This window comes from Bradyrhizobium sp. 155 (assembly GCF_023101105.1).
GTDB lineage: Bacteria > Pseudomonadota > Alphaproteobacteria > Rhizobiales > Xanthobacteraceae > Bradyrhizobium > Bradyrhizobium canariense_D.
On record NZ_CP064704.1, the window covers coordinates 7,405,521 to 7,462,284 of the forward strand.

Below are 56,764 nucleotides of genomic sequence, written 5' to 3' on the forward strand. Positions count from 1 at the left end.
GATTGAGCCTCCCGAGCAGGCCCATGATGCCGCCGCGGCCGAACAGCACGATCAGCAGCAGCAGCGGACCCATGATCAGCGCCCAGTATTCGGTGAGCTGCGACAAGAACTCTTCCAGCAACAAATACACCACCGCGCCGATGACCGGACCGAACAGCGTGCCCATGCCCCCGAGGATCACCATCACCATGAGGTCGCCGGAACGGGTCCAGTACATCGCGGCCGGGCTGACGAAATCGGTGTTGTTGGCGAGCAGCGCGCCGGCGAGGCCGCACATCATGCCCGAGATGACGAAGCAGACCAGCTGGTAGCGTTTCGAGGGAAAGCCGATCGCCTGCATGCGCTGCTCGTTGGAGCGCAGGCCCTGCAGGACGAGGCCAAAGCGCGAATTGACGATGCGCCAGATCAGGAAGACCACGCCGAACAGGCAGGCGAGGCAGAGATAATAGAATTGCGTGCGGTTCGACAGATTAATCAGCCCGGAGAAGTCGCTGCGCTTGTAGACGGTGAGGCCGTCATCGCCGCCATAACGCGCCAGCCCCGAGGCGACGTAATAGGCCATCTGCGCGAACGCCAGCGTGATCATGATGAAATAGACGCCGCGGGTGCGCAAAGACAGCGCGCCGATCACCAACGCATAAAGCGCGGAGGCCGCAAGCGCGACCGGAAACTGGATGAAGCCCGAGCCCACGCCTTCCTGCGCCAGCATGCCGACCGCATAGCCGCCGATGCCGAGATAGGCGGCGTGGCCAAAACTCATCATGCCGCCAAAACCCATGATGAGGTTGAGGCTCGCGGCCGCCAGGGCCAGGATGACGATGCGGGTGAGCAGCGTCAGGATGAAGATGTTGCCGGATGCTTGCGAATAGAGCGGCAGCAGCACGAGACCCGTCAGCAGCAGGACCGTGACGACCTTGCTCACAGTGAAAGCCTTCATCGGCGGTTGGCCGGAAACAGCCCCTCCGGACGCACCACCAGCACGATAGCCATCAGCAGATAGATCAGCATGGAGGACAGCGCGGGCGCGGCGGTGGAGGCCGCGGCGCCGCTCAGCACCTGCCGCAGCAGATTGGGCAGGAAGGCGCGGCCGAGGGTGTCGATCATGCCGACGAAGATCGCGGCCAGGAACGCGCCGCGGATCGAACCGATACCGCCGATCACGATGATGACGAAGGCGAGGATCAGAATGTTCTCGCCCATGCCGATCTGCACGGTGAGGATCGGCGCCTGCATCAAGCCGGCAAGGCCCGCGAGCGCGGCACCGAGACCGAACACCAGGGTGTAGAGCAGCTTGATGTTGATGCCGAGCGCACCGATCATCTCGCGATTGGAGGCGCCGGCCCGGATCAGCATGCCGATGCGGGTGCGCATCACGCCGAGATAGAGCAGCAGCGCAACCAGCAGCGCCACGACGATGATGGCGAGGCGATAAGCGGGATAGTGAATGCCCGGCAGGATCGGCACCGGCACGGTGAGCCAGGCCGGCAGCGGCAGCGCAAGGCCGGCCGGCCCCCAGATCAGCCGCACGGCCTCGTTGAAGAACAGGATCAGGCCGAAGGTCGCGAGCACGTGGTCAAGATGGTCTCGTCCGTAGAGATGCCGCAGCGCGGTCATCTCGAGCACGATGCCGAGCACGAGCGTCGCGCCGAGCGCCAATAGCGCACCGAGCAGGAAGCTGCCGGTCCAGGCTGCGAAGGTCGCGGCGAAATAGGCGCCCATCATGTACAGCGAGCCGTGCGCGAGGTTGACGAGATCCATGATCCCGAACACCAGCGTCAGGCCGGCGGCGAGCAGGAACAGCAGCAGGCCAAACTGCAATCCGTTCAAGAACTGTTCGACGACGAGCAGCATCAAAACTCTTTCAGGCGCACGCAGGTTCGCGCCGATGTTCGAACACGGTCGCCATCAGTGAAAGAGCTCCCCCTGCCTGGACAAGGCGGAAAAATGGGTAATGGCAGTATCGTTCCGAGGCAAGAGCGATTCGACACCCAACATGCACTTTGTTGCATGCCGATGCATCCGATCGGTCCTGGCCCTGCAATCGGTCTTGCAAGAAGACTGCCGCGCAGGATGGGTCAACCTGCCGCACCCAAACGGATCACCCTCCCTCCGTTGCGGGAGAGAGGGTGTGAATTCGTCGCAACGTGTGGATGGAGACGCCTAGTGCGACGTCATCTGCCGGCGAAGGTCATCCGGCTCGGCAAGCACGCTGTTGGCCGTCGAGGCCTCCAGCGCCGCCATCCGGAACAGATAGGCGAGCGTCGCCAATCCGGTGTCTTCCGCCATCTGCGCGAGTTCGAGCGCCATGTCGGACATGTAGCCCAGATTTTCGTCCTTGATCTGCGCCATGATCTGGCTGTCCCGCATCATGTTCGACATCTCAGGCGCTCTTTCGTTGCGCGGCAGCGAGGCCGCAGAGGTTGGCAAGGGCGATGCAATTGATACGCGGACCGTCCTGTTGGACGATGGAAGGCACGCCGATGCGATCATGCAGGGCATCGAGCGTCTCGCGGAGAATGTCGATCGTCGCCGCCATGGTCCATGCGTTCTCCACCAGTGCCGGCAGACCGAGCGGGGTCACGACGAAGCCGGCCTCATGAAAGCGCGGCAACCACCAGGTTTCCATGATCGCGCTGACCTGCGCGATCCCCTGACCGAGGCAGAACTCCTGCACGGCCGCCATCAGTTGCAGGTTGAGCGCGCCGTCGCGGCGATCGCGCACGACGAAGTAGCGCGACCATTCCCAGACCAGAGGATCCACCGGGTAGCCGCGCACCGCTGCCAGATGGGGAAAGACCTCGCTCATCATCGAAGGCTTGGTGGTCGGGTAGAGCCGGTGACCGCCGATGACGCGGCGTCCCTCCAGCGCAAGCAGATAAACGGTGTCCTCGTCGTCATAGGAATCGATTTCGCGGCAATCCGGCCTGCGCAGCGTCTCCCAGCGCCGCTCTTCGACGAAGATGTCGTGCCGCAGCCGAAAATGCTGATCGAGTACATCTTCGTAAAGGTGGCGATTTACTGCAGAAATGGCGTGAATCATGAAAACCCCCATTCATCCTCAATGGAGGGCACCCTCTGCGAAAAGAGGATGGTTCGGTATTGGGAAATTTCCCAGTACGTCGCTTAGGGATTGATGATCTTGTTGCGAATCGCCAGTGCTACCGCATGCGTACGGTTGACGGCTCCGAGCTTGCGCCCGGCGGTTGCAAGATGCTCTTCGGCGGTGCGCTGCGTGATGTGCAGGATCTCGCCGATTTCCCAGGCCGATTTGCCCTGCGAGGCCCAGGCGATCACCTCGCGCTCGCGCGGGGTGAGGCGTGCCGAGGGATACGGCGCTGGATCGAGCAGACGGCGAATGTGGTCGAAGCCATACATCGCCATCAGGTGCAGTGCCGGCTTGCTGCGGGGATTGAGGTCGAGATGGACGCCCCCGAGCGACACCGCGGCCTCGTAGCCGGTGAGTCCGTGGATCGGCACAATGAAGCCGCGCGTCATGCGAAAATCGGTGGCGCGGTTCATCACCTCGGCCGCGTTCGGCTCGAGCTCCGCATCATAGGGTGCTTCCGACCATTCGAACGGGTTGACTGACTGGCGGCACAACCGCACCACCGGGTCGAAACGGTCGTAGTTATTTTCGGTGTAGAGACCAAACCAGCCCGCGGGCCAGCGCTTGGCGAGCACCATCTGTGCAAACTGTTGGTCGGGATTGGGCAACCCCGTCACGATGATAGTTTCAAAACCGAAGCGACCAAAGGCCGATTCGAGCGCATTCATGGCGTCGGGCACCTTGCGATAGGCCCCAAGCCCCTCGATGAAGTCGAGCGCTTCCCGGCCATAATCCACGGCGGACATCGGTGCGTTTCCTGACCCTCGCTGTGCGATATAGCACGTCTTGGGGCACTGCCTCAATTCACGGATTCCGTAGTTTCCCGGTATCCCATTGACCCCGAAGGCTTAATCTACTTGTGGAAGAAGGGACGTCAAGATACACCTACAATGTCTGAAGCGGGGAAACCACGATGGAAGACGAGGACATCGCCCTCAACAGCGTGCTCGGCCTGGAACTCAACCGCGTATTTTTCGCCGTCCGCGAAACGGCAAACAAGCAGAAGATCATCGAGTTCGCACGCGGGGTGCTGCAAAGCGAGCGCAGCAAGCCGGCAGAGAGCGCCACGCCGGACGGACCGGCGAGCTAGCACGCAATTGCTGTGAGCGCACGAACGGTCCGTTCGGCGCCATGCCTTCCTCTGATCTGAACCGAACAACCGAACGCGAATGTTTCCTTCCTTCTCCCCTTGTGGGAGAAGTGGCATAGGCGGCCTTCGGCCGCCGTTCTTAAAACAAAACGCCGACGCTTCGCATCGGCTATGGCGCCGGATGAGGGGTTGTTTCCACGCGTTCAAATGCGCGAGGCTCGTGCGGGGAGAGAACCCCTCACCCGCCTCGCGCTATCGCGGCGATCCGCCCTCTCCCACAAGGGAAGAGGGAAAGGCAGCGCCGACCACGATTACCTTCGGATGCCCAGGACATGATGACGCTGCGCCAGGTTGAAGTGATCCGTGCCGTGATGGTGACGGGCACGATCGGCGGCGCGGCGAAGCTGCTGAACGTTTCGGCGCCGGGCATCAGCCGCCTGGTGAAATATACCGAGCGCTCGCTCGGCATCCGCTTCTTCCAGCGCCAGAACGGCCGCTATTTCCCGACGCCGGAAGCCGAGAACATCTTCGAGCAGATCAACGGCGTCTACAAGAAGGTCGACGACCTCTCCGAGATCATCTCCAAGATTGGGCGCGGCGGATTGTCGGAATTGCGCATCGGCTCGGTGCCGAGCATTTCGCAAGTCATGGTGCCGCGCGCGATCGAGCGGGTCCGGCGGCGCTATCCGGATTTGGGCATCGACATCAACATCCTCAAGCTCGAGGAAGCCATCGACTATCTCATGCTCGGCCGCGGCGAGTGCGTGGCGATGAGCTATCGCCTGGAGCATTCCGGGCTCGACTTCATGCCGCTCGCCTCGGGCGAGCTCTATTGCATCGTGCCGCCGGGCCACGAGCTCGCCGGCCGCAAGCAGGTCTCCGCCGCCGAGATCACGCGCTATCCGCTGATCGGCATCGATCCCAATGATCCCTACGGGCGGATCATGGCCGAGATCTTCGCGCGCCACCGCCTCGAGTACAACATCACCATCCGCGCCCGCTTCGGCACCACGGTCTGCGCGCTGGTGAAGGCGGGGCTCGGCATCGCCATCATCGACCAGTTCACGGTGGCCCATGGGGGCTATCCCGGCATCGAGCTGATCAAGATCACCGAGCCGACGCGATTCGACACCTATATCGCGGTGAAGCGCGGCGCGCCGCTGTCGCTTCATGTCGAGTATTTCATCGAGTCCCTGCGCGCGGAGATGCGCGCGGTCGAGCCGTCGCGGGGCAAAGGCAGGGCCGCGCCGCCACGGGCGCGGAAGAGATAACATTATGTTAGGTTTGCAGCACAAAAGGGTAATTGTGTTAGGCCGAGGAAAGGCTATCGTTCCTGGGGGAAGCCCCTTGGAATTGGGCGGATCTCCCCGCTAAAGGCCGGGATCAAACGCTCCCAACGAGACGATAGCGAACCATGTCAAAGCGCGGACCCGCCGCACCCAAAAAGCTCCTGACCGGCCTGATCGGCGCACCCATCGCGCATTCTGCCTCCCCTGCCATGCATGAGCGCGCCGCGGAGGGGCTTGGGCTGCGCGGCCATTACCAGCTCATCGAGGTCGCCGGCGCCGACGCGGGCGGGCTCCGCATGATGCTCGAGGGCGTGCGGCGGCTCGGCTTTGCCGGCGTCAACGTCACTTTTCCCTACAAGGAGGCGGTGGTCCCGCTGCTCGATGAACTGGCACCGGGTGCCGCCGCCATGGGGGCGGTCAACACCGTCGTCGTCAGGAACGGCCGGCTGATCGGCCACAACACCGACACGACGGGCTTTGCGCGCGCCGTCGCGCCGCTGCTGGCGGCCTCTGGAAACGCAGTCGCCGTGATCGGCACCGGCGGCGTCGGCAAGGCGATCGCGTTTGCCCTGGCGAGCCTTGACGTGACCGACATCCGTATCTTCGACAGCGAGCCGGCACGCGCCGAAAAACTCGCCGCGCTGCTCGACAAACAGGGTGGCGCCAGGGTCGCCGCAAGCGTCGAGGCCGCGCTCGACGGCGCAACGGGCCTCGTCAACGGCACGCCGGTCGGCATGCTGCCGAACCGGGAAACGCCGGTCGCGCCGACGCTGCTACGTCAAAACCTGTGGGTCGCCGACGCCGTCTATTCGCCGCTGATCACGCCGCTGCTGGCGGCTGCCCAAGCCAAGGGCGCGCGGATCATGACCGGACGGGAGCTTGCGATCTACCAGGCCGCCGACGCTTTCGAACTGTTCACTGGCCTTGCCCCATCCACCGAGATCATGGGAGAGGCATTCGACGAGGTGATGGCGGCACGAAGCTCGGCCTATCACGCAGCGTAACCGAAACGGCCGGACACAAGGCCGCGGACACCATCACGAAACAGGAGGAGAAACCATGAAATCGACTTTGCTGGCGGGCGCCCTGCTTGCCTTCGCGACTGCAACCAGCGTGCACGCCCAGGCGATCAAGCTCGCCGACGTCGCCGAGCTTTCCGGGGGCGGCGCCACCGTCGGCACCAACTGGAAGAACGGCATCGACCTCGCGATCGAGGAGATCAACGCCAAGGGCGGCGTGCTCGGCCGCAAGCTCGAAGTCACTCATGCGGATTCGCAATCCAACCCGGGCGTCGCGCGCGCGCAGGTGCAGAAGGCGCTCGACGCCGAGCCCTATGTGCTGCTCGGACCCGGCTATTCCGGCTCGGTGAAGGTGACCGCGCCGCTGGCGGCCGAAGCCGGCATCGCGCAGATCATGGGTGGCGAAGCCGCCGAGCTGACGCAAGGCGGAAACAAATTCCTGTTCCGCACCTCGTTCGGCCAGCAATCCTCGATGCCGAAGGTCGCCAAATACATTCACGACGACATGAAGGCGAAGTCGGTCGCCGTGGTCTGGGTCAACAATGACTTTGGCCGCGGCGGCCGCGATGTCGTCGTCAAGGAGCTCGACCGTCTCGGCTCCAAGGTCGTCGCCGATCTCTCCACCGAGGCGGGCCAGGCCGATTTCGCCGCCGACGTCGGCAAGATCAAGGCCGCCAATCCCGACGCCGTATTCGTCTATTTGAACGAGGAAGAGAGCGCACGCATCCTCAAGGAGCTGAAGCGCCAGGGCGTCACCGCACCGCTGATGGGCGAGACCACGCTGATCGGCCAGAAGGTGATCGAGCTTGCGGGCGATGCCGCCAACGGCGCGCGCGGCCATGTCGGTCTCACCACCGACGCGCCGGTCGACCTGATCAAGGCGTTTCGCGACAAGTTCGCGAAGAAGTACAATTACGTGCCCGACCATAACGGGCTGAAAGGCTATCTCGCGGTCTACATGGTGAAGGCCACCACCGACAAGATGGGCAAGGTCGATTCCAAGGCGTTCGCCGACACCCTGCATGGCCTGACCATCAAGGCCGCCGACGAGCCGGGCATCTTGATGGACGTCACCTTCAGCGAGACCGGCGACATCGACCGCCAGAGCTTTCTGGTCGAGGTGGTCGAAGGCAAGCAAGTCGTGAAGCAGGTGCTGCCGAAGGTGAAGTGAGGTCTTGCCCTTCTGCCTCGCCCCGCCCTTCGCGGGGAGAGGGAGAAGGACGAGCGAGGAGAGCGGGGAGACAGAGCGCGAGCGCCGAGAGGGGAAAATGTCCAATCTGTTCGATCTTCTGGTCGCTGGACTTGCCACCGGCGCGATCTATGCGCTGGTCGCGGTCGGCTTCACGCTGCTGTGGCAGACCTCGCAGACCATCAATTTCGCACAAGGCGAGTTCGTGATGCTGCCGGCGTTCCTGATGCTGGCGGCGATGCATGCCGGCGCGCCGTTCTGGCTCGCGATCATCCTCGGCATCCTGCTTTCGATGCTCCTGCTCGGCCTCGCCTTCAAGATGCTGCTGGTGGATCCGATGTTGCGCCATGGCGTGCTGCCGCTCGCGATCGCGACCATGGCGCTCGCGATCGGTCTCAAGGAGGCCGTAAAGCAGTTCTTCAGCGCCGAAGCCTCACCCTTCCCCTCGATCGTGCCGACCGGCGACGTCTCCATCCTTGGCCATGCCGTCTCGCTGCAAAGCATCGGCGTCCTCGTCCTCGCCATCCTTGCCGTCTTCGGCTTGACTGCGCTTCTCAACCGCACCTCGCTCGGCCACCAGATGCAGGCGGCGGCGCAGAACCCGACGGTGGCGCGCATCATCGGCGTCCCGGTCGAGCGCATGATTCTCCTGACTTTCCTGATCAACGCGTTCCTGGTCGCTCTCGCCTCGCTGTTGATCACGCCGATCTACCTCGCGAAATTCACGTCGGGCGAGGTACTGGGCCAGGCCGCCTTCATCGCCGCGATCGTCGGCGGGTTCAACCAGGTGCGCGGCGCGATCGCAGGCGGCCTCCTGATCGGCGTGCTCGACAATCTCGCGGCCGCCTATGTTTCAACGCAGTACCGCGCCGCCGTGCCTATGATCTTCCTGATCGCCGTCATCCTGTTCCGACCGCAGGGCTTGCTCGGCCGTGCCGAGGAGCGCACCGTATGAGCGGCTTCGCCAAACCTCTCAAGATCGCGTTCGGCCTCATCGTGGTCGCTGCGCTGATCGTTGTCCCCATGAACTTCAACCGCTATGGCCTGTTCATCCTGAGCCAGTGGGCGGTGATGGCCATCGCCGCAATGGGCCTCAACCTCACACTCGGTTATGCCGGCCAGGTCTCGCTGGCGCAGGGCGCCTTCGTCGGCATCGGCGCTTACGCCGCGGCGATCATGACCACGCATGGCTGGCCGCTGCCGGCGGCGATCGTCGTCGCGATCGGCTTGAGCTTCGCGGTCGGCTGGGTGCTCGGCTATCCCGCGCTGCGGGTGCAGCATCACTACCTCGCCTTCGTCACGCTCGCCTTCTCCACGCTGGCCTTCCTGGTATTTCGCAACGAGAGCTGGCTCACCGGCGGCATCTACGGCATCTCCAATATTCCGCGTCCGCACATTTTCGGCATCGCGACCAACAAGCCGCTGCCGTTCTACTATGTCTGTCTCGGCTCGCTCGCTATCGTGTCGCTCGCGGTGTGGTGGCTGATCCGCTCGCCGTGGGGCCGCGCCTTCATGGCGCTGCGCGAAAACCCGCTGCGGGCGCAGTCGCTGGGCGTCGACACGCGGCGCTATACGCTGATGGCGTTCGCGATCGGCTCGGCGCTCGGCGGCGTCGCGGGGGCGCTCTATGCGCCGCTGACGCAATATATCGATCCCGTGCCGTTCAACCTGTCGCTCTCGCTCGACCTCCTGATGATGGTGATCGTCGGCGGCGCCGGATTCTTCCTGGGTCCGTTCCTCGGCGCGATGATCGCGGTGCTGTTGCCGGAGTGGCTGCGCTTCACCGAGGGCTATTATCTGATGCTCTACGCGATCGCGGTGATGGGGCTGCTGATCTGGTCGCCGACCGGCATTTTGGGAATCCTCGACCGCTATCTCGCCGAACGCCGCACCAAGGCGGCCTCCGCCCAGCGCGCCGTCGCAAAGTCCCGGCTGGAGACAGTGCAATGAGCGCGGTCCTCGAAGTCACCGACATCAAGAAGAATTTTGGCGGCATCAGCGCCGTCGGCGGCGTCTCTTTCGACGTCCGCGAGGGCGAGATCCTCGGCCTGATAGGCCCGAACGGCTGCGGCAAGTCGACCCTGTTCAACTGCATTCTCGGCCAGCTCACGCCGAGCGGCGGCGAGGTCAAGCTCGACGGCAAGGTCGTCACGGGCTTGCGACCCGCCGAGCTCAACAAGCTCGGGGTCAGCCGCACCTTCCAGCTCCTGCAGGTGTTCCCCAAACTCTCGGTGCGCGAGAACCTGATCCTCGCAGGCCAGGAGCACCAAGGCAGCATGGCCTCGCGCCTGGTCGGCCGCTCCGATGCCGGACTGACGGAGGCCGCCAACCAGATGATCGGCTTTTTCAAGCTCGATCATCTCGCCGACGAGCCGGCCGGCGGGCTCTCCTACGGCCAGCAAAAACTGCTCGACGCCGCCATGGCCTTCATGGGCGGACCGCGCCTGGTGCTGCTCGACGAGCCAGCCGGCGGCGTCAACCCGTCGATGTTGACGGATCTGAAGGAGCGGCTGGTGGCGATCAACCGCGAGAAGAACGCCACCTTCGTCGTGATCGAGCACAACATGGAATTCGTGATGTCGCTGTGTTCCCGCGTGATGGTGATGGCGGAGGGCAAGGTGCTGGCGATGGGACGACCGGACGAGGTGCGAAAGAACCCCGCCGTGATCGAAGCCTATCTCGGACATTGAGGAACCAGCCATGAGCGATCCGATCCTCTCGGTTCACAATCTCGTCGGCGGCTACGGCAAGATGACGATCCTGAACGGCACCACTTTCGCCGTGCCGCAGGCCACCATCACCACCATCATCGGCCCGAACGGCGCCGGCAAGTCCACCGTGTTCAAGGCGATCTTCGGCCTGCTCAAGCTGCGTGAGGGCAAGATCAACTTCGCCGGCCGCGACGTCACCCATTTGAGCCAGCGCGCGCTGCTCAATGCCGGCATCTGCTACGTGCCGCAGGGCCGCAACATCTTTCCCGAGCTGTCGGTGCGCCACAATATCGAGCTCGGAGGCGTTTCGGCGGGCAAGGGCATCGACCTGCAGAGCCGGATCGAGGCCGCGCTCGACCTGTTCCCGGCGCTGCGGCGGAAATCGACGCAGCAGGCCTCCACGCTATCCGGCGGCGAGCAGAAACAGCTCGAAATCGCCCGCTCGCTGCTGCTCGAACCGAAGCTCGTTCTGATCGACGAGCCCTCAATCGGCCTGTCGCCACTGATGGTGCAGCAGACTTTCGACATCCTGAAGAGCTTGCGCGACCGCGGTGTCACCATTCTGATGATCGAGCAGAACGCCCGCTCGGCGCTGGAGATTTCCGACATCGGGATCGTGCTCGAGCTCGGCCAGACCCGCATGGTCGACAAGGCGGAGCGCATCTTGAACGACCCGCGGATCGGCCAGCTCTTCCTCGGCGGCGCCATGGAGGAGAGCGCAGCATGAGCGCGCCAAGGCGCATCGCCGTTGCCGGCGCCGGCCTGATCGGCCGCCGCCATATCGAATTGATCAACGCTTCACCAGACTGCGTGCTGGCGGGCATCGCCGACCCTTCGCCTGCCGCAAAAGAGTTCGCGCAGACGCGCACCACACCCTGGCATTCGGATCACCGCACGTTGCTGGCGCAGGAAAAGCCTGATGGCCTGATCATCGCCTCACCGAACGCGCTGCACTTCCAGATGGTGCTCGACTGTGCCCAAGCCGGCGTGCCCGCGCTGATCGAGAAGCCGGTGACCGATACGGTCGCGGCCGCGCAGCGCCTGTGCGCGGCGATCAGGCGGACCGGCGTGCCGATGCTAGTCGGCCATCACCGCCGGCACAATCCGATCATCAAGGCCGCACGCGAGACGGTGGCGACCGGCAAACTCGGCCAACTCACGGCTGTGGTCGGACTGTGGCTCCTGAAGAAGCCCGACGATTACTTTGATGTGGCGTGGCGGCGCGAGCATGGGGGCGGCCCGCTGCTCATCAACCTGATCCACGACATCGACAATCTCCGATTCATCTGCGGCGAGATCACCGAGGTGCAGGCGTTGACGTCGAACAAGGTTCGCGGTTTCGCCGTCGAGGACACCGCCGCGTTGCTGCTGCGCTTCGCCAACGGCGCACTGGGAACGGCGACCGTGTCGGACGCAACGCCGGCGCCATGGAGCTGGGAGCTGACCTCGGGCGAGAACACTGCGTACCCGAAGCGGGATCAGCCCTGTTACATCCTCTCCGGCACCGCGGGCTCGCTGTCCGTGCCGAATATGGAGCTTTGGTCCTACGCGCGAGAGCCCGGCTGGCACGCGCCGCTGTCGCGCGAGACCATCACGCCGCCGGCATTCGATCCATTGGCCGAGCAGCTCCGGCATTTCCTCGCCGTGATCGCGGGCCATGAACAACCACTGATCGCGGTCGAAGACGCAATGGGCACACTTGCGGTCGTCGAAGCCGTCAGCGAAGCGGCACGCACGGGCCAGAAGATATCGCCGGGCCAAATCATGGAGCAGGCAGCATGACCAAACGCTCGATCGCAACGGTCTCACTCTCCGGCGCTCTCGACGAAAAGCTCCGCGCCATCGCATCCGCCGGATTCGACGCGGTCGAGATTTTCGAGAACGATCTGCTGTCGTTCGGCGCAGGTCCGCGCGACATCGCAAAGCTCTGCGGGGACCTCAATCTCGAGATCTGTGCGTTTCAGCCGTTCCGCGATTTCGAAGGCATGCCGGAGCCGCAGCGTTCGCGAAACTTTGCCCGCGCCGAACGCAAGTTCGACCTGATGCAGGAGCTCGGCACCGATCTGCTGCTGATCTGCTCCAACGTGTCGCCGGCCGCGCTCGGCGGCATCGACCGCGCCGCGGATGATTTTCGCGAGCTTGGCGAGCGCGCGGCCAAACGGTCTTTGCGCGTCGGCTACGAGGCATTGGCCTGGGGACGCCACGTCAACGATTACCGCGATGCCTGGGAGATCGTGCGGCGCGCCGATCACCCCGCGATCGGTGTCATCCTCGACAGCTTTCACGCACTGGCCCCCGGCTTTCCGGTCCGCGCGATGCCCTCGATCCCCGGCGACAAGATCTTCCTGGTCCAGCTTGCAGATGCGCCGAAGCTCGAGCTCGACATCTTGTCGTGGAGCCGGCACTTCCGCTCCTTCCCCGGCCAGGGCGACCTGCCGGTCGGCGAGTTCATGGCGGCGATCGCGGCGACCGGCTATGCCGGGCCGCTGTCGCTGGAGATCTTCAACGACCAATTCCGTGCCGGCTCGGCCGTGCAGACCGCGGTCGACGGCCTGCGTTCGCTGATCCTGCTGGAGGACCAGCTTGCACCGGATTGGCCAAAGCTCATCGGCGAACCCTTGGCGCCCAAGCCCAAAAGTCGCGGCACGGGATTCATCGAGTTTGCCGTCAACGAGACCAAGGCCGGCGAACTCGCCCGCCTGCTCGCGCAGCTCGGTTTCCGCAAGACCGGCAAGCATCGCAGCAAGGCGGTGGAGCGCTGGTCGCAAGGCAAGGTCGAGCTCGTCGTCAACTCCGAGACCGACGGCTTTGCGCATTCGCACTACGTGACGCATGGCCCCGGCGTCTGCGCCATCGCGCTCGATATCGACAATGCCGGCCTCGTTATGCAGCGCGCCGAAACACTGAAAGCGCGCACCTTCTATCAGCCGGTCGGGCCGGGCGAGCTCGAGATTCCCGCGATCCACGGCGTCGGCGGCAGCCTGCTTTACTTCCTGGACCAGGCCGGCAAGAACTGGGACACGGATTTCGAACAGGTACCGAGCGACGCTCGCGCGGACGCCCTGCTGGCCGTCGATCACATCGCGCAGTCGATGCCCTATGACGAGATGCTGTCGTGGCTGCTGTTCTACACCGGCATCCTCGACCTCAAGCGGCTGCCGCAGATGGAGATCGCCGATCCCAGGGGCCTCGTGCAAAGCCAGGCCGTCATCAACGGCGACCAGAGCCTGCGCTTCGTGCTCAACGGCTCATCCGCCAACCGCACGCTGCCGGCCCGCTTCATCTCGGAGTTTTTCGGCTCGGGCGTGCAGCACGTCGCATTTACGTGCCGGGATATCTTTGCGGCAGTCGCGGAGATGCGCAAGCGCGGCGCGGATTTCCTGGATATCCCGGATAATTACTACGACGACGTCGAAGCCAAATACGACCTCGCACCCGAGCTGATGAGGCAGCTGCGCGCCAACCACATTCTCTACGACCGCGAGGGCGACGGAGAGTTTTTCCAGGTCTACACCCACATCTTCGACGAGCGGTTTTTCTTCGAGATCGTGGAGCGGCGGGATTATCAGGGCTTCGGCGCGGCCAATGCCGGGATCAGGCTTGCCGCGCAAGCGCGCGAGGTGCGGCCCGCGAGCATGCCGCGCGTGTAGCTTACTTTCCCTCTCTCCTTGTGGGAGAGGGTGGCTTGCCGCAAAGCGGCGAGACGGGTGAGGGGTTCTCTCCGCGAGACCTTACTTTTGAATACGCGGAAACAAACCCCTCATCCGGCGCTTCGCGCCACCTTCTCCCACAAGGGGAGAAGGGGTATCGTGCTTGTGGCTACTTCATCGCGCATTTGTCGTGGAAGCGATCCTGGTCGTTCTCGACGATGGTCGCGACCGTCTTCAGCGAGAGCTGGCCTTCGCCGTCCTTGACCACGTCCTGGAGGTAGAAGTTCTGCACCGGGATGTGGTTCTTGCCGTACTTGAACGGGCCGCGCAGCGACTTGAAGTTGGCCTTCTCCATCTCGGCCTTCATCGCGTCCTTCTTGCTGGTGTCGCCCTTCACCGCGACCACGGCGCTGTTGATGAGCTGGGCCGCGTCGTAGGCTTGCGCGCCGTAATAGGTCGGACGCAGCCCGGGGTACTTCTTGCGATAGTCGGCGACGAAGCGCTTGTTCTGCTCGTTGGGCAGATCATTCACCCATTCCTGCGCACCGGGCACCCCGAGCGCGTTCTCCTTTTGCAGCGGCAGCGACAGCTCGTCGACGGTGAAAGCCGTGTAGAGCGGCATCGTGCTCTTCAGCCCGGCCTGCGCATATTGGTTGAGGAACTGCACGCCGGCTGCACCGGGATAGAACACGAAGATCGACTCGGCACCCGAGGCCCGCGCCTTGGAGAGCTCGGCGGAGAAGTCGAGCTGGCTCGGCCAGACCGTGTATTCCTCGCCCTTGACCTCGCCCTTGAACGTGCTCTTCACGCCCGCCAGCATGTCCTTGCCGGCGGCGTAGTTCGGGCCGATCAGGAACACGCTCTTGACGCCCTTCTGGTTCATGTAGAGGCCCATGGCGGCCGGCGTCTGGTCGTTCTGCCAGGAGGTCGAGAACACGTAAGGCGAGCAGAGCTCGCCCGCGAGCTGCGACGGACCGGCATTGGCCGAGATCAGGAAGGTCTGCGAGTCCACGGCGGTCTTGAGCGAGGCCAGCAGCACGTTCGACCAGATGTAGCCGACGATGAAGTCGACCTTGTCGGACTGCACCAGCTTCTCGGTCTTCTGCTTGCCGACGTCGGGCTTCTGCCCGTCGTCCTCGTAAATCACCTCGACCGGCTTGCCGTCCATCTTGCGGCCGATGTGATCCAGCGCGAGCTCGAACGAATTGCGCATGTCGTTGCCGATCACGGCGGTCGGGCCGCTGAAGGTCGAAACGAAGCCGATCTTGATGGTGTCGCCGGCGGATGCCGGGCCTGCCAGCACCAGCGCCGCTGCGCCCGCCAGCCAGAATGCCGTCCTCATAACCACTCCCCTCCATATTATTATGCCCGGAAGCAGGGTGATTGCCGCCCCGGGGTCATCTCTATTGAACGCAAAATCTGTCGCGCCGCCAATGGTTCAGCGCCCGCCCTGCACCATATTTCGCCCCGAACGGCGATAGCAAGAAATATAATTCTACTTACTTCGGCTAAGGCTGCGGCGCTTTCTCGCGGGCGCGATACATCCGGCCTATGCCTCGATTGACGACGGCTATTGGACCGCGGCGCCTGATCAGCGTTTAGATGAGGATAGAGCCGCGAGATTCGGAGGGGCGCATCATGACCACGACACCGCACCGCGTCGTCATCGTCGGAGCCGGTTTCGGCGGGCTGGAGGCGACCCACCGGCTCGCCGGCAGCCCGGTCGAGATCACGCTGATCGACCGCCGCAACCATCATTTGTTCCAGCCGCTGCTCTATCAGGTCGCCACCGCCTCGCTCGCCACCAGCGAGATCGCCTGGCCGGTCCGGCACCTGATGCGCGACCGGCGCGATGTGACGACGCTGTTTGCGACGGTCAGCGGCGTCGATGCCGACAGGCGCTGCGTGCTGATCGACGACGGCAGCGAGGTGCCTTACGACACGCTGGTGCTCGCCACCGGCGCGCGTCACGCCTATTTCGGCCACGACGAATGGGAGCAATGGGCGCCGGGTCTTAAAACACTGGAGGACGCGACCACGCTGCGCCGTCATATCCTGGTGGCGTTCGAGCGCGCCGAGCGTGAGACCGATCCGGCCAAACGCGCGGCACGATTGACTTTCGTCATCGTCGGCGCCGGCCCCACCGGCGTCGAACTCGCCGGCACCATCGCCGAGATGGCGCACCACACCTTGCCAGCCGACTTCCGCAACATCGACACCAACAAGGCGCGCGTGGTGCTGATCGAGGCGGGTCCGCGGGTGCTGGCAGGCTTTCCAGATGATCTCTCGGCCTATGCCCAGGCCTCGCTGGAGAAGATCGGCGTCGAGGTCGTGCTCGGCCAAGCCGTCACTGAGATCAACCGCGAGGGCGTGGTGTTCGGCGGCAAGCTGCTCGAAGCCAAGACACGAATCTGGGCCGCCGGCGTGCGCGCCTCGCCCGCGGCGGAATGGCTGGGCGCACCGGCCGATCGCGCCGGGCGCGTCCAAGTGGAGGCCGATCTTACGATCCCCGGTCATCCCGAGATCTTTGCAATTGGCGACACCGTTTTGATCAACGCCTGGGACGGCAAGCCTGTGCCCGGCATCGCGCCGGCCGCCAAGCAGCAGGGCCGTCACGTGGCCGAGACCATCAAGGCCCGGCTGCGCCAGGAGCCGACAGGCCCGTTCCGCTACAAGCACTCCGGCAGCCTCGCGCAGATCGGCAAGCGGCTCGCGGTGATCGACTTCGGCCGCATCAAGCTGCGCGGCACCATCGCGTGGTGGATCTGGGGCATCGCCCATATCTACTTCCTGATCGGCTTGCGCCATCGCCTCAGCGTCGCCCTGAGCTGGCTCTGGATCTACGCCCGCGACCAGCGCGCTGCGCGGCTGATCACGCAGGGATCGAGCAAGGTGGTGTAGGGCTTCTTCTTCCTCTCCTCGTTCTTACGGCGAGAGGGTTGGGGTGAGGGGCCTCTCCGCGAACGAGATATTGGTGAGACCTGTACCCCCTCACCCGGATCGCAAGAGCGATCCGACCTCTCCCCGCGAGCGGGGAGAGGTTAAGTGAGGCGCGATCGCCGCCCCTACTTCACCAGCTCGCACCCACCTTCCGCGAGCGGTCGAAACGCCTGCTCCGCAGAGATCGTCGAAACCAGCTTGTAATAGTCATACGGATATTTCGACTCCTCCGGCTTCTTCACCTCGAACAGATACATCGGATGCACGACGCGGCCGTCCTGGCGGATCGTGGTGTCGCCGAACAGCTTGTCCTTGCCCTTGAACTTTTTCATCTCGGGCACGGCATCCTTGGCATTGTCGCTGCCCGTGACGGCGACCGCGTTGAGATAAGCGAGCGTGGAGGCATAGACCCCGGCCTGGTTGCCGCTCGGCATCTTGCCGTTCATGCCGGGCCGCGCCGCGAAGCGCTTGGCGAAGGCGCGGGTGTCGTCGTTCATGTCCCAGTAGAAGGCCTCCATGAGCTGGAGCCCTTGCGCGACCTTGATGCCCATGCCGTGGACGTCGTTGATGAAGAGCAGGAAGGCGACGAGTTTTTGTCCGCCCTGCTGTATCCCGAACTCGGCCGCCTGCTTCACCGCGTTGATGGTGTCGCCGCCGGCATTGGCGAGCCCGATCACTTGGGCCTTCGAGCCCTGCGCCTGCAACAGGAAGGACGCGAAGTCGGACGTGCCGAGCGGATGCTTGGAGGAGCCCAACATCTTGCCGCCATGCGCCTCGATGTATTTCTGGGCTTCCGCCTCGATGCCCTTGCCGAGTGCGTAGTCAACCGTGAGGAAATACCAGTCCTTGCCGCCGCGCGACATCATCGCGGCCGCCGTGGTGTTGCCGGTCGCCCAGGCGTCGTTGACCCATTGGATGGTGTTGGGCGAGCAGGCCTTGCCGGTGAGATCGGAGCTCGCGGTGGACGACGCGAGGAACGTCATGCGGCTATCGCGCAGCAGCGTGTTGATGGAGAGGCCAACGGCCGAGTTCGGCACGTCGACGATGGCGTCGACGCCCTCGACATCGAGCCATTTGCGCGCGATTGCATTGCCGACGTCGGCCTTGTTCTGGTGATCGGCATAGACGATCTCGACCTTGATGCCCTTGCCGCCGCCGTTGAAATCCTCAGCGGCCATGCGCGCGGCCTCGACCGAGCCCATGCCGTTGGTGTCCTGGAAAATGCCGGAGATGTCGTTGAGCACGCCGACGCGCACGACATTGTCCGAGATCTCGGCATTTGCCGCGCCGCCAATCAGGCTCGCGGCCAGCGCAAGCGTCCACTTCAAGTTCTTCATTGTTCCCTCCCCTGTCGTATTTGTTGTTTGCGATGACGACAGCGTCAGGCTGGCGTGATGCGCACAGGCAGGCTGTCGAGCCCGCGCAGCGTGTTGTTGAAGCGGCGCTGCGGCTCGCCCATGATCTCGATCTTTGCGATCCGGCGGGCCAGCGCCGCGAGCATTGTCTCGCCTTCGAGCCGCGCGACCAGCTGGCCGACGCACATGTGAATACCTGAGCCATAGCCAACATGGCCGGACGTGCGGCGGGTTATGTCGTAGCTGTCGGGCTTGTCCCAGCGCCCCGGATCGCGATTGGCAGCCGCCAGGAACATCAACACCTTCTCGCCCTCACCGATGGTCGCGCCTGACAGTTCGACTTCGCGCGTGGTCGTGCGGAAGAAGGTCTGCACCGGGCTTTCAAAACGAACGGCCTCCTCGAAAGCGTTGCGCGCCAGCGTAAAATCGTTGCGCAGGCGCTGCCACTGCTCAGGGAAGCGCGCGAGACAGTAGACCGCTGCACCGATGCCGTTGACGGTGGTGTCGAGGCCCGCTGACAGAAGCGAACGCACCAACAGCGGCGCTTCGGTCGCGGTGATGGCACCCTCGCCGACATGGGCGTGGATGCAGGCGCCGATGCCGCCGGGCGTGAGGCTGTCCCGCTGGCACTGCTCGGTGACGTAGGCCTGGTGAGGCGCCGAGCGCGCGATCGCCTCGTTGCGCAACTGGTTCGGCGGGCCGAAGGCGTTGAACACCAGGCTCGCATAGGGAATGAGATTCTCGCGTCCCTCAGGCTTAAGCCCGAGCGCATCTGGGAAGATCGACAGCGGATAGGCCTCGGCAAGGTCCGTGATGGCATCGAAGTTGCGCTTCTCCAGCAGCGCGTCCACACGCTCTTCCGCTGCCGCGGCAAAGCGGTCGCGCAGCCCCTTCATCACCGTCGGCGACAGCACCTTTGAGAGCACGGCGCGGGTGCGGGTGTGCTCGGGAGGATCGGCCTCGAGGATCAGGCTGGGCGGCCGCCACGGCGTCTCCTTCGCGAAATCGGCGAGGCCGACGCCACGACTGGAGCAGAACGTTGCGGGATCGTTCAGCACGGCATGAACTTCGGCATAGCGCGCCACGCCATAGACGTTCCACTTGTCGAGATAGACGACAGGTCCCGCCTCCCGCAGCAGCTCATGCGTGGGATAGGGATCGGCGAAAAAATCCATCGCGAACGGATCGACGTCGAGATGCGGGACGGCCGACGAACCGCTAATTTCCTGGGAGCTGGAAGTGCTCATGGAAGTCCTCCCTCATTTTGATCTTGTGAAAGGGCCGCGCTTACCTTTAGGTCTCCAGACACGCCGCGAGACAGAATCCCGACATGCCGCCGCCTTCGACCAGAGCCCGCCAGAAACCTGCGCCCGCCGAGACGGGACCGACGCTCGATCTTGACCGCTACGTCCCCGCGTTCATCACCTTCATCGCCAACAAGCTCTCGAACAGCGCCACCGCGTTCTATCAGCGAGAGTTCGGCGTCAACGTCACGGAATGGCGGATCATGTCGCTGCTCGCGATCGAGCCCGGCATTCCCGCCTCGCGCATCTGCCACGTCATCGGTTTCGACAAGGGCCCGGTGAGTCGGACGCTGGCCGGCCTGGAAAAGCGGGGGTTGATCTCGATCCGTACCGATCCCAATGACGGGCGCACCCATTCGATCTCGCTGACGGCGAAGGGCCGCGCCATCCATGACAAGGTGATCGTCGCTGCATTCGAGCGCGAACGGCGCCTGTTGTCCTGCCTGGACAAGGACGAGCGCGAGGTGCTGATCGACCTGTTGCGCCGCCTGCATGAAAATCTCGGCGCGGTGACCGGCAGCACCGAGACCTGACGGGCCACACAGCGGGCGCTGAGCCCTGTCATTTCCAGGCATGCGCCAACATTCGCCGGCGGCACCCTCTCTGCCGAGCATAGCTTCCTCCGATCCGACGCGGCGGTTCCTCCCGCCGTCATCCGTGTCTGGAACGGTTCGCATAAATTAGTTGCTTGGGCAACAAAAGAATCGTGCAGCATAATGCGGCAGGGCGGCTGGCGTAGTTGGGTTTGCCGAGCTCTCTTGTCCCGGACGCGCTGCAGCGTGAAACGCTGCTGCGCAGAGCCGGGATCCAGAGATGCCAATCACGAAGAATGGCCCCGGCTCTGCAGCGCATCACTGCGTGCTGCGCTGCGTCCGGGGCACAGGCCCAAGCGCTACAGACCGATCCACTCGCCCGGCGCATCGTCATCCAACCGCGCCACCGCATCGGCACGGCGCGTCAGCACCGCGCGCTGGTTGATGTAGCCCTTGTCGGTGATCTCGCCGCCGTCGACCGACGGCGGCTCGGCGAGCAGCAACGCGCGCGTGGCGTGGCCGGAGGAGTTGGCGCCGTGTTGCTTCAGTTTCGCCAGCCCCCGCGCGATCGCGGCTCTGATCTTCTCATGCGCGAGCACGTCGTTCACGCCTGCGGTCTCGGGCAGGCCGGCATGCGCGCGGCACGCAGCGATGTTCGGAAACACCAGGAAGCGCACCTCGTCGCCGCCATGGCCGGTGACGACGATGTCCTGCGCGAGCGGCGCCAGCGCGGCGATGCCGGCGAGGCGCAGTGTGCCGACACTGACCCAGGTGCCGGAATTGAGCTTGAAATCCTCCGCGACGCGGCCGTCAAAGAATAGGCCGCGTTCGGGCCGGTTCGCGTCGGCGAACTTCACGGCATCACCGATGAGATAAAAGCCCTCGTCGTCAAAAGCCTGCCTGGTCAGCTCCGGCGCCTTCCAATAGCCCGGCGTGACGTTGGGGCCGCGCACGCGCACCTCCAGCTTGTCGCCGGAGGTAACGAGCTTCAGTTCGGTGCCGGGAATGGGCACGCCGATATTGCCCGAGCGCTCCGCGAGGAAATGGCAGTCGGTGGCCAGCGGCGACGTCTCGGTCGAGCCCCAGGCCGAGACCATCGGCATCGCGCGGCCAATAGTCTTGACGGAGAGTTCTTCCAGCGCATCCCAGAGATTCTGCGGCAGCGCCGCACCGGCGTAGAACGCGAATTTCACCTCGCTGAAGAAGCGGCGACACAGCTCCTCGTCGCCGCGCAGCGCCGCGATCAACATGTCGAAGCCGCGCGGCACGTTGAAATAGACCGTCGGCATCACGCTTCTGAGGTTGGCGAGCGACATCGCAAACAGACCGGGCGCCGGCTTGCCGCCGTCGATATAGAGCGAGCCGCCATTGCGCAGCACGAGATTGAAATTGTGGTTCGCGCCAAACGTGTGGCTCCAGGGCAGCCAGTCGAGAATGACCAGATCGTCGCGCGCCCGTTCGAGAAAAGTCCAGGTCTGCGCCTTGGCCTGCTGGCTGGACGTCAGCATGCGCTGGGTGTTGATCACGGCTTTCGGCGTGCCGGTCGAGCCCGAAGTGAACAGGAGTTTTGCGATCGTATCGGGCGTCACCGCGGCGAAGGCCTTTGCGACGTCGGGGCTCTCGGGCGTTGCCGCGATAGTGCGAAAGGCCAGCGCATCGGCATCGTCGGCATTGCCGCTGATAATCTGCGCGCTATGCAGCGGCTTGATCGCGGCCAGCGCCGCCGCAAACGGCCTCGTCGCGGAGACATAGATCGCGGCGGGCTCAAGCAACGCGATCATGCTCTTGAGCTTGTCGAAGTCCTTTGACATCAGGGAATAGGCCGGCGAGATCGCCGCCGAGGGCACGCCGACATGCTGCGCCGCCAGTGCCAGCAGCGCATGATCGATGCTGTTGTCGGAGAGGATCGCGAGCGGGCGCTCCGCGCCGAGACCGTGCGCCAGAATCCAGGACGCCGCCGCGCGCACCTGGCGCAGCGCCTGCGCATAGGTAACGGTGCTCCATGGCGCTTCGGCACTGCTGCGCTCGGCGAGGAAAATCGCGTCGGGCCTCTGCCGCGCCCATTGCTCCAGCCAGTCGCCGACGCAGCGCGCGCCATCGCGCAGAGGCTCGGGCGAGCGCAGCACGATGCTGCCGTCGGTGCGATGCTCGGCAACGGTTCTGGGTGTCGCAAACAGGCTCGAAGCATCACCGCGTGGGGCGGCTGTCATGGTTTCCTCCTCGCCCGGAAGCCGGGACCGGTCGCAGCCTCGTCGCGGACCGCGTTGGCCAGCATGTTGGCCACGACAATTGTTGGGGCGCAAGCTGGGGCCAGGTGGGACGGCCCGCCGCCGTTCAAAGGGCTGGTCGCCGCGCATCCGCGGCATGGATTGCTGGCTGCACCTGATCTAGCTGCCTATTATTTGCGCAAATGCTCGTAACAGGGCGCTGACACGAAGGTCCGCCGGAGCTCGAAATATCCCACAAGCCACTGATCTCTCGGTAATATCCGCAGCACTTGTCCTGCCCGGATTCTGTACACAATGGCACATCGCTTGCTTCGATCGGGGTGAAGAGACGTAGCCGGAGATTTGTCGCCATGAAGGCTGAAATGGGGGCTGAGCAGCCTGAAACGGTCGCCGCGATCGTGGCCGCGCATCGCGCGGGCACGCTCACACCGGCGCAGACGGTCGCGCGCACCTATCAGCGCATCCGCGACCACAACGACCCCGCCGTCTTCATCAGCCTGCGCGACGAAAAGGACGCGATCACGGAGGCCGAGAAGCTCGCCACCAAGGACGCCGCCAGCCTGCCGCTCTATGGCGTGCCGGTCGTGGTGAAGGACAATATCGACGCGCTGGGATTTCCGACCACCGCGGCGTGCCCGGCCTTCTCGTATACCCCGACACATGATTCGACCGCGGTGCAGCGGCTGCGCGCCGCCGGCGCGATCATCATCGGCAAGACCAATCTCGACCAGTTCGCGACCGGCCTTGTCGGCGTGCGCTCGCCCCACGGCATCCCCAGAAACGCGATCCGCGAGGACCTCATTCCCGGCGGCTCGAGCTCGGGATCGGCCACCGCCGTCGGCGCCGGGCTGGTGCCACTGTCGCTCGGCACCGACACCGCCGGCTCAGGCCGCGTGCCGGCGATGCTCAACAACATCGTCGGTCTCAAGCCGAGCCTCGGCATGATTTCGACCGCTGGCCTGGTGCCGGCCTGCCGGACGCTCGACTGCATCTCGGTATTCGCTTTGACGGTCGACGACGCCGCGCTGGCGCTCTCCGTGATGGCAGGTCCCGATCAGGCAGATCCGTTCTCGCGCGACCGGCCGCTTGGCGCGATCACCCCGCTCCCGGCAAACCTGCGCCTGGGCGTGCCGCGCAGCGGACAGCTGATCTTCTTCGGCGACAAGAAGGCGGAAGCGGCTTACGCCGAGGCGCTGAAGCGCTGGACCGCGCTTGGGGCAACGCTCGTCGAATTCGACCTCGAGCCGTTCTATGAGACGGCCCGACTGCTCTACGAGGGACCGTGGGTGGCCGAGCGCTATCTCGTGATCCGCGACCTGCTCGCCTCGGCACCGGAGGCGATCCATCCCGTGACGCGCGAGATCACCGCGGCCGGTGCGCGGTTGACGGCGACGGACACCTTCTCCGCGCTCTATCGTCTGCAGGGCCTGCGCAAGATCGCCGAACGCACCTTCACCAATATCGACGCGCTGGTGCTGCCGACGGCGCCGACGGCCTATACGACCGCGCAGGTGCGGGCCAATCCGGTCGAGCTCAACAGCCGGCTCGGCACCTATACCAATTTTGTCAATCTGCTCGATCTCTGTGGTCTCGCGCTGCCGGCGGCGATGCGCGCCGACGGCATCCCGTTCGGCATCACAATTCTTGCACCCACCGGGCACGATGCGCTGCTCGCCAGCATCGGCCGCGTGTTCCATGCCGATACCAAACTGACGCTTGGCGCAAAGGGCGTCGTGCAAGCCGCGCTGGCGCCGCTTGCCGCAAGCGGCGTCGACGAGATTCCCATCGCCGTGGTCGGCGCGCATCTGTCCGGCATGGCGCTGAACGGCGAACTGAAAGCGCTGAACGGCCAGCTGATCGAGGCAACCAGGACCGCGGCGGACTACAAGCTCTACGCATTGAAGACCACGCCGCCAAAGCCGGGCATGCTGCGCGTCGAGGCCGGCAAGGGCGCGTCGATCGAGCTGGAAATCTGGTCGCTGTCGTCGTCCGCCTTCGGCAAGTTCGTCAACGCGATTCCCGCGCCGATGGCGATCGGCACGGTGCGGCTGGCCGATGGCCGCAGCGTGAAGGGATTTCTCGTCGAGCCCGAGGTGCTGGGCGAGGCTCGCGACATCACCGCGTATGGCGGCTGGCGGAAGTATATGGCGGAAGCTACGACAGCGTAGGTCTCGTAGGTGGGCAAAGCGAAACGTGCCCACCATCACCGTCAGCTTGGGGAGATGGTGGGCACGGCGCTTTGCGCCTTTGCCCACCCTACGCAACCGTGCGCGCGCCCCTAAACCGACACCGCGTAGATCTCGTACTCCCCGCGCACCAGCTCGATATGCGCGCGCATCGCGGCGGCGGCGCCCTGCTTGTCGCCGCGCATGATGGCGACGACAACGCGGTCGTGCTCGGCTTGCGACTTGGCGAGACGGCCGAGATTGCGGAACTGGGCGCGGCGAAACGGCTGTACGCGCACGCGCGTCGCCAGCGTGATCTCGGCGATGTAGCCGTTCTGCGATCCCGCATAGATCGCGTTGTGGAAGCGCTCGTTGACCTCGTGGAAGCGCTCGGGATTGCCGGCGTAGCTCAACACCCGCAGTTCTTCGTGGATGGCTTCCAGGCCGTGACGCTCAGTGGCGGACATGCGCTCGGCGGCAAGACCCGCACACAGCGCCTCAAGCTCCGCCATGGCCTCGAACATGCCCGTCAGCCGTTCGAACGAGGGCTGCGCCACCACCGCGCCGCGATGAGCGCGCGCTTCGACGAGGCCGCTTGCCACGAGCTGACGCAGGGCTTCCCGCACCGGCGTGCGCGAAACGCTGAAGCGGCGCGCGATGTCGGTCTCGTCAAGCGGCGCACCGGGTGGCAGAGCTCCGCGCACGATCTCGTCGGCGAGCTGCAGGCGCAGCTCCTCGGCGCGCGTGACCTTGTGCGCTGACGGCGCCCCCCGGTCGACACGCGGCACCGCCGGTTCGGCCGGCAGCGCTCCGGGCGGAAGATCGTCAAGCGTCATACGGTCAGGTCTCTTTCGACTCGTCGATGATGCTGACATGGGCGGCGACGACGCGCCAGCCCTCCGGGAATTTTACCCAGGTCTGCATCTGCCGGCCGACCTTGCCCGGCATCGTGTCGCGATAGAACAGGGTGGAGGCAACCGCGGTGTCGCGGCCATAGCTGGTGATCACGGTTTTCGCGGTGCGGCGATTGAGGCCGACCGCCGAGCGGCCGGCGCGAAAGCCGGAGATTGCTTCATAGCCGTAGAGGTTCTCGCCGATGCCATAGCGCAGCGTGCGGGGATCGTTGCGGAAGAGCTCGCCGAGCACGGCGACGTCGTTGGTGATCAGGGCCTGCTCATAGCGCTCGAACGCAGCTTTGACGTCTGCGATCACCTCGGGGAGATCGATCTCCATCTCAAAATCCTCTTGGGCTGGGCGCGGCGGCAACACCCATCTTCTCCAACGCGAACGCGACGCGCAGCGCGATGTCCTCGCGCCATGGCGCGGCGATGATCTGCACGCCGATCGGCAGCGGATCGAGCGGCACCGGCACGGCGACCACAGGCAGGCCGATGAACGAGATCGGCTGGGTGTGGATGCCGATATTGGCGCGCACCGGCATCTCGACGCCGCCAAGATTGAAATTGACCTGGCCGAGCTTCGGCGCGGTGCATGGCGTCGCCGGTGCGATCAGCACGTCGACGGATTTGAAAATCTCGGCGAGTTGCGCGCGATACCAGCGGCGGAATTTTTGCGCGCGGTCGACCAGCGGCGCCGGCACCATGGCGCCCGCAATCAGCCGGTCGCGCACGGCGGGATCGAAATCGTTCGGCCGCTTGCGCAGCCGATCGAGATGCAGCGAGGCGCCCTCGGTGGTGGTGATGACATAGGCCGCCGCGCGGGCGCGCGCAGCTTCGGGCACGTCCACCACGCGCGTTGCGCCCAGCGCCTTGGCGACGCGGCTGACGGCTTCGACAGCTTCCGGAAACAAATTGGTCTGGAAGTACCCGCCGGCGATCGCGATGCGCAGGTCGGACACCGGATTGGCAAGCAGCGGTGTCGTCGGCTCCAGACCACGTGTGGTGGTGCAGGCGGCATCGTCGGCATCCGGTCCCTGCATGGCGTCATAGGCCAGCGCGAGATCGGTGGCGGAGCGCGCGAACGGGCCGAGATGATCGAGGCTCGCGACGAACGGGAAAGAGCGCGCACGCGAGAGCCGGCCATAGGTCGGCTTCAGGCCGAAGATGCCGCAGAACGAGGACGGCACGCGGATCGAACCGTTGGTGTCGGAACCGAGCGCGATCGGCACCAGCGCGCCACCAACGGCGCTGCCCGAGCCGCCGGAGGAGCCGCCGCTCATCCGCGTCGTATCGTGCGGATTGCGCGAGGGACCGTCATGGACGTTCTCGCCGGTGAAGTCATAGGCGTATTCACCCATTTTGAGCGCACCGACCAGCACGGCGCCGGCCGCTTCCATGCGCTCGATCAGCGTGGCATCGCGCGTGGCGGGTGCGCGATCGCGGTTGATCTTCGAGCCTGCGCGCGTGGCGAGGCCTGCGACGTCGAACAAGTTCTTCACCGCGAACGGCACGCCGGCCAATGGGCCGACGGACTTGCCGGCGGCGATATCGGCATCGATTGCGCGCGCTTTGGCGCGGGCGCGATCGGCGGTGATGTCGGTAAACGCATTGAGGATGGTGTCGTGCTGCTTGATGCGCGCAAGCGCGGCTTCGGTCGCATCGAGCGCGGACATCTTGCGGCCCGCAACCGCGCTCGCGATCTCGGAGGCCGTCATCTCTGGCTTGGTCGTCATGGCGGCGTCAGACCGTGAACACGGGCGCCGGCTCGGTCTCGTCCGGCAGCGCGAATTCGTCGACGAGGCGGCCGAGCCGCAGCGAGACCTCGAGATTGGCGCGGATGGACGCCCTCCATGCTTCCTCGACGGGCAACGCCAACGCTTTGGTGACAGCGTCGATATAATCGTCCAACGGTTCGGCCATCACGCTCCCAAACAAGCTCTCAGTGTGCGCTCTGTCTGCAGCGGCGGATGCGGGATCGCCGTCAGCAGCTCCTTGGTGTAGTCGTCCTGCGGATCGCTCAAGACCCGCTCGGAAGATCCTTCCTCGACGATTCGACCCGACCGCATGACAATGACACGATCGCACAACAAGCGCACTACGTTCAAATCATGCGAGACGAACAGATAACTCATACCTAGTCGGGCCTTGAGGTCCTGGAGCAGATTGAGGACCACGGCCTGGACCGAAACGTCGAGCGCGGCGGTCGGCTCGTCCAGGATCACGAGTTTCGGGTGCAGGGCGATGGCGCGGGCGATGCCGACGCGGGCTTTCTGGCCGCCCGACAATTGGTGCGGGAAGCGATCCAGCAGATTGTGCGGCAGGCCCACCATGGTGGCGAGCTCCTCGCAGCGGGCGCGGAGCGCGTCGCGCCCCCTGACGTCGCCGAGCTGCATGATGGGATCGGCGATGGCACGCACGGCGGTGAAGCGCGGGTTGAGGCTGTCGGTCGGATCCTGGAACACCATCTGGATGCGGCTGCGCTGCGGCAGCCGGGCAAAGCCGGCGGGCGCGATGCCGCCGATGTCCTCGCCGTCGAACTGGATCAGCCCCGAGGTCTGATCCAGCAGCCGCATCACCATCATCGACGTGGTCGATTTGCCGCAGCCGGACTCGCCGACCAGGCCGACGCTCTCGCCGTGACCGATCGAGAAGCTGATGCCGTCGACGGCGCGGAACACGTCCGGCTCGACCGGCGGCTTGCGGCCGAACAATTTGCCGAGCGTGGCGGTGGCGCCCTGGCGGGGATATTCCTTGACCAGCTTGTCGATGAGGAGAAGGGGCTGCCCGCTCTTCCTGGCCTCGTCCTGCGAAGCCTGATGGATGGCCCGGTCAGGCCCGGCCACGACGGCTGAGCCTTCCTCCTCCGGCAACAGATCCCGCAGGCTCACGCCGAGCCGCGGCGTCGCGCGCATCAGCTTCTTGGTGTAGGGGTGCTGCGGGTTGGCGAAGATGTCGGCGGCCTTGGCGGTCTCGACCACCCTGCCCTTTTCCATCACGACGACGCGGTCGCAATAAGCAGCGGCGAGGCCGAGATCGTGCGTGATCAGGATGGTGGACATTGCCTTGCGCTTGGTCAATTCCACGATCAGATCCATCACCGCCTTCTGCGTGGTGACGTCCAATCCGGTCGTCGGCTCGTCCGCGATCAGTAGCTGCGGATTGCAGGCGAGCGCGAGCGCGATGACGACACGCTGGCACATGCCGCCTGACAATTCGAACGGATAGGCGTGATAGCGCTCGCGCGGGCGGGCGATCTTGACCTGCTCCAGCGCCTCGATCGCCTTCTCGCCGCGGTCCGAAACCATGGCCTGCTGGACATGGGTGCGCAGCACGTCCTCGATCTGGTCGCCGACCTTCCGGATCGGGTTGAGCGCGGCGCGCGGATTCTGGAAGATCATCGAGACTTCGCGACCGCGCAGATCGCGCATCTGGTCTTCGGTCGCGGCCTTGACGTCGATGCCCGAGAACATCACCGAGCCTTCGGCGATCCGCCCCGCACGGTCGAGAATGCGCATCACCGCATACGACGTCACCGATTTGCCGGAGCCGGACTCGCCGACGATCGCAAGCGTCTCGCCCTTGGCGACGGAAATGTTGACGTGCTGCACCGCCTTGACGATGCCGCGGCGGGTGGTGAATTCGACGGTAAGGTCCTGGACGTCGAGCAGCGGCGGGGCGGTCATGGGCACCTCCCAACTAAAAATGGCGAAAACAACCCCATGCACAGTAGAATGAGGTTGATTTCATTGGGGAATTTCGAGCGAAAAAGTACGCCTAACCCAGCCATCACGTCCTCCGCTGGGGGTCGACGATGTCGCGCAGGCCGTCGCCGAGGAGGTTGAAGCAGAACACGGCGATCATCAAAGCGAGGCCCGGGAATAGCGCGATCCACCATTCGCCTGACACCATGAAGCCGGCGCCTTCGGCGACCATGATGCCCCATTCGGCCGTCGGCGGACGGACGCCGAGGCCGATGAAGGAGAGACCGGCGGCATTGAGGATGGCGTAGCCCATGGTCAGCGACATCTGCACGATCATGATCGGCATGATGTTCGGCAGGATATGCACGAGCAGAATGCGGAATTCGCCGTTACCGGACAGACGCGCGGCCTGCACGAAGCCGGCGTTACGGCGGACATTGGCTTCGGCGCGCGCAACGCGGGCGTAGAGCGGGAAGTTCACGATGGCGGTGGCCAGGATGATGTTCTGCACGGTGTTCCCCAGCGCGGCGACGATGCCCATGGCCAGCACGAACAGCGGGAACGCCATGATGGTGTCGGCGACGCGGCCGACGATGCGATCGGTCCAGCCGCCGAAATAGCCGGCCGCGATGCCGGCGAGCCCGCCCATCAGGAACACCAGGGCGACGGAGGCGACCGCGATGAACGTATCGAGCCGCGTCGCCACCACGACCCGGCTGAAGATGTCACGGCCCAATTGATCGGTGCCGAACCAGTGCGCGGCCGACGGTGGCTTCAGCGACGCCACGGTGTCGGACGCCAGCGGGTCATACGGCACCACATAGGGGCCGAAGATCGCGGCAAGGAGGATCACGATCAGCAGCGCGAATGCAAAGCCGGTGACCTTGTTCTCGCCGAGCACGTAGCGGGTCTGGTCGAGGAGCGCGACGAGACCCGACGTGCGCGCGGGGCCGACGGGTTCAACAGCAGGCGCAACGGTGCTCATGATTAGCCCTCCAACCGCACGCGCGGGTCGATCACGCCATAGAGAATGTCGATCACGAGATTGAGCAGCACGTACATCACCGCCATGGTCAGCACGAACCCCTGCACCGGCGCGAAGTCCGACGAGATCAGCGCTTCGACGGCGTAAGAGCCGATGCCTGGCCAGGCGAACACTTTCTCCACCAGCACGTTGGCGCCGAGCAGGAACGAGAACACCATGCTCAGCGTGGTGATGACGGGGAGCATCGCGTTGCGGAAGGCGTAGGTGACGATGACGGTCGCCGGCGACAGGCCGCTGGCACGCGCGGTGCGCACGAATTCGGAGGACAGCACCGCCAGCATCGAGGCGCGCGTCATGCGCGCGATCGGCGCCAGCGAGAAGATCGCAAGCGTCGTCGCCGGCAGGATGAGCTGGCTGCATGCCGAACGGAACGCCTCGAAGTCGCGCGCGATCAGGGTGTCGATCAGATAGAAGCCGGTCACTGTCGGCGGCGCGCTGTAGAACACATCGAGCCGGCCGAGCGGCGCGGGCGACCAGCCGAGCCGGAAATAGAACACATAGACCAGCACCAGACCTGTGAAGAACACCGGCAGCGAGACGCCGGCCGTCGTCGTCACACGGCAGAGATGGTCGACCCATGAGCCCGGCCGCGTCGCCGCCAGCACGCCGAGCGGAATCGCGATCACGACCGAGACGATGAGGCCGAGCAGCGTCAGCTCGGCGGAGGCCGGCAGGCGGTTGCGGATCTCGGCTGCGACCGGCTGGCCGGTCGTGAGCGAGTTGCCGAAATCGCCATGGGCGAGATCGTTGGTGTAGCGAAAGAACTGCTCGATCAGCGGCTTGTCGAGGCCGAGTTTTTTCCGGATCTGCTCGACGGCTTCTTTCGTTGCGGCGGGGCCGGCGAAATACGCCGCGGGATCACCGGGCAATGCGCGGGTCAGCAGGAAGGTGACGATGACGACCCCGATCAGCGAAGGAATCGCGAACATCAGGCGCTTGCCGATCATGGTCAGCATGGCGACTTCCTCTTGCGCGTTGAATGAACCCGACACGCGGCCACTCGCTCCGCTGCGTTCCCTCCCCCCTTGTGGGGGAGGGCTAGGGAGGGGGGTGGCTCCGGGAGAGATCGGAGTTTGTGGCTACCCCTCTCCCCACCCCTCCCCCACAAGGGGGGAGGGAGCCTGAAAAGCGTGCTCACCTCACTGCGAAGGACAGCGCCCGCCATCCCCTTACCCCTTCGCCATCGCGCGATAATCCAGCCTCCGGTGGAACCAGTATTGGTAGCCGCTGATGTTCTTCTGCATCGCGACGTTGACGAACGGCTGGTACAGCGGGATGCGCGGGATGTCGCTGTAGGCGAGCTCGACGAAGCCCTTCACGTCGGTGTCGTAGGTCGCGGTGTCGCCGGTCGCGGCGGCCGCGCGTGCGCCGTCGATCAGCTTGTCCATCTCCGCCGACTTGTAGCTCATGGTGTTGAAGACGGAATTATTGCCGTGATAGCACCAGTAGAAGAAGTATTCGGGGTAATCGAGCCAGCCCGAGAATACGTTGGTGAAGAGCGGCATTTCCTTCTTGTTCAATTCGGTGCGCCAGTTGGCGCCGGGCACCTTGTTGATGGTGGTCTTGATGCCGATCTGGGCCAGGCTCTCCTGCACCAGCACGCAGAGCGGCTCGTTGACGCCGGCGAAGTTGAGGTCGAACGAGATCGTGGTCTCGAAGCCGTTCGGGTAGCCGGCCTCGGCCAGCAGCGCCTTCGCCTTGTCCATGTCGGTGTTGTATTTGTGCGGCTGCGGCCAGGCGACTTCGGTTGGCTTGTCCTTGGGCGCGCCGAACATCGGGTTAGCCAGCCCGAACATCACCGCGTCCATGATCTTCTGATAGGGAATCGCGCAGGCGACCGCCTGACGTACCTTGGGATTGTCGAACGGCGGCTTGGTCACGTTCATGCCGATATACTGGATGCCGTTGGAGAACGGCAGCGACACCACGTTGAGCTTGCCGCTCGCCTTCATCTCCTGGAAATCCTTGAACGGCAGCTCATAGGAGATGTCGGCGTCGCCGCGCTCCAGCAGCGCGCGGCGATTGCCGGCCTGCGGCACCATGCGCCAGATCACGCGCTTGATCTTCGGCAGCGGGCCGCCGACCCAATCGTCGTTGCGCTCCATCACCACTTCGGTGCCGGCGGTCCACTTCGTCACCTTGTAGGCGCCGGAGCCCGCGGTCTGCTGCTTGGTGAATTCGAGTCCCCAGGGATCCTTCTCGCTGGCGTTCTTCTTCACCAGCTCGGAATTGATGATGCAGGGCACGATCACCGCGAGATCGGGGATCGTCAGCTTGTCCTTCTTCAGGAAGTCGACACGTACCGTGTAGTCGTCGATCACGACGAACTGCTCGGGTTTCGTGAGCGAGCCCGCGCTCATCTGGAAGGTGGGGAATCCGCCGACGCTGACGGCTCGGTCGAGCGACCACTTCACGTCCTTGGCGGTCACAGGCGCGCCGTCGTGGAATTTGGCGTTCTTCTTCAGCTTGAAGGTGACCGACCTGTCGTCGATCTTGAAGTCCTCGGCGAGTTCGCCCTTGAACTTGTCGCGGTCGTAATAGGGCACGCCGCCGGGGCCGGTCTTCATCTCGTGGCTGAGCAGGCGGTCGTAGCAATTCCAGGACACCTCATAGCCGGGCACGTTGGTGCCGACGCCGTGGATATCGAGATTGTTGGGGCCGCCTTCCGAGACGATCAGCAGCGTCTCCGAGCGCGCATCGGCCTTGGCCGACGAGATCACGGACGGCATGGCCGGAAGCGCCGCGCCTGCGGCCAATCCGGAAACGGACTTGAGGAAATCGCGGCGCTTCATGGAATGGCTCCAACACAAAAGTTTTCTGGTTGGAACTGGATTCGCAAGGTTCGTGCCAAGGCTTAAGCAAGGATTAAACCAGCATAAGCCTATGAAATGTTTATAGGAAAAGGCTGCTATCCGGGCCGTCGATCAGAAGCCAAGCCGTCGGACATTGCATACAAACAGGTATATTTGCCTAAAAAATATGCTTCGAGAATACCAGCCTATTGCGTGAGCGCGTCTCGCCCCTAGGTGGCGCGGCTATCGATCGCGGCCCGTCACCCCGGCCAGATCAGTTCCTGAAGTTCGACCAGATCATCCGCCTGCTCCTGCCAGCCCTCGATGCAGATGTGGCTGTTGAGGTCGCTGGCGCGATGCAGCAGCATCAGGGCCATCAGCCGTCGCTTGAGCGCGAAGTCGAGCTTCGCATAGCCAAAGCCTTCGAGCAGGTTGCGCACCCTGCCCGGCCGGCCCGCTGCCATGAAGGCGCTAGGGCCGAGCAGATCGTAGTCCCGCCATCCCGCCAGCACGTCGCCGAAGTCGAACAGGCCGGCGAGAGACCATTGATCGTCGTGGCGGGCGAGCAGGAAGTTCTCCGGAATGTATTCGCCGATCAGGATCACCGGCGACGCATCCATCGGAATGAGCGCGGCCGCATCACGCAGGAGATCGTCGAGGCCGGCGAGGAATTTCGGCGCCAGGCCGAGACGCGTGTGCCGCGCCTTGCAGCCCTGCATCTGGGCCCGCATGAAGTCGTCCCAGCGCGGCTGGATCTGCGCGAGTGAGCCGAGCGGCGCGCGCTGCACGGCGGCGATGGTCTCGCCGATCTGTCGCAGCACGCGCTCCTTCTGCGCTTCCGGCAACGACGGCCAGACCTCCGAGCCGAGCGTGCCGGCAAGGCGCGTGATGATCAGATAAGGCCAGCCGTCGCGCTCGCCTTCCGCGACGATCTCGGGAATTGGCAAGTCAATGCGACCGGCAAGCTGGGCCAGCGAGCCGTGCTCGGAGACGAACTGCGCGCGGAGCAGCGGCGGGAAGATTTTCAGGATCAGGCGATCGCCGAGCCCGACCACGAGATTGGTGCCGGTGGCAAACACGTGCGGCGCGCTGGCATCGAGATCGTGGCTGCGGGCGATGTCGAGTGCGATCGGCAGCCATCGCGGAGGGTCGGCGCGAAAGGCGCGAAAGCTTGCCGCGTCGGCGAGGTGGGGGAGTGGCATCGACATCGTAACCTAACGGCTGTTGAGCTCGTCATGCCCGGGCTTGTCCCGGGCATCCACGTTCTTCGTGCTGCGGCCAAGGCGTGGATGGCCGGGACAAGCCCGGCCATGACGCTGTGGAACGGCCTTGCGCCTTAACGCCGAGCTACCATCCCTCCCCCTACCTATCCGGGCTGGCGCGCTCGAACTGGCGCAGGATCTTGTTGCCGCGTTCGACCGCAGCATCGAGCGCGGCTTGCGCGCTCTTGCGGCCGGCAAAGGCCTGCTCCAGCTCGTCCTCGATCGCGCCGCGGATCAGCACGAAGGAGCCGAGCCGGATGCCCTTTGAATTCTCCGTCGGCGGATGCAGCGTGATCTCTTCGAACGACATCGCCGAGCCCGGATTGCGCTCGTAAAAACCTTGCGCGCGCGTCAGCTCGAAGGCGGCGCGGGTGACAGGCAGATAGCCGGTGTTCTGGTGCCAGGCGGCCTGCACGCCGGGCTGCGACAGATAGGCGAAGAATCGTGCCACGCCTTTGTATTCCTCGCGCGGACGGTCGCGCAGCACCCACAGCGTGGCGCCACCGATGATCGAATTCTGCGGCGCACCCTTCACGTCGGGCCAATACGGCATCATGCCGTAGCCAATCTCGAACTTCGAATTCGCCTTGATGTCGGCGCGCGTCGCCGAGGAGCCGATGAAGATGCCGCATTCGCCGTTCTGGAAGCGCGGCTCGGCCGACTGGCCGCGGCCGCTATAGTCGAACACTTTCGTTTTCTGCCACTCGCTGAGCTCGGAGACGTGACGCACGAGAGACGGATTGTTGATGGTCAGCTCGGCATCCAACGCGGCAAAGCCGTTCGCCCGCGTTGCCAGCGGCAGATTGTGGAAGGCTGAAAAATTCTCGACATGGATCCAGGACGGCCAGGAGGTGGTGAAGCCGCACACCGCGCCGCGATCGCGCAGGCGTTTTGCAGCAGCGCCAAGCTCCGGCCAGGTCTTCGGCGGCGCCTCCGGATCGAGCCCTGCGTCGCGGAACATGGTCTTGTTGTAATAAAGAATCGGCGTCGACGAATTGAAAGGGAAGGACAAGAGATTGCCGGCCGCATCGGTGTAGTAGCCGGAGACCGCGGGAAGGTAGTCATTGAGCGAGAACGGCTCCTTCATGTCCCGCATCAGGCTGAACACGGGATAGATCGCGCCCTTGGCCGCGGTCATGGTGGCGGTGGCGACCTCGTTGACCTGGACGATCGCGGGCTGGCTGCGCGAGCGGAAGGCGAAGATCGCGGCCGTCACCGTCTCGGTGTAACTGCCCTTGTAAGTTGGCACCACGCGATAATCCGGCTGCGAGGCGTTGAAGTCGGAGGCGAGCTTTTCCAGTTGCCGGCCGAGTTCGCCGGACATGGCGTGCCACCACGCGATGTCGGTCGCGGCACGCACCGGCGCGGCCAAGGAGAGCGCCGCAAAGGCGGCGACGACCTGCAAAAGGCGCGATGCTGAAGTCACGATGGCTCTTTCCATGCCGCACCGACGAAAGCGGCTGCCCCTGCTTAAGGCGCGGCATTTGCGGTTTCAACCGGGAATGAGCCCCGGCCGCGCCGCACAATCACGTCGAGGCGCCCGGCGGGATGGCCTTCCCACGACCATCTGCTAGATTGCATTGAACCTTTTCCTCCCGCCATAGACTCCACCACTGAGGGGTTGAGTGTGCCAGTGTTGAACCGTGCCGAACGCACGCGGACCGGGGTGGTTTTCGTCGCGCTTTTGATCGCCCTCTGCGCGACGGGAGCTGCTGCGCGTGAGTTCCGCGCCGCCGACACCCAGACCGAGGATTATCCGACCGTGCAGGCGCTGCGCTACATGGGCGCCCTGATCGCCGAGCGCAGCGGCGGTCGGCACGAGGTCAAGGTCTTCCACTCCCGCCAACTCGGCGAGGAGAAGGAGACCATCGAGCAGACCCGGGTCGGTGCGATCGATCTCAACCGGACCAATGTGGCGCTGATCGGCAATTTCGTTCCGGCGATGAACGTGCTGGCGATGCCGTTCCTGTTCCGGTCCATCGAGCACATGCAGAAGGTGCTGGACGGGCCGATCGGCAGCGAGATCCTCGGCAGCTTCGAGCCCTACGGCTTCGTTGGCCTCGCCTTCTACGATTCCGGCGCGCGATCGATCTACAACGGCGCCCGCCCGGTCAGAAACGTCGCGGACCTCAAGGGATTGCGGATCCGGGTGCAGCAGTCGGAGTTGATGAGCCAGATGATCCGCGCGCTCGGCGCGGAGCCGGTCGAGATGCCCTATGGGCAGGTGCTTGCCGGGCTTGCCAACCACCTGATCGACGGCGCCGAGAACAACTGGCCATCCTACGTGACGACGGACCATTACAAACATGCCGGCTATCTCGCCCTCACCGAGCACACCATGAGCCCCGAAGTGCTGGTGATTTCGCTGAAGGCCTGGAAAAGCCTGTCGGCCGACGAGCAAACCATCTTCAGGGAAGCCGCACAGCGCTCCAGCCGCTTCATGCGCGAGAAATGGCGCGACCTGGAGGAGCAGTCGCAGCGCAAGGCGGAAGCAGCGGGCGTCACCATCGTCAGGGATATCGACCGCAAGCCGTTCGAAGACGCGATGGTCGCGATCTACGCCAAGGCCGGGCAGGATCCGGCCGCGGCCGCGCTGATCGAACGCATTCGCAAGGTGGAGTGAGGCCTCTTGCCCGGGCTTGGACACAGCGAGCATGCAGACAGGTCGCCCGGCCCGATGGGGCGGCTGCGCGCGCGGCTGGTCGGCGTGCTCCGGGCGGTGCCGATCCGTTGGCGCATCCTGTCGATCGCGGCGCTGAACTCCGCCGTGGTCATCGTGCTGGTCGGGCTGATCTGGAACGGCTCGCAGGTGCTCGGCTCGGCCTGGGACGACGTGCGCCAGGTGCGCGAATCCGACCGGATTCTGGCGCTGCTCGAAAGCGAGACCGGGCGGCTGCACAATCTGATCCACCGCTACATCAACCAGCCGAGCCCCGACCTGTTCGCCGAGATCCTGCTGCTGCGCGAGGCGGTGCTGGGGACGCTGACCAATCGCGCCGCCAAGGACCCGATGCTGTCGGGCTCGGTCGAGGAGCTGGAGCGCACCACCGACCGCTTCCTCAACGGCTTCGGCGAGCTGCGCGGCGTGCAGGCCACCATCGCGAAGACCTACGAGGATCAGGTGCAGGGACCGGCCAGGGACATGGCCGGCCTTTACTCCATCATCGAAGGCGCCACCGGCCATCGCGACGCGCTGATCTGGCCTTCGCTGGGCAAGTCGCGCGAGGCCTTCACCGCGATGCTGGTCGCGGCCAATTCCTACTATCTGTCGCTGTCATCGGGTGCGGCCGACGACGCCCGCCGCAACACCGAGACCATCGAGAAGACCATCCCCGTGATGATCGATCTCGCCGACAACGACCTCCAGCGCATGGCGCTGCGACGACTCGCCGCCCGGACCGCCGCGCTGCGCGAGGGTTTTGCAAAGCTCTCCGAGCAGCTCACGAACCGTACCGAGCTGCTGCGCAACACCATCGACGCCAACCAGGCCGAGGCGATCGGCGCCATCGACGATCTCTCCACCAAGATGCGCCAGCGCGAGCAAAAGGCGCAGGAGACGTTCGACCGCACGCTGGCGGACATTTCCCGTCGCGTTCTCTCCATCGCCGTGATCTTCCTCGGCATCATCCTCACCGCCGGCGTGCTGATCGCGCTGTCGATCCGGCTGCCGCTGCAGCAGATCATGGCGGCGATGCGCGCGATCACGCTCGGCGACCTCGGCCGCGAGGTGCAGGGCACGCGCGCGCGCGACGAGGTCGGAGCCATGGCGCGCGCGGTGGAAGTGTTCCGCGAGAACGCCATCGCGAAGCGCCAGACCGAGGACGAGCTGCGCGCGTCCAAGGAGAAGGCCGAAAGCGCGCTGCTCGAGCTCAACGCCGCGCAGCAGAATCTGATCGATGCCGAGAGGCTCGCAGCCCTCGGCGGCCTCGTCGCCGGCGTCGCGCACGAGGTCAACAACCCGATCGGCATCAGCCTCACCGTTGCGTCGAGCTTTGCCCGGCGCACCGAAATCTTCGAGGCCCAGCTCAAGGGCGACGGCGGCCTGCGCCGCTCGCAGCTGGAAGAATTCGTGCAGTCCTCGCGCGACGCCTCGCAGCAGCTCGTCGCCAATCTCCAGCGCGCCGGCGAGCTGATCCAGTCGTTCAAGCAGGTCGCGGTCGACCGCTCCCATGCCGAGCGGCGACAGTTCTCACTGAGCGAAGCCACCGAGCAGATCATCGCGAGCCTGCGGCCGGTGTTGAAGCGGTCGCCGATCACGCTCCATGTCGACATGCCCGAGGGGCTGCTGCTCGACGGCTATCCCGGCTCCTACGGCCAGATCCTGACCAATTTGTTCCTCAACGCCGCCAACCACGCCTTTGCCGACGGCCGCGCCGGCACGATCACGATCTCGGCGCGGCCGCGCGGGGCCGACGACGTCGAGATCATCTTCACCGATGACGGGGCCGGCATGACCTCCGACGTGCAGCGCCAGGCCTTTGACCCATTCTTTACCACCAGGCGCAATGAAGGTGGCACGGGACTCGGCCTCCATATCGTCTATAACCTCGTCACCCAGCAGCTCGGCGGTCGCATGATGCTGGAATCCAAGCTGGGACAAGGCACTACTTTTCGCATTATCATGCCCCGGGTCGCCAAGGGCGGCGGGCAAAGCACAGAGACTGACGGGACTTCTCAATGGCCGAACAGGACGATGTCCTCCACCTGATCGACGACACCGGTACCGCATCGGAGGATGTTGACGCCCGGAAATGGAAGATCGCCGTCATCGACGACGATCCGGCCGTGCATGACGGTACGCGTTTTGCGCTCTCGGACTATTCCCTCAACGGCCAGGGCCTGGAGATCCTCTCCGCCCATTCCGCGGCCGAAGGTCGCAAGCTGATGGCCGCGCACAACGACATCGCCGCCGTGCTGCTCGACGTCATCATGGAGACGGACGTCGCCGGCCTCGAGCTGGTCGAGTACATCCGCAACGAGCTCAAGAACGAGACCGTGCGCATCATCCTGCGCACCGGACAGCCCGGTCAAGCGCCTGAACGGCGCGTGATCGTGCAGTACGACATCAACGACTACAAAGCGAAGACCGAGCTCACCGCCGACAAGCTGTTCACCTCGCTGACCGCGGCGCTGCGCTCCTACCAGCAGCTCGAGCGCATGCTGCAGACAAGGCGCGGGCTCGAGATCATCATCGACGCGGCTTCGACGCTGTACGATTTCAAGTCGATGCAGCGGCTCGCCGAGGGCGTACTGACCCAGCTTGCCTCGCTGCTCAACGTCGATTGCGCCGGTATCCTGGTTTTGCGCGACAATGGCGGCATCGACCCCGAGCTCTCGGTGCTCGCCGGCAGCGGCTGCTACAGCCGCTTCATCGGCACCACCTCGTCGAAGGCGCTCGACCCCGATCTGCGCGCGATGGTGGAAGCCGCGTTCCAGGGCCGCAAGAACGAATTCGCCGACCACCGCAGCGTGATCTATTTGCGCACCGGAAGCGGCCGCGAGGTCGTGGTGCTGCTGCAGGCCGAGCGCGAGCTGTCCGAGACCGACCGCTCGCTGGTCGAGATCTTCTCCAGCCGGCTCTCGATCGCCTTCGACAACGTCATCCTCTACCAGCAGCTCCAGGCCGCCAACACCCAGCTGGAAGACCGCGTCGCCCAGCGCACCCGCGCGCTGATGCAGGCCAACCGCCGCCTCTCGGCGCAATGGCTGCGGCTGCAACGCGCCAACGGCTTCAAGAACGAAATCCTCGGTACCGTTGCCCACGATCTGAAGAATCCGCTCGGCGTCATCCTCGGCCGCACCGAGATGCTGAAGGAGTTGATCTCGACCGGCGCGTCGTCAGGCGGCGTCGTGGCCCAGGTCGATCACATCCGCGATGCGACCAAGCGCCTGACCACGATGGTCGATCATCTGATCTCGGATGCGATGGCCGATGCCTTCGACATCACCATCCGCCGCGAGCCCGTCGACGTCGCGGCCCTGGTCAAGGAGGTCGCCGAGGCCAACCAGCCGCTCGCCGTCAACAAGCAGCAGGCGATCAGCGTCACCGCGCCCGTCAACGTCGTCACCATGTGCGACACCGACCGCATTCGCGAGGCAATCGACAATCTGATCAGCAACGCCATCAAATACTCACCGATCGGCGGCAAGATCGGCGTCGTCGTCAGCCATGAGGGCGGCGACACCATCGTCCGCGTCAGCGACGAGGGCGCCGGCCTGTCGCCGGAGGATCTCGGCCGCCTGTTCGGCCGGTTCCAGCGGCTGTCGGCAAAACCGACCGCCGGCGAGAGCTCGACCGGGCTTGGGTTGTCCATCGTCAAGCGTATTATCGACATGCACGGCGGCGAGGTGACCGCCGAGAGCGAGGGCCCCGGCAAGGGCTCGACCTTCACCATCACCCTCCCCGCGACCGACTTCGTGATCTCAGGACCATGACCCAAAGCCAGCACATCATGATCGTCGACGACGAGGCCCCGGCCCGGGAGATGGTCGGCGATTACCTCAAGATGCACGGCTTCACCGTGACGCTGTGCGACGGCGGTAAGTCGTTGCGCACGGCGATCGACGGCAGCATGCCCGACCTCGTCGTGCTCGACCTCAACATGCCGGAGGAAGACGGGCTCTCGATCATCCGCGACCTCAAGAGCCGCATCAACGTGCCGGTGATCATGCTGACGGCGACGGCAAGCCCGATCGACCGCGTCGTCGGCCTCGAGCTCGGCGCCGACGATTACGTGGCCAAGCCGTGCGAGCTGCGTGAGCTGATGGCACGCATCCGCTCGGTGCTGCGCCGGAGCGCGCCGGCGAAAGCCGTGGCGGACGCGGCGGCTGCGAAATCGGACAAGGAGCAATTGGTACGGTTCGGGACCAAGTGGCTCGATCTCGAAGCGCAGGCCTTGCGCGATGACGAGGGCAACGAGCACCCGCTGACCGCATCCGAGTTCGGGCTCTTGAAAGTGTTCGCGGCCAATCCGAAGCGCGTGCTGTCGCGCGAGCGCCTGCTGGAATTGGCCAATGCCCGCGACGCCGAAGCCTTCGACCGCGCCGTCGACCTGCGCATCATGCGCATCCGCCGCAAGATCGAGCCCGATCCGGCAAAACCCGCCGTGATCCGCACCATCCGCGGCGGCGGCTATTTGTTCTCGCCGGCGGGTGAGAAGGCGTAGGGGCTCCATTGTCGTCCTGGCGAACGCCAGGACCCATTACCCCAGGCAGAGATTGTGGCGCGAGCTGGCAACCACACGTCTCCGCAAAACGTCTCCCTGGGGTAATGGGTCCTGCATCGGCGCTCGCTTTGCTCGCTTGTCCAGGACGACACGGGGAGTGCGAACGCAAAAGCCCGAAATACGTTCCCGGCGCCTCCGCTGGCGGCCTAATCCCCACCCCCGTATTTTCCGTACCTTGAAATTCCACGCTTTTTTGCCCCGAATGTTTCGTCGCGGCTAATTCGACGAAACAATTTGTCGGCGCACGAAACCATTTTCCGCTTTTCGTGCAGACGTCCCGAAACGTTGGCTCATTAACACTTTGGTCCAAGGAAACGCCGCTCGGTTGCGGCGCTACGGGGAGCCAAGTCAATGCCGAACGTCATCGCCATCAACGCCCAAGCCAGCCAGAGCATCATTGCCGCTCAGGCGACCTCGGACGACATGCTTCTCGAAAGCATTGCCGACGGCAACCGGACGTCCATGCACATCCTTTATTGCCGGCACAATGTGCGCGTCTACCGCTTCATCCTGCGGATCGTGCGCGACGCGACTACGGCGGAAGACCTGGTGAGCCAGGTGTTTCTGGACGTGTGGCGGACCGCCGGCCAATTCCAGGGCCGCTCGCAGGTTTCGACCTGGCTGCTCTCGATCGCCCGCTTCAAGGCGCTGACTGCGATGCGCCAGCGCCGCTTCGAGGACATCGACCAGGAAGACGTGCGCCAGATCGCCGATGGTTGCGACACGCCGGAGACCTCGCTCGACCGCAGCGACACCAGCGCCATCCTGCGCGCCTGCGTCCAGAAGCTGTCGCCCGCGCATCGCGAGATCATCACGCTGGTCTACTACCACGAGAAGTCGGTGGAGGAGGTCGGCCAGATCATCGGCATCCCGCAGAGCACGGTGAAGACCCGGATGTTCTACGCCCGCAAGCAACTGGCCGAATTGCTTAAGGGCTGTGGCGTCGAGCGCTTCGCCGCCTGAAATTCAGATATTTCAATGGGATAGGCCATTGGCTTTGGCCCTATCTCGGACACGGAAGTGTTACCGCCGACGAAACAATTGAAACAAAGCACAACATCAGGCGGAAAAACTTCCCTCCTATAAAGCTCACATACGGTTTCGTTAAACCTCCCAAGACCTCCAACGACCCGGACGGGATGCCCCCCTCCGGGTCGTTTTGTGTTTGGAGCAGACAGCTGCGGCAGCAGCACTCCCGTCACGAAGGCGTGACGCGGCGTAACGACTGCCTCGCTCATCCCGAACTGCCCTCGTGACCCTCTCCACGAGTGCCCCATGCTCGAACTTCTCTTCGCTGCCCTCGCCGGCATCCTCACCATCGCCGCGCCGTGCACGCTGCCGATGCTGCCGATCCTGCTCGGCGCCTCAATCGGCCGCAGCTCGCATCTTCGTCCGGCGATGATCGCGCTCGGCTTCGTCATCTCGTTCTCCGCGACCGCGCTGCTGCTCGGCGCCATCACGCGGCTGTTTAATTTCGATCCGAACGTGCTGCGCGAAGCGGCCTCGATCCTGCTGCTCGGCTTCGGCCTGTTGATGCTGTGGCCGGCACCGTTCGAATGGCTGTCGATCCGGCTCAACGGCTGGCTCGATCTCGGCAACTCCAGCGCCACGCAGCGCGAGGGCGCACTCGGCGGGCTCGTGCTCGGCACCACGCTCGGCCTGGTCTGGACGCCCTGTGCCGGCCCGGTGCTCGGCTCGATCCTGACGCTGGTCGCAACGACTGAGAAGGCGACCTGGGCCGGCACGCTGCTGATCGCCTACGCCATCGGCGCGGCGATTCCCATGCTGGCGATCGCCTATGGCGGGCAGGCCGCGACCACGCGCGTGCGCAGTCTCGCGCGCATTTCGCCACGGCTGCAGCAGGGCTTTGGCGTCGTCGTGATCGGCTTCGCGCTCGCCGCCTACTTCCAATACGACACGCTGACCGTGGCGTGGCTCACCGGCTTCTATCCCACCGGCCAGATCGGCCTGTGATCATCCCTCAGCTTCACCGGAGGATCTTTCCATGACTTTCAAACTGCTCGCCGTCTCCGCCGCACTGATCGGCATCGCCGTAACAGGCGCCGTCATCCCCGGCATCTGCGACGAGGCCGCGCGCGCTGTCCCTGTCGTCACCGCCGCCGCCAGCCAGGACACCGCGCCCGACTTCGCCGGCATCAACAACTGGTTCAACTCGAAGCCGCTTAATATCGCCGATCTCCGCGGCAAGGTCGTGCTGGTGGACTTCTGGACCTATGGCTGCGTCAACTGCGTCAACACGCTGCCGCACGTCACCGATCTCTATGCCAAGTACAAGGACAAGGGCCTCGTCGTGGTCGGCGTGCACACGCCGGAGTTCCCGTTCGAGCGCTCGGCCTCCAATGTGCAGGCGGCGCTGAAGCGCCACGGCATCACCTATCCGGTGGCGCAGGACAATGATTCCAGGACCTGGAACGCTTACCGCAACCGATATTGGCCGGCGCAGTACATCATCGACCAGAACGGCAAGATCGTATTCCAGCACGAGGGCGAAGGCCGTTATGACGAGATCGACCGCACCGTGGCAAAGCTGCTGAACGCCAATAGCTGACGCCCGGCACGGGTCGCGCCCTTGTTGCTTGACTCCACGGACCCGTCCGTGGAGTTTCGCGGGCCACGTAATCAGCCGCCCGCGATGGACGACGCCACCAACAGCACCGACATTCGCCTTCGCGAGGGCGCCTCGATTGCGCAGCGGCTGGTCATGTCCGGCTTTGCGGCTGCCGTTGCGCTGTGCTTCACGCCGGGCCTGTTCACACACGATCCCCTGGAGGTGATCATCTCCGTGGTCGCGCTGCTCGTTGGAGCAGCGTTCGTCGCTATCATCATGCTGGCGCCGGCGGTGGTGTGGATCATCACGCCGGACGAGATCTTGATCGGCGAGCAGCGCCCGTTCGGAAAACTGCGGACGCGGATCGTCGCCAAGGACGACATCAAGGGATTGCAGGTTCCCGGCAGCAAGAGGGCGAAAGCCCGCTTTCAGCTGGCCTTCACGCTGGCCTCCGGAGAACGCCTGACCTCGCCGCCGATCTCCGACGTCACCCATGTGCACGACACGGTGGCGCGGATCGCCGCGCAATTCGACGTCCCCGACGTCGAGTCTCCGGTCAATCCGCTCGATGCCAGCAATCCCGAGATGCGTCTCGGCGACCCCCTCGAGCCGTTCTCGAAGAGAGACATCAGGATCGTCGCACTGATCGTCGTCGCATTGTGCGCCGTTCCCTACGCCTACAGGCTCTGGCGTGGCCTGTCGCCCGGGTCGGTCGACATCGTGCTGCTGCCCGTCGGCGCGCTCGCCGCTTTTGGCGTTTCCCGTTATGCCAACCTTGTGACCGGCGCGTTCTGGATCATCCGCCAGGGCGATATCCGGATCGAACGCCTGTGGGGCGACGGCACGTTGCGCGCCGACCACATCGAAGGGCGCGACGTCAAGACGATCACGGTCGAGCGCCGCGGCCGCTCCGAGGACGAGCACTGCATCGTCGTGATCCGATTGCAGTCAGGACAACGGTTTCGCAGCCCTCGCATCGGTTCGAGGCCTGAGGCCCGGGCCGTGGGGACGGAGATCGTCCGGCGGCTCGGGATCGCGGCTGAGAATAACCAGATCTGACAGGCCGCGCGCGGTGAGGATGCTGCGACCACTGCTTTTCGCGCCATCCCCCGTTTGTGGCATTGCGCGCGGTCCGTCAAAAAACCAAAGCATTCTCGTGACATATGGTCTAAGGGTGCCTTGAACTTGCCATGAAGATGGCCCTGAGATTTGATGGTTCCAGATGATTTGGCTTTGGCCGCGGGGAGAGCTTGAAATGACGGATTTTCGTCGCCTGACCGGGGTGTTTGTGGCTGCGATCGGCCTGATCCTGTCCGCGCCCCACGCCTACGCCCAGCAGCCCGACCGCGGCGACGAGCCGGGCCTGGTCGCCGACGATGCCTATGAGCTCGATCCGGAATGGCAGAAGCAGGTCGTCTACTTCCGCACCACCGAAGCGCCCGGCACCCTCATCATCTCGACCGCCGAACGGCATCTCTATCTGGTGCAGCCTGGCGGTCGTGCGATCCGCTACGGCATCGGCGTCGGCCGCGACGGTTTTCAGTGGCAGGGTCTGGTGAACATCACCAACAAGAAGGAGTGGCCGGACTGGACGCCGCCGCCGGAGATGATCCAGCGCCAGCCTTATCTGCCGCGCTTCATGGCCGGCGGCCCCGGTAATCCGCTCGGTGCGCGCGCCATGTATCTGGGCACCACGGTCTACCGCATCCACGGCACCAACCGGCCCGACACGATCGGCACCAAGGTCTCCTCCGGCTGCTTCCGGCTCGTCAACCGCGACGTCGCCGATCTCTACGATCGCGTCCCTGTCGGCACCAAGGTCGTCATCCGGCAGAAGCCCGAACTCTGATCTCCTCGCATTAGCGAATATTCCTTTTCCCGATTTTTCGAGAGAGCAACATGATGCGCACTTTTCGTGGCGGCCTGCTGATCGGGCTCGCAGTCGCCGTGCTGGTCGCCGTCCTGGCCATCATCTATGAATTCTACGACACCCGCACGTTGAAGCGCACCGTCCGCCGCGGCGAAGTGCTGTGCGGCGTCAACAAGGGCCTGCCGGGCTTCTCGATCCCCGACGACAAGGGCAACTGGACCGGCTTCGACGTCGATTTCTGCCGCGCGGTGGCTTCCGCGATCTTCAACGACCCGAGCAAGGCGAAATTCGTCGCGCTCGATGCCAACGAGCGCTTCAAGGAATTGCAGAGCCGGAAAGTGGACATCCTCTCGCGCAACTCGACCTGGAGCATGGCGCGCGAGCTCGACTACGATCTCTATTTCCCCGCGGTCGCCTATTACGACGGCGCAGGCTTCATGCTGCCGCGCGCGCGCAACAAGGAGACCGCGCTGGACCTGACCGGGAGCAAGGTCTGCGTCCAGACCGGGACCACCACGGCGCTCAACGTCGCGGATTACTTCCGTGCCAACAACATGAAGTATGAAGAGGTGAAGTTCGACAAGCTGGACGACGTCGTGAAAGCCTACGACACCGGCAAATGCGACACGCTCTCCGCCGACGTCTCCCAGCTCTACGCGCTGCGGCTGAACCTGTCGAAGCCCGGCGACAGCATGATCCTGCCGGACATGATCTCCAAGGAGCCGCTCGCCCCCGTCGTGCGCCAGCGCGACGACGACTGGATGATGATCGTGAAGTGGACGCTGTACGCGATGATCAACGCCGAGGAGCTCGGCGTCTCCTCGGAGAACATCGACGAGGCCCTGAAGTCGAAGAAGCCGGAAGTGATGCGGCTGGTCGGCACCGAGGGCAATTACGGCGAGCAGCTCGGCCTGACCAAGGATTGGGTGGTCCGCATCATTCGCCACGTCGGCAATTACGGCGAGATGTACGAGCGCAACATCGGCGAGAAGTCGAAGCTGAAGATCCCGCGCGGCATGAACCAGCTGTGGAATGCGGGCGGCGTGCAGTACGCGCCGCCGGTGCGGTAAGAGGTCTTTGTCGTCCCGGCCTAGTGCGCAATTGCGCACGGGGGGCCGGGACCCATAACCACCATCGGAAATTGTAGCGGCAGCTAGCAACTCCGAGTCTTTCTCAAACTGCTCCCTGGGGTTATGGGTCCCGGCCTTCGCCGGGACGACACCTCTATTCGAGGCGCAGCTGTGCCCATTGGTACCCTCGCCTCAATACCCCCGCGCCCTTGCCAGCTGCTCGGTGTGGTAATTGGCGTCGCCGAACAATTCCTCGCACACGCGCGCGCGCTTCATAAAGAAGCCGATGTCGAACTGGTCGGTCATGCCCATGCCGCCATGCATCTGCACGCCTTCCTGCACCGCGCGCGTGGCGGTGGTGCCGGCGCGGGCTTTCGCCACTGCGACGGCTGACGCCGCCTTGGCGACGTCCGTATCGAGCGCTTGCAGCGCCTTCATCACGGCGGCGCGGGTGATCTCGATATCGACATAGAGTTCGGCGGCGCGGTGCTGCAGCGCCTGGAATTCGCCGATCAGCTTGCCGAACTGCTTGCGGCTCTTCAGGTACTCGACGGTACGGTTGAACACCTCTTCGCTCAGACCCACCATTTCGGAGGCCACTGCGCCCCGCCCGATATCGAGCACGCCGTGGAGCAAGCCGGCTCCCTGGTCGACTTCGCCGAGCACGCTGTCGGCATCGACCTCGACATTGGCAAGCTCGATCCGCGCCGCATTGTGCGCGTCGACCATGATGGTGCGCTCGATCGCAACGCCCTTGGCCTTGGGGTTGACCAGGAACAGCGTCAGCCCCTCGCGCTCGCCGGCTGAGCCGGCCGTACGCGCAGCGACGATGAGGAGATCGGCAACGTGACCGTCGACCACCAGCGCCTTGGCGCCGGAGAGTTTGAAGCCGTTGCCGGCGCGCACGGCCTGGAGGCTGGTCTGAAGCGGGCGGTGTTTTGCGCCCTCGTCGATCGCGAGCGTCGCGAGCAGGGAGCCGTTGGAAATCTTCGGCAGATACTCCGACTTCTGCGCGGCAGTGCCGCCACGGTTCAGTGCCGAGGCCGCGACCACGCTGGTTGCGAGGAAGGGCGAGGGCATCAGCGTGCGGCCGATCTCCTCCATCACCACCCCGGCCTCGACATAGCCGAGGCCGCTGCCGCCGAACTCTTCCGGCACCAGCAAGCCGGCAAAACCCATCTCGGCGAAGGAATGCCAAAACTCCCTGGAGAAGCCGATGGGGTCTTTGCTATCGCGCAGATGCCGCAAATGCGACACCGGCGCCTTGTCGCTGATCAGCCCGCGCGCGCTGTCGCGGAGCATCGATTGTTCTTCGGTGAGGACGAGGGCCATGTGCAATGTCTCTAACGTCTGGCGGAATGCATGTCTGTTGTTGTCATTCCGGGGCACGCGAAGCGTGAACCCGGAATTTCGAGGTTCTCAGGTGCGCAACCGCGCACCTTAGTTCGGTCCTGCGGACCGCCCCGGAACGACGCTGGGGTTACGCCCCCGGCAAATCGAGGATGCGCTTGGCGACGATGCCGAGCATGACCTCGGTGGTGCCGCCCTCGATCGAGTTGGCCTTGGTCCGCAGCCAGGCGCGCGGACGCGCTCCTTGTTTCGAACGCTCGCTCTCCCATTCCAGCGCATCGACGCCGCCGGCCGACATCAGGATCTCGTAACGGCGCTTGTTGAGCTCGGTCCCGTAATATTTCATCGCCGACGAGAACGCCGGATGGGCCTGACCGGCCTTGGCGAGATCGACCGCGCGCTCGGCGCAGGCGCCAAGGGCCGCTTCGTCGACGTCGAAGCTGGCGATGCGGCCACGCAGCATGGAATCGTCGAGCCGTCCCTGCGCATCGGTGCCGACGGAATCGGCCGCAATCTGGCCCAGCGGACGGCCGACGCCGCGCTCGCCCATGCCTGATATCATCGCGCGCTCATGCTGGAGCAGATATTTTGCGACGTCCCAGCCGCGATTGACGGTGCCGACCACATGCGATTTCGGCACGCGGACATTGTCGAAGAAAGTCTCGCAGAACGGCGAGTAGCCGGAGATCAGGAGGATCGGTTTGGTCGTCACGCCCTTCGAGGTCATGTCGAACAGGATGAAGCTGATGCCGTCATGCTTCTTCGCGGCGGCATCGGTGCGAACGAGGCAGAAGATCCAGTCGGCGTAGTTGGCATAGGAGGTCCAGATCTTCGACCCCGTAATGATGAAATCATCGCCGTCGCTCTCGGCGCGGGTCTGCAGCGAGGCGAGATCGGAGCCGGCGTTCGGCTCGGAATAGCCCTGACACCAGCGGATCAGGCCCGCGGCGATCTTTGGCAGATGCTCCTTCTTCTGGGCATCGTTGCCGTATTTCAGCAGCGCCGGCCCGAGCATCCAGATCCCGAAGCTCGACAGCGGGGGCCGCGCGCCGATCCTGGCCATCTCCGCGCGCAGCACCTTGTGCTCCGCGGCGCTTAAGCCCCCACCGCCATATTCCTTCGGCCAGTCCGGTACGGTCCAGCCCTTGTCGCGCATGCGTTCGAACCAGATGCGTTGCGGCTCGGACGAAAATTTTGCGTTACGTCCACCCCAGAACACGTCGGCGTCGGACGTCGCGGGCTTGCGCATTTCCGGCGGGCAATTGGCTTCCAACCAGGCGCGCGTTTCGCTGCGGAATGTTTCGAGATCGGCGGTCTCAGTCTCGCTGGCCCTGGAGTCAGTCATAGGTCGTTTCCATCAATCTATGTCGGTTTGTTGGGCGCGACTCTGGGCCAAGCTCCCGCGGAATTCAACCACTTCCGTGTCACGCATCCGCTATAGTCGCCGCCACGGCGAGCTTGAAAACAAAGAGGAAACAACAATGCGCCTGAAGCTTCTTTCGCCTGGCGAAATGAACGAGAGCCAGCGGCAGACCTATGACGAGTCGATTGCCGGCAAGCGCGGCAGGCCGCCGGCACCGATGATGGCCTGGCTCAACAGCCCCGACATGGCCCGTCACGCCACGCGGCTCGGCGAGGTCCTGCGTTACGATACGATATTTCCCGCGAAACTTTCGGAGATCGCGATCCTGGTGACGGCGCGGCACTGGACCGCCCATTACGAATGGTACGCGCACAAGCGGCTGGCGCTTGCGGGCGGCATGGACCCTGACATCATCGACGCGATCCGCGACCGCCGCACGCCCGTCTTCGACGATCCCAGGGCTAAGATGATCTACGACGTCGCAAAATCGCTGCATGAGGGCCACGGCGTCGAGAAGGGCCTCTATGACGAGGCGGTGAAGCTGCTCGGCGAGCGCGGCGTGGTCGAGGTGATTGGTCTCTGCGGCTATTACACGCTGGTGTCGATGACGCTGAACACGTTTGAGTTCGAGCTGCCGGAGGGCGAGGTGCGGGAGCTGTCGTAAGTTGCCTATCCGGAAACGCTGGGTTTCGGGATCGGCCGGTAGCACTGTCCCGAGGCCGGACTTATGTGGAGTTCATCAACGGAGCAGCCGCATGTCGCAAAACCAAGCCGTCGCCGCCGGCACCAGGATCGGCCACGTCCATCTCAAAGTCGCCGATCTCGATCGCGCGCTGGGCTTCTATTGCGGCGTGCTCGGTTTCGAGCTGATGCAGCGCATGGGCTCGGGCGCGGCCTTCATCTCGGCCGGCGGCTATCACCACCACATCGGGCTCAACACCTGGGAGAGCAAGGGCGGCTCGCCGCCGCCGCCTGATGCGACCGGGCTCTATCACACCGCGATCCTCTATCCGACGCGGCCGGCGCTGGCGGATGCGTTGCACCGCGTGCTCTCGGCCGGCATTGCGCTCGACGGCGCCAGCGACCACGGCGTCAGCGAGGCGCTGTATTTGCGCGATCCGGACCAGAACGGTGTGGAGCTGTATTGGGACAAGCCGCGGGAGCAATGGCCATTCGGGCCGGACGGCAAGCTTTCGATGTTCACGAAGCGGCTGGATGTGGAGGAGCTGCTGAAGCAGCGGGAGGCCTAGTCCGCACCTCGCCACTGCACGAGCCTCAGGACCCATCCGGCCACATAGAGCCCGACGCCGAACACGGCATGCGTGAGTAGCGTGTTGAGACGCGCCACGTTGGGACGTGGCGCGTGATGGGCTGCAATGCCGAGGCCCATGCCCGGCTGCATGATCAGGAAAGGTGCCGCCACGCTGCCGATTCCGACGATCAATGCGGGGCCGACACGCGGGGAATGCAGCCAATCGAGCCCCCAGATCGCCAGCAAGACGGCCGCGAACGCAATGCCGATCAGGTAGTGCGCGGCCCACCCAATCAGGCGCTCGCGTGGAGCCGGATCGGGTGCCGCGATCTTAAGATGCCGATACTGTCCGCGCGCGAGCAGGATGAGCCAGCGACCTAGGAGTCCATAGTCTAGCGATGGGATTCCAAGAACATGCGCGCGGAGAACTGCCCAACCATCGATCACGGCCGTTGCACCGGATCCGATCAAGGCGGCGCCGACCAGAAATTCAATCATTTCACCCATTCGAGACCTCGCCTGCCGCGTCGGTTGAAGCCCGCGCCTGGATCATCCAGCATGCGGCGGTAAAACGGATCGCATCTGCCTCCACGTAGGGGGCGAAGGCGGGCCGCACCGCATCCACGACCCTTTCGCGCAATCCCCTGTCGGCGTCCTGCAGGATCGTTCCGACGGGTCCCAGCCAACCGACATAGCGAGCGAGTTCGCTGGCAGGAAAGCGGCATGGAATATCCACCGGCCGGATGTCGATCTCGGTCCAGCCGCTCTCCAGCAGGATGGTCCTGACCCGATCTTTGTCAGCGAAGGCGAACTGCCCCGGACCGCCGGATGGACGGGCAGGCATATTCGGCAGAAGGGGCGCGGCGGCTCGTTCGGCCGCCGTCATGAACGGATTCTCCGCTGCGCCCCGCCATGCAACGACGGCGAGCCCGGCGCCTTCGGCGGCAGCGCGCCTCAGATTTGCGAAGGCCGCAACGAGGTCTTCGAAGAACATCACGCCGAGACGTGAAATGATCGTATCGAAGCTCGCCGGGTCGAATTTATGGTGCTGCGCATCGGCGCAGATAAAGCTGGCCGAGGTGCCTTCGCGCTCGGCGCGGGCCAGCGCCGCCCCGATCATCGGCGCGGAGATGTCGATGCCGACCACACGGCCGCCTTGCCCGAGCTTTCGAGCGACCGCAACGGTCAGACCACCAGTGCCGCAGCCGACGTCCAGAACGCGACGATTGGAGCCGGCAGGAACGGCCTCGCACAGCGGCCTCTCGAATTGCTTGAACATCTCATCCAGGATGTCCTGGGTCTCGACCCAGGCGCGTCCGGCGGGACCATTCCAAAGCCTCATCTGCTCAATCGCCTTCTGCATAGCGTCCATGATGGTTTCCCCTTTCGTCTTGCCTTGGCGGCGTTGGACGCGGCATACTGCCAGTTCAAGTGAACTTGAGGTCAAGAGGCGTGATGACGATCGATATCGCCGAAGTCGCACGGCGCTCCGGTGTTCCGGCGTCGACGCTGCGATTCTATGAGGAAAAGCGGTTGATTGCCCCGATCGGCAGGCGCGGCCTGCGCCGGCTGTTCGATCTGGAGATCCTGGATCGCCTGGCGCTGATCGCGCTGGGGCGCGCGGCGGGCTTCTCGCTCGATGAAGTTGCCCGGATGTTCGCACCCGACGGAAGGCCGCGTATCGACCGGCGGAAGCTTGCCGCCAAGGCCGACGAGTTGGACCGAACGATCCGCAAGCTTATCGCGATGCGCGACGGCCTGCGCCATGCCGCGGCCTGTCCGGCGCCAAGTCACATGGAATGCCTGCATTTTCGCCGCCTCATGCGGGTCGCGGCATTGGGAAAGGCGAGGTCGCCCAAGCGGGCACCGCGCGCGCCGCGATCAGACTGAAGCGGTCGATCGCCTTGTGTGCCCCCGCACCATGATCAACGCCGCGGCCACCAGCTCCAGCGCAATACACAGATAGAACGGCAGCTCATAGCCACCGGAGAAATCGCGCAGAAAACCGACCACGCCGGGGCCGAACGCATAGGTCACCTGGTTGATCGCAGTGTTGAGGCTGATCAGCACGCCGAACGAGGCGGAATCGAATTCCTGCTGCACGATCAGCGACGGCAGCGTGATGAGATTGCCGACCGAGAAGCCGAATAACGCGCAGGCGGCGATCAGCACGTAATCATTGTGCAAATTGATGACGACGAGAAGCGCCACGGCCTGGCTCAGAAACGACAGCGCCGAGGCGAGCCGCTGGTTGAGTCGGTCGATCACCAGCGAGAACAGCACCCGGCCGATCACCGCCATCGCGGTCAGCACCGCAACCGCGACGGCCGCGCGCTCGCGCCCGATCACGGGATCGAGGAACGAGATCAGGTGGACGATGAAGCCGACCTGCGCGAACAGCACCAAAGCAAAGGCAATGGTCACGGTGAGGAAGCCGACATCGCGCAACGCCTGGCTACGAATCTGCGCCGACGATTGCGGCTTCGTTTTCGTCGCGGCGCGCCGGCCATGGAGATCGGGCGGGCGGCCGACGACAATCAGGATCACCGGCACGAGCAGTACCAGCATGGCGCCGGCGACGATAAACATAGCGCTGGCGAAGCCGACATGGCCGATCAAGCTCACCAGCAGCGGCACGCCGACGATGCCGCCGAAGCTTGCGCCGTTCAGCGCGAGGCTGATCGCCATGCCGCGCTTCTGGTCGAACCACAGGCTGATCGTGTTGGTGATCATGGCCAGGCTCGTGCCGGCCCAGCCGAAGGCGAGCACGGCGTTCGCGAGATAAAGCTGCCACGGTTCGCGCACCGCGCCGATCGCGACCGCCGCGGCCGACATCGCCAGCGTCCCTGCGATCAGGCCGAGGCGCGGGCCGTACTTGTTGACGGCTTCGCCGACGAAGACGACGAGCAGCGCGCCGAACAGATAGAAGAACGTCGTGGCCGACGAGATCAGCGAGGCCGACCAGCCGTGCGCACGCTGGAGCTCGGCGACATAGACGCTCTGGCCGTAGAAGCCGAGCCCCCAGCCGAAGGTCGCGAGCAGGAAGCAGACCGCAACGATGCGCCAGCCTTCGTAGCGGAGAGAGGATTCGTCGACGGATCCGTCGTGTCGAGGGTTATCGAGCATGCCGCTTACTCCGTCATGCCCGGACTTGTTCCGGGCATCCACGTTCTTCGATCCGCGCGCTCAAGACGTGGATGGCCGGGACAAGCCCGGCCATGACGACATCTAGTAACCTTCACCAGAAAATCACTTCGACCTGGATCGAACTATCAACGCTGCTGACAGCCTCCCGCCATCTCAGATCGCATCCGGGAACTCGCCCATGGCCGCGTCGAGCCGCGCTTTGCGGCGACGGGTCCAAGACGCCAGCGAGAGCACGGCGAGACCGAGCAGCACCGGCGGAAACACCACCATGTTCACCGCGGACCAGCCGTAACTGGCGAGCAGTTGGCCGGACGAGAACGAGCCGATCGCCATCATGCCGAACACCAGGAAATCGTTGAAGGCCTGCACCTTGTTGCGCTCCTGCGGCCGGTGCGTCTCCAGCACCAGCGCCGAGGCGCCGATGAAGGAGAAGTTCCAGCCGACACCGAGCACGATCAGCGTGGCCCAGAAATGCATCGCGGTGATGCCGGACAGGCCGATGCCGGCCGCGCCGGCCTCCAGCAGCAGGCCGGCGGCAACGATCTTGCGCGCGCCGAAGCGGGCGATCAGCGCGCCCGTGAAGAAGCTCGGCCCGTACATGGCGACGATGTGCCATTGAATGCCGAAATTGGAATCTGAAACGCTCAAGCCGCACAGCTTCATGGCAAGCGGCGCCGAGGTCATCACCAGGTTCATCATGGGGTAGGAGATGACGCCGCACAGCGCCGCTGCGATGAAGCGTGGCTGGGTCACGATCTCGAGCAGCGGCCGCCCGCCATGAAGATCGGCCGGCGCCGGTTTCGGCATGTCGACCCCGGCGACGATGCCCATCGCGATGAGCGCGACAGCCGCCTGGACCAAGAAGCTGAAGGCGAAGAGATAAGGCTGCCAGACATCCATGGTCCATTGCACGAGCTGCGGACCGAGCACGCCGGCGAACACGCCGCCCGCCATTACCCAGGACACCGCCTTGGGTCGGTACGCCGCGCTGGCGCCGTCGGCGGCAGCGAAGCGATAGGACTGCGCCACCGCGCCGTAGAGGCCGCCAAGAAAAGTCGCCAGACAGAACAACGGAAACGAAGCGTGCAGGATCGCGAAGCAGCCGAGCAGGCCGGTGAGCGTACCCAGGCCCGTGCCGATGATGAAGGCCCAGCGGCGGCCGAAGCGACTCGATATCGCGCCGGTCGGCAGCGTGCCGGCCGCAAGCCCCAGCACGTACATCGACAGCGGTACCGTCGCGAGCGACATGTCGGGTGCAAGCGTCGCACCGACGATGGAGCCGGTGGCGAAGATCACCGCCGAATTGGCGCCGGTCAGCGCCTGCGCGGCAGCAAGGCGCACCACATTGGCGCGCACGCGGGCGTCGGCGGCGACCTCATTGGCTGCAGTCACATCCAGCATCGGCATTTCCGCCCCAACGGGCTTTTAAGTGCTTTCAAGGGCTCGCTTGATTCCCGGCACTATGGCGGGACGCGGGAGGGCGGGCAACCGGCGCAAACGGGCGCAGGCCATGTCTCTGACGCAATCGGGCCGATGATAATGGGCCGCGCACTTGACGGCTTGCGCTCGATCAAATCCTATCCGCCGCGACCTTCCGGAGTTTCGTTCATGTCCGTCGACGACAGGCCTACGCTCAGCGCTCCTGACGACGATCCCTGGCTCTGGCTGGAGGAGATCGAAGGCAAGCAGGCGCTCGATTTCGTCACGCGGCAGAACAGCCTGACACTCGACGCGTTCGGCGGAGCGGCCTTCGCGCGCGATCGCGACATCCTCGCGGCGATCTACGATCGTCCCGACAACATTCCCTATGTCAGCCGCCGCGGCACCGAACTGCACAATCTCTGGAAGGACGCCACCAACCCGCGCGGCCTGTGGCGGAAGACTTCCCTCGCGGAGTTTCGCAAACCGCATCCGACGTGGGAAATCATGCTGGATGTCGACCAGCTCGCGGCACGCGAAGGCGAGGACTGGCTGCTGAGCGGCATCACCACGCAGCCGGGAAGCGCGCGCGCCATTTTGGGGCTGTCGCGCGGTGGCAGCGATGCCGTCACCTTGCGGGAATTCGACCTCGACACCAAGAGTTTCGTTGCGGACGGATTTGCGCTGTCGGAAGCCAAGGGCGGCGCCGATTGGCTCGATGCCGACACGCTGCTGCTGTCGAGCGCCCATGGCGAAGGCATGGCGACGAGCTCGGGATATTCCCGGACGGTTCGACTGTGGCGGCGCGGCCAGCCTGTCGATCAGGCGCAGGTGATCATCGAGACCACGGCCGATCATATGGCGATCTCCGGCATCGTCGACGACACCGCTGCGGCCCCGCGCAGCTGGATCGTCGACCAGATCGACTTCTTCAATCATGCGCTCTGGCTGCGCGACGCAGACGGTGCGACGACGAAGCTCGATCTGCCGACCGGCATCTGGTTGCAGGCGCATGGCGACTGGTTCGCGATGAAGCTGCGCGAAGCCTGGTCGATCGAGGGCAAGACCTATGCCGCCGACACCGTGCTCGGCATGTCGCTCTCGGCGTTCCTCGCCGGCAGCCGCGATTTCGCGGTGCTGTTCGAGCCGGAACCTCGCCGCGCCCTGCAAGGCCTGTTCTGGACCGGAGGCAAGCTGGTGCTGTCGATCCTCGACGAGCT

General features: G+C 64.6%; 52 protein-coding genes (2 of these 52 only partly in view). 27 read left to right on the forward strand and 25 right to left on the reverse strand.

Going from position 1 to position 56,764, the window contains the following annotated elements; all coding sequences use genetic code 11:
* From IVA93_RS35200 to IVA93_RS35220, 5 genes are all read right to left on the reverse strand, one after another.
* Positions 1-937 carry the 5' portion of a branched-chain amino acid ABC transporter permease gene (locus IVA93_RS35200; protein ID WP_018456041.1) on the reverse strand. It extends 8 nt beyond the left edge of the window, so the window shows 937 of its 945 coding nt (coding positions 1-937); its start codon is at positions 935-937; the stop codon falls past the left edge of the window.
* Positions 934-1,851 carry a branched-chain amino acid ABC transporter permease gene (locus IVA93_RS35205; RefSeq protein WP_007615745.1) on the reverse strand — a complete coding sequence of 306 codons (918 nt, stop codon included), beginning with the start codon at positions 1,849-1,851 and terminating at the stop codon, positions 934-936. The genes IVA93_RS35200 and IVA93_RS35205 overlap by 4 nt, the downstream gene beginning before the upstream one ends.
* 309 nt (positions 1,852-2,160) lie before the next feature.
* On the reverse strand, positions 2,161-2,379 hold the full coding sequence (locus IVA93_RS35210) for a hypothetical protein (RefSeq protein ID WP_026233073.1): 219 nt from the start codon (positions 2,377-2,379) through the stop codon (positions 2,161-2,163).
* Between the two features lies 1 nt (position 2,380).
* Positions 2,381-3,040, reverse strand: coding sequence for an acyl-homoserine-lactone synthase (locus IVA93_RS35215; RefSeq protein WP_018456038.1), 660 nt, complete (start codon positions 3,038-3,040; stop codon positions 2,381-2,383).
* Positions 3,041-3,123: 83 nt separating this feature from the next.
* Entirely contained in the window at positions 3,124-3,852 is a 729-nt protein-coding gene (locus tag IVA93_RS35220; protein ID WP_018456037.1) for a helix-turn-helix transcriptional regulator, read from the reverse strand.
* Positions 3,853-4,019: 167 nt separating this feature from the next.
* On the opposite strand from IVA93_RS35220, the gene IVA93_RS35225 reads away from it, so the two are divergent.
* From IVA93_RS35225 to IVA93_RS35270, 10 genes are all read left to right on the forward strand, one after another.
* A complete protein-coding gene (locus tag IVA93_RS35225) occupies positions 4,020-4,196 on the forward strand; it encodes a hypothetical protein (RefSeq protein WP_018456036.1) in 177 nt (58 codons plus the stop codon).
* Positions 4,197-4,528: 332 nt separating this feature from the next.
* The gene (locus IVA93_RS35230; protein ID WP_018456035.1) at positions 4,529-5,467 is read left to right on the forward strand and encodes a LysR family transcriptional regulator; all 939 of its coding nucleotides are present in this window, start codon (positions 4,529-4,531) and stop codon (positions 5,465-5,467) included.
* Positions 5,468-5,610: 143 nt separating this feature from the next.
* On the forward strand, positions 5,611-6,489 hold the full coding sequence (locus IVA93_RS35235) for a shikimate dehydrogenase (protein ID WP_018456034.1): 879 nt from the start codon (positions 5,611-5,613) through the stop codon (positions 6,487-6,489).
* 55 nt (positions 6,490-6,544) lie between these two features.
* Positions 6,545-7,675: an ABC transporter substrate-binding protein gene (locus tag IVA93_RS35240; protein WP_018456033.1), complete on the forward strand. Its 1,131-nt coding sequence runs from the start codon at positions 6,545-6,547 to the stop codon at positions 7,673-7,675.
* A 97-nt stretch (positions 7,676-7,772) separates the two neighbouring features.
* Positions 7,773-8,648: a branched-chain amino acid ABC transporter permease gene (locus IVA93_RS35245; protein ID WP_018456032.1), complete on the forward strand. Its 876-nt coding sequence runs from the start codon at positions 7,773-7,775 to the stop codon at positions 8,646-8,648.
* A complete protein-coding gene (locus IVA93_RS35250; protein ID WP_018456031.1) occupies positions 8,645-9,643 on the forward strand; it encodes a branched-chain amino acid ABC transporter permease in 999 nt (332 codons plus the stop codon). Before IVA93_RS35245 ends, IVA93_RS35250 begins: the two co-directional genes overlap by 4 nt.
* Complete coding sequence (locus tag IVA93_RS35255; RefSeq protein WP_018456030.1) at positions 9,640-10,383, forward strand: ABC transporter ATP-binding protein; 744 nt, start codon at positions 9,640-9,642, stop codon at positions 10,381-10,383. Before IVA93_RS35250 ends, IVA93_RS35255 begins: the two co-directional genes overlap by 4 nt.
* 10 nt (positions 10,384-10,393) lie before the next feature.
* On the forward strand, positions 10,394-11,131 hold the full coding sequence (locus IVA93_RS35260) for an ABC transporter ATP-binding protein (RefSeq protein WP_018456029.1): 738 nt from the start codon (positions 10,394-10,396) through the stop codon (positions 11,129-11,131).
* Positions 11,128-12,186: a Gfo/Idh/MocA family protein gene (locus tag IVA93_RS35265; RefSeq protein WP_018456028.1), complete on the forward strand. Its 1,059-nt coding sequence runs from the start codon at positions 11,128-11,130 to the stop codon at positions 12,184-12,186. The genes IVA93_RS35260 and IVA93_RS35265 overlap by 4 nt, the downstream gene beginning before the upstream one ends.
* Positions 12,183-14,054, forward strand: coding sequence for a bifunctional sugar phosphate isomerase/epimerase/4-hydroxyphenylpyruvate dioxygenase family protein (locus IVA93_RS35270; protein ID WP_018456027.1), 1,872 nt, complete (start codon positions 12,183-12,185; stop codon positions 14,052-14,054). Before IVA93_RS35265 ends, IVA93_RS35270 begins: the two co-directional genes overlap by 4 nt.
* A gap of 169 nt (positions 14,055-14,223) precedes the next feature.
* On the opposite strand, the gene IVA93_RS35275 is transcribed toward IVA93_RS35270, so the two are convergent.
* Positions 14,224-15,396 carry an ABC transporter substrate-binding protein gene (locus tag IVA93_RS35275; RefSeq protein ID WP_018456026.1) on the reverse strand — a complete coding sequence of 391 codons (1,173 nt, stop codon included), beginning with the start codon at positions 15,394-15,396 and terminating at the stop codon, positions 14,224-14,226.
* Between the two features lie 296 nt (positions 15,397-15,692).
* On the opposite strand from IVA93_RS35275, the gene IVA93_RS35280 reads away from it, so the two are divergent.
* Positions 15,693-16,955, forward strand: coding sequence for an NAD(P)/FAD-dependent oxidoreductase (locus IVA93_RS35280; protein WP_018456025.1), 1,263 nt, complete (start codon positions 15,693-15,695; stop codon positions 16,953-16,955).
* 164 nt (positions 16,956-17,119) lie between these two features.
* On the opposite strand, the gene IVA93_RS35285 is transcribed toward IVA93_RS35280, so the two are convergent.
* Positions 17,120-18,331: an ABC transporter substrate-binding protein gene (locus IVA93_RS35285; protein ID WP_018456024.1), complete on the reverse strand. Its 1,212-nt coding sequence runs from the start codon at positions 18,329-18,331 to the stop codon at positions 17,120-17,122.
* A gap of 44 nt (positions 18,332-18,375) precedes the next feature.
* Complete coding sequence (locus IVA93_RS35290) at positions 18,376-19,596, reverse strand: cytochrome P450 (RefSeq protein WP_018456023.1); 1,221 nt, start codon at positions 19,594-19,596, stop codon at positions 18,376-18,378.
* Between the two features lie 83 nt (positions 19,597-19,679).
* On the opposite strand from IVA93_RS35290, the gene IVA93_RS35295 reads away from it, so the two are divergent.
* Positions 19,680-20,186 carry a MarR family winged helix-turn-helix transcriptional regulator gene (locus tag IVA93_RS35295; protein ID WP_018456022.1) on the forward strand — a complete coding sequence of 169 codons (507 nt, stop codon included), beginning with the start codon at positions 19,680-19,682 and terminating at the stop codon, positions 20,184-20,186.
* A 359-nt stretch (positions 20,187-20,545) separates the two neighbouring features.
* Here the strand turns inward: IVA93_RS35295 and IVA93_RS35300 are convergent, their stop codons facing one another.
* Positions 20,546-22,396 (reverse strand): feruloyl-CoA synthase, encoded by a 1,851-nt coding sequence (locus IVA93_RS35300; protein WP_247454537.1) that lies wholly within the window; start codon positions 22,394-22,396, stop codon positions 20,546-20,548.
* A 380-nt stretch (positions 22,397-22,776) separates the two neighbouring features.
* On the opposite strand from IVA93_RS35300, the gene atzF reads away from it, so the two are divergent.
* Positions 22,777-24,582, forward strand: a complete 1,806-nt coding sequence (gene atzF, locus IVA93_RS35305; protein WP_018456020.1) for an allophanate hydrolase — start codon at positions 22,777-22,779, stop codon at positions 24,580-24,582.
* Positions 24,583-24,692: 110 nt separating this feature from the next.
* Here atzF and IVA93_RS35310 read toward each other — a convergent pair whose 3' ends face one another.
* The 10 genes from IVA93_RS35310 to ugpB all read right to left on the reverse strand — a co-directional run bounded on the left by IVA93_RS35310 (position 24,693) and on the right by ugpB (position 35,719).
* Positions 24,693-25,415, reverse strand: a complete 723-nt coding sequence (locus IVA93_RS35310) for a GntR family transcriptional regulator (RefSeq protein WP_018456019.1) — start codon at positions 25,413-25,415, stop codon at positions 24,693-24,695.
* A 4-nt stretch (positions 25,416-25,419) separates the two neighbouring features.
* Positions 25,420-25,812 (reverse strand): oxalurate catabolism protein HpxZ, encoded by a 393-nt coding sequence (gene hpxZ, locus IVA93_RS35315; protein ID WP_018456018.1) that lies wholly within the window; start codon positions 25,810-25,812, stop codon positions 25,420-25,422.
* Position 25,813: 1 nt separating this feature from the next.
* Positions 25,814-27,211 carry an AtzE family amidohydrolase gene (locus IVA93_RS35320; RefSeq protein WP_247789552.1) on the reverse strand — a complete coding sequence of 466 codons (1,398 nt, stop codon included), beginning with the start codon at positions 27,209-27,211 and terminating at the stop codon, positions 25,814-25,816.
* 7 nt (positions 27,212-27,218) lie between these two features.
* Positions 27,219-27,398 (reverse strand): DUF4089 domain-containing protein, encoded by a 180-nt coding sequence (locus IVA93_RS35325; RefSeq protein ID WP_018456016.1) that lies wholly within the window; start codon positions 27,396-27,398, stop codon positions 27,219-27,221.
* Entirely contained in the window at positions 27,398-29,161 is a 1,764-nt protein-coding gene (locus IVA93_RS35330) for a dipeptide ABC transporter ATP-binding protein (RefSeq protein WP_247295952.1), read from the reverse strand. Before IVA93_RS35330 ends, IVA93_RS35325 begins: the two co-directional genes overlap by 1 nt.
* Before the next feature lie 103 nt (positions 29,162-29,264).
* Positions 29,265-30,164 (reverse strand): ABC transporter permease, encoded by a 900-nt coding sequence (locus tag IVA93_RS35335; RefSeq protein ID WP_018456014.1) that lies wholly within the window; start codon positions 30,162-30,164, stop codon positions 29,265-29,267.
* A 2-nt stretch (positions 30,165-30,166) separates the two neighbouring features.
* A complete protein-coding gene (locus IVA93_RS35340) occupies positions 30,167-31,180 on the reverse strand; it encodes an ABC transporter permease (RefSeq protein ID WP_018456013.1) in 1,014 nt (337 codons plus the stop codon).
* Positions 31,181-31,393: 213 nt separating this feature from the next.
* A complete protein-coding gene (locus IVA93_RS35345; protein WP_247490735.1) occupies positions 31,394-33,016 on the reverse strand; it encodes an ABC transporter substrate-binding protein in 1,623 nt (540 codons plus the stop codon).
* Positions 33,017-33,276: 260 nt separating this feature from the next.
* Positions 33,277-34,224 (reverse strand): aminoglycoside phosphotransferase family protein, encoded by a 948-nt coding sequence (locus tag IVA93_RS35350; RefSeq protein WP_247338302.1) that lies wholly within the window; start codon positions 34,222-34,224, stop codon positions 33,277-33,279.
* 154 nt (positions 34,225-34,378) lie between these two features.
* Complete coding sequence (ugpB, locus tag IVA93_RS35355; protein ID WP_026233069.1) at positions 34,379-35,719, reverse strand: sn-glycerol-3-phosphate ABC transporter substrate-binding protein UgpB; 1,341 nt, start codon at positions 35,717-35,719, stop codon at positions 34,379-34,381.
* A 186-nt stretch (positions 35,720-35,905) separates the two neighbouring features.
* On the opposite strand from ugpB, the gene IVA93_RS35360 reads away from it, so the two are divergent.
* The 10 genes from IVA93_RS35360 (at position 35,906) to IVA93_RS35405 (ending at position 47,013) form a co-directional block, all read left to right on the forward strand.
* Complete coding sequence (locus IVA93_RS35360) at positions 35,906-36,901, forward strand: TRAP transporter substrate-binding protein (RefSeq protein WP_026233068.1); 996 nt, start codon at positions 35,906-35,908, stop codon at positions 36,899-36,901.
* A gap of 54 nt (positions 36,902-36,955) precedes the next feature.
* The gene (locus IVA93_RS35365) at positions 36,956-38,986 is read left to right on the forward strand and encodes a sensor histidine kinase (protein ID WP_018456008.1); all 2,031 of its coding nucleotides are present in this window, start codon (positions 36,956-36,958) and stop codon (positions 38,984-38,986) included.
* Complete coding sequence (locus IVA93_RS35370; protein WP_247789554.1) at positions 38,956-40,713, forward strand: ATP-binding response regulator; 1,758 nt, start codon at positions 38,956-38,958, stop codon at positions 40,711-40,713. The genes IVA93_RS35365 and IVA93_RS35370 overlap by 31 nt, the downstream gene beginning before the upstream one ends.
* The gene (locus tag IVA93_RS35375; RefSeq protein ID WP_018456006.1) at positions 40,710-41,444 is read left to right on the forward strand and encodes a response regulator; all 735 of its coding nucleotides are present in this window, start codon (positions 40,710-40,712) and stop codon (positions 41,442-41,444) included. Before IVA93_RS35370 ends, IVA93_RS35375 begins: the two co-directional genes overlap by 4 nt.
* Before the next feature lie 411 nt (positions 41,445-41,855).
* Positions 41,856-42,467 carry a sigma-70 family RNA polymerase sigma factor gene (locus tag IVA93_RS35380; protein ID WP_018456005.1) on the forward strand — a complete coding sequence of 204 codons (612 nt, stop codon included), beginning with the start codon at positions 41,856-41,858 and terminating at the stop codon, positions 42,465-42,467.
* 312 nt (positions 42,468-42,779) lie between these two features.
* The gene (locus tag IVA93_RS35385) at positions 42,780-43,478 is read left to right on the forward strand and encodes a cytochrome c biogenesis CcdA family protein (protein WP_247789556.1); all 699 of its coding nucleotides are present in this window, start codon (positions 42,780-42,782) and stop codon (positions 43,476-43,478) included.
* 31 nt (positions 43,479-43,509) lie between these two features.
* Complete coding sequence (locus tag IVA93_RS35390; RefSeq protein ID WP_018456003.1) at positions 43,510-44,073, forward strand: thioredoxin family protein; 564 nt, start codon at positions 43,510-43,512, stop codon at positions 44,071-44,073.
* Between the two features lie 84 nt (positions 44,074-44,157).
* Entirely contained in the window at positions 44,158-45,132 is a 975-nt protein-coding gene (locus tag IVA93_RS35395) for a hypothetical protein (RefSeq protein ID WP_018456002.1), read from the forward strand.
* 196 nt (positions 45,133-45,328) lie between these two features.
* The gene (locus IVA93_RS35400; RefSeq protein WP_018456001.1) at positions 45,329-45,922 is read left to right on the forward strand and encodes a L,D-transpeptidase; all 594 of its coding nucleotides are present in this window, start codon (positions 45,329-45,331) and stop codon (positions 45,920-45,922) included.
* Between the two features lie 53 nt (positions 45,923-45,975).
* A complete protein-coding gene (locus IVA93_RS35405; RefSeq protein WP_026233067.1) occupies positions 45,976-47,013 on the forward strand; it encodes an amino acid ABC transporter substrate-binding protein in 1,038 nt (345 codons plus the stop codon).
* A 192-nt stretch (positions 47,014-47,205) separates the two neighbouring features.
* Here the strand turns inward: IVA93_RS35405 and IVA93_RS35410 are convergent, their stop codons facing one another.
* Both IVA93_RS35410 and IVA93_RS35415 read right to left on the reverse strand, forming a co-directional pair.
* Entirely contained in the window at positions 47,206-48,345 is a 1,140-nt protein-coding gene (locus IVA93_RS35410) for an acyl-CoA dehydrogenase family protein (protein ID WP_247789558.1), read from the reverse strand.
* Between the two features lie 148 nt (positions 48,346-48,493).
* A complete protein-coding gene (locus tag IVA93_RS35415) occupies positions 48,494-49,708 on the reverse strand; it encodes an acyl-CoA dehydrogenase family protein (RefSeq protein WP_085349645.1) in 1,215 nt (404 codons plus the stop codon).
* Between the two features lie 136 nt (positions 49,709-49,844).
* Here IVA93_RS35415 and IVA93_RS35420 point away from each other — a divergent pair, with 136 nt between their 5' ends.
* Both IVA93_RS35420 and IVA93_RS35425 read left to right on the forward strand, forming a co-directional pair.
* Positions 49,845-50,390, forward strand: a complete 546-nt coding sequence (locus IVA93_RS35420; RefSeq protein WP_018455997.1) for a carboxymuconolactone decarboxylase family protein — start codon at positions 49,845-49,847, stop codon at positions 50,388-50,390.
* Positions 50,391-50,481: 91 nt separating this feature from the next.
* A complete protein-coding gene (locus IVA93_RS35425; RefSeq protein ID WP_018455996.1) occupies positions 50,482-50,976 on the forward strand; it encodes a VOC family protein in 495 nt (164 codons plus the stop codon).
* Here the strand turns inward: IVA93_RS35425 and IVA93_RS35430 are convergent.
* Together IVA93_RS35430 and IVA93_RS35435 are read right to left on the reverse strand one after the other, a co-directional pair.
* The gene (locus IVA93_RS35430; RefSeq protein ID WP_018455995.1) at positions 50,973-51,485 is read right to left on the reverse strand and encodes a DUF2938 domain-containing protein; all 513 of its coding nucleotides are present in this window, start codon (positions 51,483-51,485) and stop codon (positions 50,973-50,975) included. The genes IVA93_RS35425 and IVA93_RS35430 overlap by 4 nt on opposite strands.
* Positions 51,478-52,350: a class I SAM-dependent methyltransferase gene (locus tag IVA93_RS35435; protein ID WP_026233066.1), complete on the reverse strand. Its 873-nt coding sequence runs from the start codon at positions 52,348-52,350 to the stop codon at positions 51,478-51,480. Before IVA93_RS35435 ends, IVA93_RS35430 begins: the two co-directional genes overlap by 8 nt.
* Positions 52,351-52,433: 83 nt before the next feature.
* Between IVA93_RS35435 and IVA93_RS35440 the strand changes: the two genes are divergently transcribed.
* Entirely contained in the window at positions 52,434-52,868 is a 435-nt protein-coding gene (locus IVA93_RS35440) for a helix-turn-helix domain-containing protein (protein WP_018455993.1), read from the forward strand.
* On the opposite strand, the gene IVA93_RS35445 is transcribed toward IVA93_RS35440, so the two are convergent.
* Positions 52,860-54,104 carry an MFS transporter gene (locus IVA93_RS35445; protein ID WP_018455992.1) on the reverse strand — a complete coding sequence of 415 codons (1,245 nt, stop codon included), beginning with the start codon at positions 54,102-54,104 and terminating at the stop codon, positions 52,860-52,862. The genes IVA93_RS35440 and IVA93_RS35445 overlap by 9 nt on opposite strands.
* Before the next feature lie 174 nt (positions 54,105-54,278).
* Positions 54,279-55,526, reverse strand: coding sequence for an MFS transporter (locus IVA93_RS35450; protein ID WP_018455991.1), 1,248 nt, complete (start codon positions 55,524-55,526; stop codon positions 54,279-54,281).
* Between the two features lie 207 nt (positions 55,527-55,733).
* Between IVA93_RS35450 and IVA93_RS35455 the strand changes: the two genes are divergently transcribed.
* Positions 55,734-56,764 carry the start of a prolyl oligopeptidase family serine peptidase gene (locus IVA93_RS35455; RefSeq protein ID WP_026233064.1) on the forward strand. 1,036 nt of this gene lie beyond the right edge of the window, so only the first 1,031 of its 2,067 coding nucleotides appear in the window; it begins with the start codon at positions 55,734-55,736; its stop codon lies off the right edge, out of view.

Bases quoted from the DNA above. Each gene is read 5' to 3' on its own strand.
- IVA93_RS35205 (WP_007615745.1), bottom strand. From the start codon at position 1,851: ATGCTGCTCGTCGTCGAACAGTTCTTGAACGGATTGCAGTTTGGCCTG.
- IVA93_RS35210 (WP_026233073.1), bottom strand. From the start codon at position 2,379: ATGTCGAACATGATGCGGGACAGCCAGATCATGGCGCAGATCAAGGAC.
- IVA93_RS35215 (WP_018456038.1), bottom strand. From the start codon at position 3,040: ATGATTCACGCCATTTCTGCAGTAAATCGCCACCTTTACGAAGATGTA.
- IVA93_RS35220 (WP_018456037.1), bottom strand. From the start codon at position 3,852: ATGTCCGCCGTGGATTATGGCCGGGAAGCGCTCGACTTCATCGAGGGG.
- IVA93_RS35225 (WP_018456036.1), top strand. From the start codon at position 4,020: ATGGAAGACGAGGACATCGCCCTCAACAGCGTGCTCGGCCTGGAACTC.
- IVA93_RS35230 (WP_018456035.1), top strand. From the start codon at position 4,529: ATGATGACGCTGCGCCAGGTTGAAGTGATCCGTGCCGTGATGGTGACG.
- IVA93_RS35235 (WP_018456034.1), top strand. From the start codon at position 5,611: ATGTCAAAGCGCGGACCCGCCGCACCCAAAAAGCTCCTGACCGGCCTG.
- IVA93_RS35240 (WP_018456033.1), top strand. From the start codon at position 6,545: ATGAAATCGACTTTGCTGGCGGGCGCCCTGCTTGCCTTCGCGACTGCA.
- IVA93_RS35245 (WP_018456032.1), top strand. From the start codon at position 7,773: ATGTCCAATCTGTTCGATCTTCTGGTCGCTGGACTTGCCACCGGCGCG.
- IVA93_RS35250 (WP_018456031.1), top strand. From the start codon at position 8,645: ATGAGCGGCTTCGCCAAACCTCTCAAGATCGCGTTCGGCCTCATCGTG.
- IVA93_RS35255 (WP_018456030.1), top strand. From the start codon at position 9,640: ATGAGCGCGGTCCTCGAAGTCACCGACATCAAGAAGAATTTTGGCGGC.
- IVA93_RS35260 (WP_018456029.1), top strand. From the start codon at position 10,394: ATGAGCGATCCGATCCTCTCGGTTCACAATCTCGTCGGCGGCTACGGC.
- IVA93_RS35265 (WP_018456028.1), top strand. From the start codon at position 11,128: ATGAGCGCGCCAAGGCGCATCGCCGTTGCCGGCGCCGGCCTGATCGGC.
- IVA93_RS35270 (WP_018456027.1), top strand. From the start codon at position 12,183: ATGACCAAACGCTCGATCGCAACGGTCTCACTCTCCGGCGCTCTCGAC.
- IVA93_RS35275 (WP_018456026.1), bottom strand. From the start codon at position 15,396: ATGAGGACGGCATTCTGGCTGGCGGGCGCAGCGGCGCTGGTGCTGGCA.
- IVA93_RS35280 (WP_018456025.1), top strand. From the start codon at position 15,693: ATGACCACGACACCGCACCGCGTCGTCATCGTCGGAGCCGGTTTCGGC.
- IVA93_RS35285 (WP_018456024.1), bottom strand. From the start codon at position 18,331: ATGAAGAACTTGAAGTGGACGCTTGCGCTGGCCGCGAGCCTGATTGGC.
- IVA93_RS35290 (WP_018456023.1), bottom strand. From the start codon at position 19,596: ATGAGCACTTCCAGCTCCCAGGAAATTAGCGGTTCGTCGGCCGTCCCG.
- IVA93_RS35295 (WP_018456022.1), top strand. From the start codon at position 19,680: ATGCCGCCGCCTTCGACCAGAGCCCGCCAGAAACCTGCGCCCGCCGAG.
- IVA93_RS35300 (WP_247454537.1), bottom strand. From the start codon at position 22,396: ATGACAGCCGCCCCACGCGGTGATGCTTCGAGCCTGTTTGCGACACCC.
- atzF (WP_018456020.1), top strand. From the start codon at position 22,777: ATGGGGGCTGAGCAGCCTGAAACGGTCGCCGCGATCGTGGCCGCGCAT.
- IVA93_RS35310 (WP_018456019.1), bottom strand. From the start codon at position 25,415: ATGACGCTTGACGATCTTCCGCCCGGAGCGCTGCCGGCCGAACCGGCG.
- hpxZ (WP_018456018.1), bottom strand. From the start codon at position 25,812: ATGGAGATCGATCTCCCCGAGGTGATCGCAGACGTCAAAGCTGCGTTC.
- IVA93_RS35320 (WP_247789552.1), bottom strand. From the start codon at position 27,211: ATGACGACCAAGCCAGAGATGACGGCCTCCGAGATCGCGAGCGCGGTT.
- IVA93_RS35325 (WP_018456016.1), bottom strand. From the start codon at position 27,398: ATGGCCGAACCGTTGGACGATTATATCGACGCTGTCACCAAAGCGTTG.
- IVA93_RS35330 (WP_247295952.1), bottom strand. From the start codon at position 29,161: ATGACCGCCCCGCCGCTGCTCGACGTCCAGGACCTTACCGTCGAATTC.
- IVA93_RS35335 (WP_018456014.1), bottom strand. From the start codon at position 30,164: ATGAGCACCGTTGCGCCTGCTGTTGAACCCGTCGGCCCCGCGCGCACG.
- IVA93_RS35340 (WP_018456013.1), bottom strand. From the start codon at position 31,180: ATGCTGACCATGATCGGCAAGCGCCTGATGTTCGCGATTCCTTCGCTG.
- IVA93_RS35345 (WP_247490735.1), bottom strand. From the start codon at position 33,016: ATGAAGCGCCGCGATTTCCTCAAGTCCGTTTCCGGATTGGCCGCAGGC.
- IVA93_RS35350 (WP_247338302.1), bottom strand. From the start codon at position 34,224: ATGTCGATGCCACTCCCCCACCTCGCCGACGCGGCAAGCTTTCGCGCC.
- ugpB (WP_026233069.1), bottom strand. From the start codon at position 35,719: ATGGAAAGAGCCATCGTGACTTCAGCATCGCGCCTTTTGCAGGTCGTC.
- IVA93_RS35365 (WP_018456008.1), top strand. From the start codon at position 36,956: ATGGGGCGGCTGCGCGCGCGGCTGGTCGGCGTGCTCCGGGCGGTGCCG.
- IVA93_RS35370 (WP_247789554.1), top strand. From the start codon at position 38,956: ATGGCCGAACAGGACGATGTCCTCCACCTGATCGACGACACCGGTACC.
- IVA93_RS35375 (WP_018456006.1), top strand. From the start codon at position 40,710: ATGACCCAAAGCCAGCACATCATGATCGTCGACGACGAGGCCCCGGCC.
- IVA93_RS35380 (WP_018456005.1), top strand. From the start codon at position 41,856: ATGCCGAACGTCATCGCCATCAACGCCCAAGCCAGCCAGAGCATCATT.
- IVA93_RS35385 (WP_247789556.1), top strand. From the start codon at position 42,780: ATGCTCGAACTTCTCTTCGCTGCCCTCGCCGGCATCCTCACCATCGCC.
- IVA93_RS35390 (WP_018456003.1), top strand. From the start codon at position 43,510: ATGACTTTCAAACTGCTCGCCGTCTCCGCCGCACTGATCGGCATCGCC.
- IVA93_RS35395 (WP_018456002.1), top strand. From the start codon at position 44,158: ATGGACGACGCCACCAACAGCACCGACATTCGCCTTCGCGAGGGCGCC.
- IVA93_RS35400 (WP_018456001.1), top strand. From the start codon at position 45,329: ATGACGGATTTTCGTCGCCTGACCGGGGTGTTTGTGGCTGCGATCGGC.
- IVA93_RS35405 (WP_026233067.1), top strand. From the start codon at position 45,976: ATGCGCACTTTTCGTGGCGGCCTGCTGATCGGGCTCGCAGTCGCCGTG.
- IVA93_RS35410 (WP_247789558.1), bottom strand. From the start codon at position 48,345: ATGGCCCTCGTCCTCACCGAAGAACAATCGATGCTCCGCGACAGCGCG.
- IVA93_RS35415 (WP_085349645.1), bottom strand. From the start codon at position 49,708: ATGACTGACTCCAGGGCCAGCGAGACTGAGACCGCCGATCTCGAAACA.
- IVA93_RS35420 (WP_018455997.1), top strand. From the start codon at position 49,845: ATGCGCCTGAAGCTTCTTTCGCCTGGCGAAATGAACGAGAGCCAGCGG.
- IVA93_RS35425 (WP_018455996.1), top strand. From the start codon at position 50,482: ATGTCGCAAAACCAAGCCGTCGCCGCCGGCACCAGGATCGGCCACGTC.
- IVA93_RS35430 (WP_018455995.1), bottom strand. From the start codon at position 51,485: ATGGGTGAAATGATTGAATTTCTGGTCGGCGCCGCCTTGATCGGATCC.
- IVA93_RS35435 (WP_026233066.1), bottom strand. From the start codon at position 52,350: ATGGACGCTATGCAGAAGGCGATTGAGCAGATGAGGCTTTGGAATGGT.
- IVA93_RS35440 (WP_018455993.1), top strand. From the start codon at position 52,434: ATGACGATCGATATCGCCGAAGTCGCACGGCGCTCCGGTGTTCCGGCG.
- IVA93_RS35445 (WP_018455992.1), bottom strand. From the start codon at position 54,104: ATGCTCGATAACCCTCGACACGACGGATCCGTCGACGAATCCTCTCTC.
- IVA93_RS35450 (WP_018455991.1), bottom strand. From the start codon at position 55,526: ATGCTGGATGTGACTGCAGCCAATGAGGTCGCCGCCGACGCCCGCGTG.